The sequence below is a fragment of the Kitasatospora sp. NPDC050463 genome, from assembly GCF_040655255.1.
GTDB lineage: Bacteria > Actinomycetota > Actinomycetes > Streptomycetales > Streptomycetaceae > Kitasatospora.
This window is the reverse complement of sequence record NZ_JBFAJO010000046.1, coordinates 1-57,671: the sequence shown is the minus strand read 5'-3', so window position 1 is coordinate 57,671 and position 57,671 is coordinate 1. Positions and strand designations below refer to the sequence as shown.

Below are 57,671 nucleotides of genomic sequence, written 5' to 3'. Positions count from 1 at the left end.
CGTAGGTGCCGCCCAGGCCGCCGGCGTGCGCGGCGTCCATGATCTCGGCGCGACCGGTCACCGCGGCCAGCGGCAGACCGCCGGCGATGCCCTTCGCGGTGGTGATCAGGTCCGGGACGATGCCCTCGTCGTCACAGGCGAACCACTGGCCGGTACGGCAGAAACCGGTCTGGATCTCGTCGGCCACGAAGACGATGCCGTTGGCCTTGGCGTACTCCACGATCGCCGGCAGGAAGCCCTTGGCCGGCTCGATGAAGCCGCCCTCGCCCTGGATCGGCTCGATGATGATCGCGGCGACGTTCTCGGCGCCGATCTGCTTGTTGATGATGTCGATCGCCTGGGCGGCGGCCTCGGCGGCGCAGTTCTCCGCACCGGTCAGCCAGCGGTACGGGTAGGCCACCGGCACCCGGTGGATCTCCGGGGCGAACGGGCCGAAGCCCTGCTTGTACGGCATGTTCTTCGCCGTCAGCCCCATGGTGAGGTTGGTGCGGCCGTGGTAGCCGTGGTCGAACACCACGACGGCGGTGCGCTTGGTGTAGGCGCGGGCGATCTTCACCGCGTTCTCGACCGCCTCGGCGCCCGAGTTGAACAGCGCGGTCCGCTTGTCGTGGTCGCCCGGGGTCAGCTCGTTCAGCTGCTCGGCCACGGCCACGTAACCCTCGTACGGGGTGACCATGAAGCAGGTGTGGGTGAAGGCGGCCAGCTGCTCGGTCGCCTTGGCCACCACGGCCTCGGCGCTGTTGCCGACGTTGGTCACGGCGATGCCGGAGCCGAAGTCGATCAGCGAGTTGCCGTCCACGTCCTCCAGCACGCCGCCGTTGGCACGGGACACGTACACCGGCAGGGTGGTGCCGACGCCGGCCGCCACCGCACCCAGCTTGCGGGCCTGCAGCTCCTGCGACTTCGGACCGGGGATCGCGGTGACCAGGCGGCGCTCCTGCGGGAGCGGCGTTGCGGCGCTCATGGGTTTCTCCAGACTTCTCGGCTCGGTGCTTCGCAGGCTACGGCGGCCTTCCCCGGCCGGGCATGCGCCACTCGGTAGCACTGGGCCGTCCGACTTGTCCGAGGCGGCCAGCGCAGGTAGTGCGACTACCGGCAGCCCCCGCTCCACTACATTGAGCGCGGGCGTGTCGCCGGTGCGGCGGCATGGGTATGGCGGGACCGACGACGGTCGGGCCGGGCGGGCGAGGGAGCGGGGCCGTACATGGGACTGGACGGGGCACAGGGCCACGGCGAGCGGACCACCGCCGCACCTGCGACACCCATGCCGCACCAACGTCCCCGGCGCCCCGCGGCACCCCCGCCCTTCGACCTGCCCGCCTGGGTCGCCGCCCCCCGCCCCGAGGCCGCCCCGGGCATCTACCGGCAGGGCTACGCTCAGGTCGACCCCGACCGGGCGGAGGACGCCAAGGTCCCGACCTGGCCCCTCCTCCTGCGGGCGGGCCTGAACGCGGTGGTGGGGTGGTTCGCCTACCTCTACGGCACACAGTTGATGACGTACGTGCTCGTCTGGTTCGGAGGTCAGACCGGCATCGGCCCGTTGGCCGAACCCTCGCAGTCCGAGGCGATGTTCACCCTGCTGATCGTCAACGTCCTCGTCCTCGCCGTCGTGATCAAGATCTTCGGCCGGATGGGCCGCTGGCCCGAGGTGTGGCGGCGGTACGTGGCGCCGCTGATGGCGCGCACCGTGACCAGGGAGGAGCCCGCCGAGGAGGGTGCGGCGGCGCAGGCCGAGCGGACGCGTGACCCGTGGGCGGCGCTGCGGCTCGGCGGGGCGGCCGTGGCGGCGGGCCGGCTGGACGGTGAGCCCACCGGGGACGTCGACTACGTGCGGATCCAGCGGGCGTGGGAGTCGGCCCAGGCCGACCCGGTGTTCGTGCCGGCCTTCGTCGAGCAGGTGGTCGCCCGGGGCGCGGCGGCGTTCGCGCACCCGTCCGAGGCGCGCGAGCTGGCGGGGCGGGACGAGCGGCACGATCTGCTGCTGAGCCAGGTGCGGCTGGGCACCGCGCAGGACGTGCCGAAGAATCCGCTGACGCACCGGGCGGCCGGTTTCGCGTTGGACCCGTCGCTGCTGGGCACCTCGCTGCTGGCGGTCGGTCCGGCGGGCACCGGGAAGACGGCGCGGCTGGCCCGGCCGGTGGCCGAGGGGCTCTGCCTCCAGGCGTTGGCCGGCACCGCGTGCGCGGTGGTGATCGGTGCGGCGGACGCGGAGCTCGGGCCGGACGCCTGGTACGACGTGGTGATCGCGCCCGGGGACCAGGGTTCGGTGTACGGGCTGGACCTCTACGGCGCGGTGCAGGATCCGGACGAGGCGGCCGCCCGGCTGGCCGAGGCACTGTTGCCGGACGAGCTTACGGCCCGCGCGGAGACCGCCCGGACGGCGTTGCAGCAGGTGGTCGGCCCGTTCCGTGCCGGGTTCGGCCGCTATCCGGCGGTGCGTGAGCTGCGGGCGCTGCTCGGTGGTGAGCCGGAGGCGCTGGAGGCTCTGGTGAAGGCGCTCCGGGCCGCGGGCCGGCTGGGGGCGTACGAGCGGGACCTGGAGCAGCGGGAGCGCCAGCGCGGCCGGGCGGACGACCCGGGGGCGCTGCTGGCGGACCGGCTGGCCCTGTTGGACCGGCCGGCCTTCGAGGGGGCGTTCGCGACCGACGGCACCGGACGCCCGCCGTTCGCGATGCGGGTGCTGGACCACCCGCTGCGGGTCCGGGTGAAGTTGCCCGAGCGCAGCCACCCGGAGGCGGCGCGAATGCTGTCGCGGCTGGTGGTGGGCCAGTTCGTGCAGGCTGCGGCGGCCCGGGAGGACCGCTCGCTCTTCGCCGGGCTGGTGGTCGACGACGCCTCGGCGGCGCTGGACGCGCACATCGTCCGCGGGTTGCAGCGGCTGCGGGCGGCCAACGCCGGCGCCGTCCTGCTGCTGCGGACCCTGGTCGACCTGCCGGAGGCACTGCGGGCGCCGCTGTTCGGGGCGGTCGGCTGCCGGATGGTGTTCCCGGGGATCGCGCCGTGGGACGGGCGGTTGTTCTCCGAGGCGTGGGGCACGCACCTGGTCCGGGAGACGGCGGTGACGCATGCGCCGGACACGTCGGGCGGTCTGGTCCGCCGGGCCGGGCGGTTGGGCCGCAAGGCGTTGTCGGGGACGACGGCGCAGACCGAGTCGGTCACGACCCGGGACGTGGAGCGGTTGCGCTGGTCGCCGTCGGATCTGGCGCACGCGTTGCCGGCGGGGCACGCGGTGGTCTCGCTGACGGCGGTTTCGGGCGAGCAGGTGCCGCCGTTGCTGGTGGACCTGCGGGGCTGAAGCTCGCCTCCGAGGTGGATTCGGCGGTGCCGGTTGTCCGGAGCGTCCATAATGAGAGGAGAGACCCCCACCAGATTCCCCAGCCCTCTCCTCGCCCGGCCGCAACGGCGCGGTCAGGTCGTCCCCCGAAGGTGCCATGCCTCCCACACTCGCCTCCGTCGTCCGCAACACCTCGCTCCATCTGACGGTCCTCGCCGGTGCGGACCACCTGGAGCGGCCGGTCCGCTGGGTGCACACCAGTGAGCTGGACGACCCGACGCCGTTCCTCGAAGGTGGTGAGCTGCTGCTCACCACCGGAATCAAGCTGGGCCGCACCGCCGCCCGGTTGCAGGCGTATGTGCACCGACTGGCCGACGCGGGCGTGGTGGGGCTGGGCCTCGGCGTCGGCCTCTCGCACACCGAGGTGCCGCAGCCGCTGGTGGAGGCGGCCGCCCAGCGCGGTCTTCCGCTGCTGCGGGTGCCGGAGCCGACGCCGTTCATCGCGATCAGCAAGGTCGTTTCGGCGGCCCTGGCGGCCGAGCAGTACGAGGCGGTCACCACCAGCTTCGAGGCGCAGGAGGAGCTGACCCGGGCGGCGCTCGGCAAGGACGGAACCACGGCCGTGGTGCGCCGGCTGGCGGCCCGGCTGGGCGGCTGGGCGGCGCTGTACGACGGTTCGGGTGCGCTCTCGGTGGTGGCCCCGGACTGGGCGGCGCGCCGGGCCGGCCGGCTCGCGGCCGAGGTGGACCGGCTGCGTCGGCGCCCGGCGCCGTCGAGCGCCGCGCTGCAGGGGCGGTCGCCGGGGATAGACACCGCGGACGAGGACTACGTGGTGGTCCAGTCGCTGGGGGCGGACCGTAGGGCCCGTGGCTTCCTCGCGGTCGGGACCGAGGACCGGATCACCCCGACCGAGCGGTACGTGCTGAACGCGGCGGTGGCGCTGCTGACCCTCACCCTGGAGCGCTCGCGCGAGCTGCGCCAGGCCGAGGAGCGGATGGGCGCGGCGTTGCTGCGGATGGTGCTGGCGGGCGAGGTGGCGACCGCGCGGCAGGTGGCGGCCGGGCTCTTCGGCGGTCTGCCGGAGGGGACGGTCCGGGTCATGGTGGCCGGTGCCGGCCAGGGGGTCGATGCCGCGGAGGCGCTGGGCGAGCTGGGCGACCGGGCCGAGCAGGCGGGTGCCCGGGTGGGGGAGAAGCTGCTGGTGGCGCGGGAGGAGGGCGGTGCGCACGGGCCTCGCCTGATGGTGCTGGCGCTGGACAACGGTTCGGTGCACCGGGCCTGCCTGGGGGCGGTGGAGGAGCACGAGGGCCTGTCGCTGGGGGTCTCGGCGCCGGCCGCGCTGGAGGAGGCGGGCACCGCGAACGCGCAGGCCGAGCGGGCGCTCGCGGTGGCGCTGCGCGGCGGCCGGCGATCGGTGGACCACGAGGAGGTGGGCGCCGGTTCGCTGCTGCCGCTGTTGGGCGAGGACGCCGTGACGGCGTTCGCGGAGGGGCTGCTCCGCCCGCTGCGGGACCACGACCGCACCGCCCGCGGCGACCTGGTGGCGTCGTTGCGCGCCTGGCTCTCCAGACACGGCCAGTGGGACGCGGCCGCCGCCGATCTGGGCGTGCACCGGCACACGCTGCGCTACCGGATGCGGCGGGTCGAGGAGCTGCTCGGCCGCTCGCTGGACGACACCGACGTCCGCATGGAGCTCTGGCTGGCCCTGCGCTCCGGCGAGGAGTAGCCGGGAGCGCCGGAGCGGTCGACACCCTGCCGCTGGACGGGATGGAGTGGGCGCGGTGGCGAACGCTACTTCGTGGCCAACCCGGTCGGCGCGCCGCCGCCCCTACCCTCGGTTCTGGTTCCACGTCCGTGGGGCCGTGAGGACGACGAGGAGAGGGCCGGTACCACGGTGACCACCACGTACGATTTCTGGCTGGCCGGCCGCCGGGCGAGCGGCGACGCCGACTTCGAGGTGCACAACAGCTGGGACGGCCGCCTGGTCGGCAAGGTCAGCGTTCCCACCGAGGCCCAGGTCGAGGAGGCGCTGGACGCCGCCGTGGCCGCGCTGCCGGTGTTCGCCGCGACCGCCGCGCACGTGCGTGCCGCCGCGCTGGACCACGTGGCCAAGCGTCTGGCCGAGCGCACCGAGGAGATCGCCCGGCTGATCACCGCCGAGAACGGCAAGCCGATCAAGTGGGCGCGCGGCGAGGTCGGCCGTGCCGTCTCCGTCTTCCGCTGGGCCGCCGAGGAGGCCCGCCGCACCAACGGCGAAACCATGCGGCTGGACACCGACCCGGGCGGCGTGGGCCGCTTCGCGGTGGTGCGCAAGTTCCCGCGCGGCGTGGTGCTGGGCATCGCCCCGTTCAACTTCCCGCTGAACCTGGTCGCCCACAAGGTCGCCCCGGCGATCGCGGTCGGTGCCCCGATCATCCTCAAGCCGGCTCCGGCCACCCCGCTCTCCGCGATGGTGCTGGGCGAGATCCTGGCCGAGACGGACCTGCCGGTCGGCTCCTGGAGCGTCCTGCCGGTGCCGAACGACCGGATGCCCGCCCTGGTCCAGGACCCGCGCCTGCCGGTGATCTCCTTCACCGGTTCGGACAAGGTCGGCTACCAGATCATGGACTCGGTGCCGCGCAAGCACACCACCCTGGAGCTCGGCGGCAACGCCGCGGCCGTGGTGCTCGCCGACTGGTCCTCCGAGGCCGACCTCGACTGGGCCGCCACCCGGATCGCGATGTTCGCCAACTACCAGGGCGGCCAGTCCTGCATCTCGGTGCAGCGGGTGATCGCCGACGCGTCGGTCTACGACGCGCTGGTGGAGAAGGTCGTGGCCAAGGTCGAGGCGCAGGTCACCGGTGACCCGAACGACGACGCCACCGATGTCGGCCCGCTGGTCGACGAGAACGCCGCGAAGCGGGTGGAGTCCTGGGTGGACGACGCCGTCGCCAAGGGCGCCAAGGTGCTCACCGGCGGTACCCGCGAGGGTGCGACCTTCGCCCCGACCGTGCTCGCCGAGCTGCCCGCCGACGCGATCCTGGCCAAGGCCGAGGTGTTCGGCCCGGTGCTGTCGCTGCACCGGGTGGACGGCACCGACGAGGCCTTCGCCGCCGTCAACGACTCCGCCTTCGGCCTGCAGGCCGGCGTCTTCACCCGTGACCTGCAGACCGCCTTCCGCGCCCACCGGGAGCTGGAGGTCGGCGGTGTGATCATCGGCGACGCGCCGTCCTACCGCGCCGACCAGATGCCGTACGGCGGCGTCAAGGACTCCGGCGTCGGCCGCGAGGGCGTCAAGTACGCGATGGACGACTACACCGTGGAGAAGGTCCTGGTCCTCACTGGCCTCGACCTCTGATCCCGGCGGTCCGAGGGCCCGGTACCACCGCACTGCGGCGGTGCCGGGCCCTCGGCGTCTCCTCGGGAGGGTACGGGCTCAGACGTGGCCGGCCGCGGCCGCGACGGCCTCCGGGACGGTGGCGTTGCCGGCGACCAGCTCCAGCGTCTGCCCGGCGGTGCCCGGTTCGTGCAGCAGCTCGGCCAGGACGGCCGCCACGTCGGTCCGGTCCACCGCGCCGCGTTCGACCGAGGGCGCGAGCCGGACCAGCCCGGTGCCGGGGCCGTCGGTGAGCCGGCCGGGGCGCAGCACCGTCCAGTCGAGCGTGGTGCGGGCGCGGACGGCGTCGTCGGCGGCGCCCTTGGCCCGCAGGTAGGTCTCGAACACCGGGTCGGCGGGGTGGACCGCGTGGGCGTCGGCGCCCATCGAGGAGATGAGCAGGTAACGGCGTACGCCGGCGATTTCGGCGGCGTCGGCGAGCAGCACGGCGGCGTCGCGATCGACGGTGTTCTTGCGGGCGGCGCCGCTGCCCGCGCCGGCGCCGGCGGCGAAGACCACCGCGTCGGCGCCGGTGAGCAGCCGGGCGAGTTCGGGGGCGGTGGCACTCTCCAGGTCGAGCAGCAGCGGCTCGGCTCCGGCGGCCACCAGGTCCTCGGCCTGTTCGGGGCGGCGGATGAGGCCGGCGGGGCGGTCGCCGCGTTCGGCGAGCAGCCGTTCCAGCTTGAGCGCGATCTGTCCGTGGCCTCCGGCGATGACGGTACGCATGGCTCCGACGGTAGCCGGGTCGCCCGGTGGCGTCCTGCGGAGGAGGGGCGTCCTGCGGAGCCCGGCGGGCAGGCCACAATGGGCACATGACTTCGCTAGCCCACCCGCAGCTGCGCTTCACCCCCGTGGTGAAGGACCCTTCCGCCCCCCGGGAGTTGGTGATCCTCGGCTCGACCGGTTCGATCGGCACCCAGGCCATCGACGTGGTGCGCCGCAATCCGGACCGGTTCCGTGTGGTCGCCCTGTCGGCGGCCGGCGGCCGGGTGGACCTGCTGGCCGAGCAGGCCCTGGAGCTGGGCGTGCACACCGTGGCGGTGGCCGACCCGGCGGCCGAGCCCGCGCTGCGCGAGGCGCTGGCCGCGAAGGCCGCGGGCCGTCCGCTGCCCGCCGTGCTGGTGGGCCCCGACGCGGCCACCGAGCTGGCCGCCGTGGATTGCCATTCGGTGCTGAACGGCATCACCGGGTCGATCGGTCTGCGCCCGACGCTGGCGGCGTTGCGGGCGGGGCGGGTGCTGGTGCTGGCGAACAAGGAGTCGCTGATCGTCGGCGGTCCGCTGGTGAAGGCGGTGGCGAAGCCCGGGCAGATCGTGCCGGTGGACTCGGAGCACGCCGCGTTGTTCCAGGCGCTGGCCGGCGGCACCCGTGCCGAGGTCCGCAAGCTGGTGGTCACCGCGAGCGGCGGCCCGTTCCGCAGCCGTACGCGCGAGCAGCTCGCCGGGGTGACGACGCAGGACGCGCTGGCCCACCCGACCTGGGCGATGGGACCGGTGGTGACGATCAACTCGGCCACCCTGGTCAACAAGGGCCTGGAGGTGATCGAGGCGCACCTGCTGTACGACGTACCCTTCGACCGGATCGAGGTGGTGGTCCATCCGCAGTCGGTGGTGCACTCGATGGTGGAGTTCACGGACGGTTCCACGCTGGCGCAGGCCAGCCCGCCGGACATGCGGATGCCGATCGCGCTGGGCCTGGGCTGGCCGGACCGGGTCCCGGACGCGGCTCCCGCCTGCGACTGGACGAAGGCCGCGACCTGGGAGTTCTTCCCGCTGGACAACGAGGCCTTCCCGGCGGTGGAGCTGGCCCGTGAGGTGGGATCGCTGGGCGGGACGGTCCCGGCGGTGTTCAACGCGGCGAACGAGGAGTGCGTGGAGGCCTTCCTGAAGGGCCGCCTCGCCTTCACGGGAATCGTGGACACTGTTGCCAAGGTCGTGGCCGAGCACGGACAGTACGACAGCGGGCGGGCCGCGGCGGGAACTTCTCTGACCGTCGAGGACGTCCTGCACGCGGAGGACTGGGCCCGGGCCCGGGCCCGCGAGCTGGCGGCGGGCTGACGGCTCCGGCCGCGGTACGACAAGACGACGAGCGGAGCGCAATGACGGAGGGCCAGCGGTGGCAACGGTTTTGACGGTGGTCGGCATCCTGGTCTTCGCGGTCGGGCTGCTGATCTCGATCGCCTGGCACGAGCTCGGCCACCTCTCCACGGCCAAGCTGTTCGGCATCAGGGTGCCGCAGTACATGGTCGGCTTCGGCCCGACCGTCTGGTCCCGCAAGAAGGGCGAGACCGAGTACGGCATCAAGGCGATCCCGCTGGGCGGGTACATCCGCATGATCGGGATGTTCCCGCCCGGTGCGGACGGGCGGATCACCAAGCGCAGCAGCTCGCCCTGGCGGACCATGATCGAGGACGCCCGGGAGGCCTCCTACGAGGAGCTCCAGGAGGGTGACGAGAGCCGGCTCTTCTACACCCGCAAGCCGTGGAAGCGCGTCATCGTCATGTTCGCCGGCCCGTTCATGAACCTGGTCCTGGCGTTCGGGCTCTTCCTGACCGTGATGATGGGCTTCGGCGTCTCGATGACGGTGCCGACCATCGGCACCGTCGCCCAGTGCATCGTCAAGGCCGGCCAGCCGACCGACAGCTGCCCGGCCGACGCGCCGCAGACGCCGGCGGCCCAGGCCCAGCTGAAGCCGGGCGACAAGGTGGTCTCCTTCGACGGCGACCGGATCGGCGGCTACGACCAGCTCCAGGCGGACATCCGCCGGTCGGCCGGGAAGACCGTGCCGATCGTGGTCGAGCGCGACGGGCAGCAGCTCACCCTCCACCCGACCATCGCCGTCAACGACGTCCAGAAGTACGACGGCAACGGCATGCCGGTCAAGGGCGAGACGGTGCAGGCCGGGTTCCTCGGCTTCACCCCGACCAGCGGCGTCGTCCGGCTCGGTGTCGGGCAATCCCTCGACCGGATGTACGACATGGCCGAGAGCGGTGTGAAGTCGCTGGTGGCCCTGCCGGGCAAGGTCCCGGGCCTGTGGAACTCGGTGGTGGACGGCGCCCCCCGCGACGTCGACTCGCCGATCGGCATGGTCGGCGCCGCCCGGGTCAGCGGCGAGGTCTTCTCGCTCGACATCCCGGGGACCCAGCGGATCGCGTACTTCGTGAACCTGCTGGCCGGCATCAACCTGTCGCTCTTCCTGTTCAACATGCTGCCGTTGCTCCCGCTGGACGGCGGTCACATCGCCGGCGCCCTCTGGGAGTCGGTCCGCCGCCGCTTCGCACAGCTGTTCAAGCGGCCCGATCCGGGACCGTTCGACGTCGCCCGGCTCATGCCGTTGGCCTACGTCGTGGCCAGCGTCTTCATCGGATTCACCCTGCTGGTTCTGGTCGCCGACCTGGTCAACCCGGTCAAGATCAGCTAGTCGCCCGGTACGGCTGGTGTGCCCGGGCCCACCACCGTGCCGTACCGTTGGTGGCCGGGCGCGCGTTTCATCGGCGCGCCCGGCCCAGGCCTTCGAACGGCCGGACCGACCACACCTCAACCCCGGGGAACCCTGCGCACATGACCGCGATCTCGCTCGGTATTCCGTCCCTGCCGCTCAAGCCGCTGGCCAAGCGCCGTGTCTCCCGGCAGATCATGGTCGGCAACGTGCCGGTCGGCGGCGACGCCCCCGTCTCCGTGCAGTCGATGACCACCACGCTGACGTCGGACATCAACGCCACGCTGCAGCAGATCGCCGAGCTCACGGCCTCGGGCTGCCAGATCGTGCGGGTCGCCGTTCCGTCCCAGGACGACGCCGACGCCCTGCCGATCATCGCCAGGAAGTCGAAGATCCCGGTCATCGCGGACATCCACTTCCAGCCGAAGTACGTGTTCGCCGCGATCGACGCCGGCTGCGCCGCGGTCCGCGTCAACCCGGGCAACATCAAGGCCTTCGACGACAAGGTCGGCGAGATCGCCAAGGCGGCCAAGGGCGCCGGCGTCCCGATCCGGATCGGTGTCAACGCCGGCTCGCTCGACAAGCGCCTGCTGGAGAAGTACGGCCGGGCCACCCCCGAGGCGCTGGTCGAGTCCGCGCTCTGGGAGTGCTCGCTCTTCGAGGAGCACGACTTCCGCGACATCAAGATCTCGGTCAAGCACAACGACCCGGTCGTGATGATCAACGCCTACCGCCAGCTCGCCGCCGCCTGCGACTATCCGCTGCACCTCGGCGTCACCGAGGCCGGACCGGCCTTCCAGGGCACCATCAAGTCCGCGGTCGCCTTCGGTGCGCTGCTCGCCGAGGGCATCGGCGACACCATCCGGGTCTCGCTGTCGGCCCCGCCGGCCGAGGAGATCAAGGTCGGCAACCAGATCCTGGAGTCGCTCGGCCTGCGCCAGCGTGGTCTGGAGATCGTCTCCTGCCCGTCCTGCGGCCGCGCCCAGGTCGACGTCTACAAGCTCGCCGAGGAGGTCACCGCCGGCCTGGAGGGCATGGAGGTGCCGCTGCGGGTCGCCGTCATGGGCTGCGTCGTCAACGGTCCCGGCGAGGCCCGCGAGGCCGACCTCGGGGTCGCCTCCGGCAACGGCAAGGGCCAGATCTTCGTCAAGGGCGAGGTCATCAAGACCGTCCCCGAGTCGAAGATCGTCGAGACCCTGATCGAGGAGGCCCTCAAGCTGGCCGAGCAGATGCAGGCCGAGGGCGTCGAGTCCGGTGCCCCGACCGTGACCGCCGCGGAGTGACCGGCGGGCAGTAGTTTTCCGGAAGCGGGGCCGTCCGTGCGCGGACGGCCCCGCGGCCGTAGCCGGGTGGGGCCACGGAGTAGGGTGCGGCCAGAGTCGTCTCAGTGAGGTGCTGTCTCGATGCTCGATCGAGGTGTGATGCTCCCCAGCTCGTTCCAGGCCGCCCGCGCCCTGGCGACCACGCGCGTCCTGGAGGCCACCGACCTCGCGGACACCCTGGCGGTGCTCCGCCGCGATCCGGTCGCCAACGCCTTCGTCGCGACCCGGGTGGAGGCCGTCGGGCTGGACCCCTGGCGCCTCGGCGGCGAGATGTGGGGCTGGTACGACGAGCGCGGCGAGCTGGACGCGCTCTGCTACGCGGGCGCGAACCTGGTCCTGGTCGACGCCGGTCCGCAGGCCGTGCAGGCGTTCGCCGAACGGGCCCGCCGCCAGGGCCGCCGGTGCTCCTCGATCGTCGGCCCGGCCGGGGCCACCGCCGCCCTCTGGGCGCTGCTGGAGCGCAGCTGGGGCCCGGCCCGGGAGGTCCGCGCCCACCAGCCGCTGCTCGCCACCGCCGCGCCGTCCGCCGAGGTCGCGCCCGATCCGCTGGTGCGGCGGGTGCGGCGCGGCGAGATCGAGGCGCTGATGCCGGCCTGCGTGGCGATGTTCACCGAGGAGGTCGGGGTCTCCCCGCTGGCCGGTGACGGCGGGCTGCTCTACCAGGCCCGGGTCGCCGAACTGATCTCCACCGGGCGCTCGTTCGCGCGCTTCGCGGAGGACGGCCAGGTGGTGTTCAAGGCCGAGATCGGTGCCGTCACCGAGGGTGCCTGCCAGATCCAGGGCGTCTGGGTCGACCCGGCCCATCGCGGTCGTGGCCTCTCCGAGACGGGCATGGCCGCCGTCCTGGACATCGCCCTGCGGGAGGTCGCCCCGGTGGTCTCGCTCTACGTGAACGACTACAACCTGCGGGCCCGCGCCGCCTACCGCCGGGTCGGCTTCCGCGAGGTGGGGGCGTTCATGAGCGTGCTGTTCTGATCTCCTTGCCGCCCACTCCCGCGCGGGGGCCGGACGGGTAGTAACGTCCGGGGCATGGATCAGCTGACCGGGGTGACGATCGAGGCCATCGACCTTGCGGCATGGGCTCCGCAGGCGCTCGATGTCCAGGCGGTGGCGTTCGGGCTGACCCCCGAGGAGGTCATGGTCCGGCTGCACATCGTCGGGCGGCACGCGCAGCAGCCGGGGGTGATCGCGCTGGGCGCGCTCAGCGGAGGGCGGCTGGTCGGCTTCGGTTACGGCATGCCCAACCGCCGGGAGCACTGGTGGAGCAGCGTGATCCAGCCCTACCTGGAGACCCGCGGCCACGGCGAGTGGCTGGACGACGTGTTCGCGATCACCGAGCTGCACGTGCTGCCCGACTTCCAGGGGCAGGGCATCGGCTCCACGCTGATCAGGAGCCTCTGCGCGCGGTCCGGGCTGCCGCGCACCATCCTCTCCGCGATCGACGCCGAGACGCCCGCCCGCCGGCTCTACCGCTCGCTCGGCTACCGGGACCTCGCGCGCGCGGTGCACTTCCCCAACACCGAGCGCCTGTACGCGGTGATGGGCGCGGAGCTGCCGCTGCGGGGGCCGGACCCGGCTCAGAGCGCGCCGGCGAACTCCAGGTAGAGCTCGGCGTCCGCCCGGCGGCCCGCTGCCAGGGCGCGCAGGCCGAGGTCGGCCGCGCGGAACAGCGTCCAGCCGCGCAGCCGCTCCCGGTCCACCTCCAGGGCGTCCGCGAGCTGGTGCAGCCGACGGCGGACGGCGGCGGGGACACCCGGGGAGCCGACCAGGGTGTCCGCCCGGTCCAGGGCCAGCCGGGCCACGTCGTAGGCCCGCTCGCCGACCAGCGGCCGGGGGTCGATCGCCAGCCAGGGCGCGCGGTCGGCGGCGAGCACATTGCCGTGGTGGAAGTCGCCGTGCAGCAGGATCGCCTCGTCGGTGGAGGCGAGCAGCCCCTCGGCGCTCTCCTGCGCCTCGGTCACCAGCGCGGCGGCCTCGCCGGCGCCGGGCAGCGCGGCGCGGCGGCGCAGGTCGGCGGCGATCGCGGCGGCGCGGTCGGCGAGGGTGGCGAAGCGGTGGTCCCCGGGTGGCTCCACCCAGAGCCGGTGGAGCAGGCTGGTGGCCTCCAGCATCGCCTTCGGCTCGGCCAGCGAGCGCAGCGGGATCTCGCCGTGCAACCGCTCCAGCAGCAGCGATCCCTCGGCGGGGTCGGAGTCCAGCAGCAGGACGGCGCCGCGGCCGGCCCACCGGGCGAGGGCGGCGTGCTCGCGATCGGTCTCCGGGGTGACCAGCCCGGTCTTGAGGACGGCGGGGCTGAGGTCGTCGCGGTGCACGTAGGCGACCAGGCTCAGACTGCCGCCGGGGTCGGCCACCCGTTCCAGGGTGAGGTCCCAGCGCGTCAGCAGCGCCTCGACCCGGTCGGGCAACTCCGCCAGCCAGCGCCGCCCCTCCTCGTCCGTGCCGACGCTTCGCGCCAGCCACTCGGGGACGGTGATCTGCCCTGGTGCTGCCGACATGCTGGCCTTCCGGTTGCTGCTTCCCCCGTGGTGCTACCCGTCCATTGTCGGTCATGGCGGTGAAACCGCAGGTCAGCGATTGGGGGGAGCGGTGGCGGCGGCATGACCGCAGGTCGCGGCGGTGCCGGGAGGTCAGCCGGTGGGCGTGGCGGTGGCGGCGCCGGTGGCGGCGGGGGGTGTGGTGGCGGGGTCGGGCAGGCCGGGGAAGGCGGTGGGCGGGGCGCCCCAGCGGCGGGCGCGCAGCGCGCACTCGCGCAGCGCGTCGGCGGCGGTGGCGCGCGGGGGCCCGGCGGTCGCGGCGACCAGGTCGGCGTAGACCGCGGTGAGTCTGCTTTCGAGGTGGGCGGCCAACCGGGTGGCAGCGGCCGCGTCACCGACGGCGAACGGCAACTGGTAGCCGGCGGCCGCCGCGCTCGGGGTGGCGCCGGCGCCACCGAGGAGGCGCTGCCAGGAGTCCCGCCGGGCCTGGTGGGCGGCGAGCGCGGTCCGTGCGTCGGCGCGCTGCTGGTCCTCGGGGAGCCGGGCGCCGACCACGCCGTAGCCGTAGATCGCGGCGTGCTCGGCGCTCAGCGCGCCCTGGAGCGCTGTCAGCGCCTCCGGGTCCGGCCCCGCCGTGCTCGCGGACGGGGCCGGCGAGGCGGGCGGCGCCACCGACGCGGAGCCGGGCGCGGTGGCGGCCGGGGTGGTGTCGTCGAGGGCGACGGCGTGCAGCACCCCGGCCGCGGAGACCGAGGCGAGCAGCCGGGCCAGCTGCGGCGAGGCGGCGCCGAGGTCGGCGAGCCGGGTCTGCGCGGTCTGTCGCTCCAGGGCGGCGAGCGCGGTGGCGGTGGTCACCGTCGAGGTCGGCGCGGTGGCGGCCGGCGGTTCCGCAGGGGAGCCGGGGGCGGCCCCTGAGCCCGGCGCGGACGGCGTGGCCGGGGCGCCCGGGAGCCCGGCGGCCAGCGCCGCCCGGTGCTGGACGACCTCGGCCCGCAGCGGCTGGAGCTGCCCGGCCTGGCCCGCCCCGGGCCCGGCCAGCAGGGCGTCGTAGCCGGCCAGCAGCGCGTCGGTGGCGCTGACGGCGCGCTGACGCACGGGCTCGTCCGGGTCGGGGCGGCGGCGTTCACCCTGGCCGCCGCCGTCGTCGCCGGTCGGGGAGTCGGTGCAGGCGGTGAGGGCACCGCTTGTGGTGAGGAGCAACCCGAGGGCCAGGAAGGTCCGTCGGCTGGGCGGCTGCATCGGCGTCACTCCGGGGCGTGTTCGGGAGGACGGCCTGCCCGTCTGCCCTCGTTGGCGTGAATGATTACAGAATCCTCACGTGTCCGGGTCCGGATTCCCAGGCCCGGGGCGGTGCCCCGTCGATGTGAGCTTGCTCGCAGTGGGTGGCGCCCGGGCCTGCGGGCGTGGTCCGGAATCGGTGGTTGGCCGCTTCACCGGATAGGCTTTGGGCCGAGCTGCCGCGACCCGGCCTGCGCCCGATCGGCGCCGGGCGGCGCGGTGCGCCCTCTGACAACAGCAGACGCGGCCGAGGAGTCCACCCGGATGAGCACCACCCACATCGACCGGCTGCGTGCGTTGCTGGAGCCGTTGGCCGCCCAGGCGGGCCTGGACCTGGAGGACGTCAAGGTCACCCAGGCGGGCAACCGCCGTCAGGTGCAGATCGACGTGGACGCCGACGGCGGCGTGGATCTGGACGCCATCGCGGACTTCAGCCGGATCGTCGGCGAGGCCCTGGACGAGTCCGAGGTGATGGGCGCCGGCGCGTACGTGCTGGAGGTCGGCTCGCCGGGCGCGGAGCGTCCGCTGGTCGAGCCCCGTCACTGGCGCCGGGCCGAGGGCCGGCTGGCCGCCGTCCACCTGGTCGACGGCGGGGAGATCGTCGCCCGGGTGCTGGAGGCGGACGAGGACGGCGCGCTGGTCGAGGTGCAGCCGGTGAAGGGCCGCGGCCGGCCCAAGGAGCGCCGTCTGGAGTACACCGAGGTGGCCCGGGCGCGCGTCCAGGTGGAGTTCAACCGCCAGGACGACAAGCTCCTCGACGAGGTCCCGGACTTCGTGGACGACGACTCGGCGGACGACGGCGCCGAGGAGGGGGACGACGGTGGGCAGTGACGACCTGCACACCGACCGCACCATGACGAACGTGACGAAAGACGAGGAGGCGTAGCCGTGGACATCGACATGAGTGCCCTGCGCACGCTGGTCAACGAGAAGAACATCCCCTTCGACCTGCTGGTCGAGTCCATCGAGTCGGCCCTCCTCACCGCGTACCACCGCACCGAGGGCTCGCGCCGCCGCGCCCGGGTCGAGCTGGACCGCAAGTCCGGCCACGTCACGGTCTGGGCGACCGAGGACCCGGCGGAGCTGGACGAGGGCGTCGAGCCGAAGGAGTTCGACGACACCCCGAGCGGCTTCGGCCGGATCGCGTCCAGCATCGGCATCCAGGTGATGATGCAGCGCCTGCGCGACGCCGCCGACGACCAGACCTTCGGCGAGTACGCGGGCAAGGAGGGCGACATCGTCACCGGTGTCGTCCAGCAGGGCAACGACCCGAAGAACGTGCTGGTCGACATCGGCAAGCTGGAGGCCATCCTGCCGCCGCAGGAGCAGGTCCCGGGCGAGGACTACCGGCACGGCACCCGTCTCAAGTGCTACGTGGTGGCCGTGCGCCGGGGTGTCCGCGGCGCGTCGGTGACGCTCTCGCGCACCCACCCCAGCCTGGTGAAGAAGCTCTTCGCGCTGGAGGTGCCGGAGATCGCCGACGGCAGCGTGGAGATCGCCTCGATCGCCCGCGAGGCCGGTCACCGCACCAAGATCGCCGTCTGGTCGCGCCGCTCCGGGCTGAACGCCAAGGGTGCCTGCATCGGCCCGATGGGCAGCCGGGTGCGCGCGGTGATGGGCGAGCTGCACGGCGAGAAGATCGACATCGTCGACTGGTCGGAGGACCCGCGCGAGATGGTCGCCGCGGCGCTGTCCCCCGCACGGGTGACCAGCGTGGAGATCGTGGACCTGCAGCAGCGCTCCGCACGGGTGATCGTGCCGGACTACCAGCTGTCGCTGGCGATCGGCAAGGAGGGCCAGAACGCCCGCCTGGCCGCCCGCCTGACCGGCTGGCGGATCGACATCCGCCCGGACACCGAGGGGCAGCCCGACGACGGCGGCCGGGAGTCCTCGGGCGAGTAGTCGCGCGCAAGGGCACCATCGTTCTACAGCCCCCCGCCGTTCCACCCCGGATCGGCGGGGCGGCGCCATGTCCCTTCGGAGGGGTAGACTTGCCTTCGTCTGGCCGGACGCACGTCCGAGCACGCCCGGAACGCACCTGCGTGGGCTGCCGCAAGCGCGCGGCCAAGCACCAGCTGTTGCGTGTCACGGCGATCGAGGGCGTCTGCGTCCCCGACCCCCGTGGCGCACTGCCGGGCCGGGGCGCACACCTGCACCCCGATCCGGCCTGCCTCGACCTCGCGGTCCGCCGTCGGGCGTTCCCCCGGGCCTTCCGGCTCCAGGGCACACTCGACACGGAGCGGCTCCGCGAGTACATCGAGGAGCGGGCAGGCGACACCCCGGCGCCCTGAGCTTCCTCAGGCAGCTCCGGCGGACACCTCCCTGTTACGGCCGCCGCTCCACGCGGCGGAGAACCACCGCACCAAGCACAGTGCGCGGGCAGCCGCGCGCCGTGCCACCAGTCAGGTACCTCGCGAAGTGGAAGTAGGTCGAGATTGCGATGAGCACTCGATGAGTACGCGATGAGTACGCGATGGGTACGCCCATGAAGTAGCGACAGTCCGGCGGACGAGACCCCCGGACTCATAGATCAGGAGTGAAGTGGCTAAGGTCCGGGTATATGAACTCGCCAAGGAGCTTGGCTTGGAGAGCAAGGCCGTCATGGCCAAGCTGACCGAGCTCGGTGAGTTCGTCCGTTCGGCGTCCTCGACGATCGAGGCGCCGGTCGTGCGCAAGTTGACTGACGCGCTGGGAGTCGCCCCCACTGGTGGCGCTGCCAAGCCTGGCCCGCGGAAGCCCGCGGCGCCCCAGCCCGCCGGTGGTTCCGCCGCCGGTGCGGCCGCACCCAAGCCGGGTGCCCCCACCCCGGGTCCGCGCCCCGCCGCGACCCCGGGACCCCGTCCCACCCCCGCCGCCGCCGCGGCGCCCGCCGCCCCGGCCGCGCCCGTCGAGGCGGCTCCGGCCGCTCCGGCCGCGCCGCGTCCGGCTGGCGCGCCGACCCCGGGTCCGCGCCCGGCGGCTCGCCCCGCCACGCCCGCGGCTCCCGCTGCTCCGGCGGCGGAGTTCTCCTCCCCGGCCCCGGCCGAGGAGACCCAGGCCCAGCGCCCGGCCGCCCAGGCCCAGCGTCCGGCCGGCCCGGCTGCCGCCGGCAGCGGTGCCCGTCCGGGCCCGCGTCCGGCCGGCCCGCGTCCGGGCAACAACCCGTTCACCTCGGGCAGCGCGACCGGGATGGCCCGCCCCGGCGACCGTCGTCCGGCCGCGCCCGGTGCGCGTCCGGCCGCCGGTGCCCCCGGTGCCGGCGACCGCCCCCGTCCGGGTGGCGACCGTCCGCGTCCCGCCGGTGCCCCCGGTGCCGGCGACCGCCCCCGTCCGGGTGGCGACCGTCCGCGTCCCGCCGGTGCCCCCGGTGCCGGCGACCGCCCCCGTCCCGGTGGCGACCGTCCGCGTCCCGCCGGTGCCCCCGGTGCCGGTGGCGCGCCGCGCCCCGGTGGTGCCCCGCGTCCCGACGGCATGCCCCGTCCGGCCGGTCCGCGCCCCGGTGGCCCGACCCCGTCCGGCATGCCGCGTCCGAACCCCGGCATGATGCCGCAGCGTCCGGCTCCGGGCCCGCGTCCGGGCCCCGGCGGTCGTGGCCCCGGTGGCCCCGGCGGCCGTCCGGGTGGTCCGGGTGGCGCCGGCGGCGCCCGTCCGGGCTTCCAGGGCCGTCCGGCCGGTCCGGGCTCGCGTCCGGCCGGTGGCGGCGGCTTCGGCGGCCCCCGTCCCGGTGGCGGTGCCCCCGGTGGCGGCGGCGGCTTCGGCCCGCGTCCCGGTGGCTTCGGTGGTCGTCCCGGCGGCCCGGGTGCCCGTGGTGGCACGCAGGGTGCCTTCGGCCGTGGCCCCGGTGGCCGTCCGGCCCGCGGTCGCAAGTCGAAGCGGGCGAAGCGCCAGGAGTACGAGGCCATGCAGGCCCCGTCCGTCGGCGGTGTGATGCTGCCTCGCGGCAACGGCCAGACCGTTCGCCTGTCGAGCGGCGCCTCGCTGATGGACTTCGCGGAGAAGATCAACGCCAACCCGGCCGCGCTCGTCTCCGTCATGTTCAACCTCGGTGAGATGGTCACCGCGACCCAGTCGGTCTCCGACGCGACCCTCGAGCTGCTGGCCGGCGAGATGGGCTTCATCCTGGAGATCGTCAGCCGGGACGACGAGGACCGCGAGCTGCTGGAGTCGTTCGACATCGACTTCGGTGCCAACGAGGGCGACGAGGAGCAGCTGGCCCCGCGCCCGCCGGTCGTCACCGTCATGGGTCACGTCGACCACGGTAAGACCCGCCTGCTGGACGCCATTCGCAAGTCGAACGTGGTGGCCGGCGAGGCCGGTGGCATCACCCAGCACATCGGTGCCTACCAGGTGGCCACGATCGTGAACGGCGAAGAGCGCCCGATCACCTTCCTGGACACCCCGGGTCACGAGGCGTTCTCCGCCATGCGTGCCCGTGGTGCCAAGTCCACCGACATCGCGATCCTGGTGGTCGCGGCCAACGACGGTGTCATGCCGCAGACGGTCGAGGCGTTGAACCACGCCAAGGCCGCGGGTGTGCCGATCGTGGTCGCCGTCAACAAGATCGACGTCGAGGGCGCCGACCCGACCAAGGTCCGCGGTCAGCTGACCGAGTTCGGGCTGGTGGCCGAGGAGTACGGCGGCGACACCATGTTCGTCGACATCTCCGCGCGCCAGGGTCTCAACATCGACCAGCTGCTGGAGGCCGTGGTCCTGACCGCGGACGCCTCGCTGGACCTGCGGGCCAACCCCGAGCAGGACGCGCAGGGTATCGCCATCGAGGCCCACCTCGACAAGGGCCGCGGCGCCATGGCGACCGTGCTCGTGCAGCGCGGTACCCTCCGCGTCGGTGACTCGATCGTGGTCGGCGACGCCTACGGCCGCGTCCGCGCGATGCTGGACGAGAACGGCAACAGCCTCGCCGAGGCCGGCCCGTCCCGCCCGGTGCTGCTGCTCGGTCTGACCTCGGTGCCCCGCGCCGGCGACAGCTTCATCGTCGTCGACGAGGACCGCACCGCCCGTCAGATCGCCGAGAAGCGCTCGGCCCGCGACCGCAACGCCGCCTTCGCGCAGCGTCGGGTCCGGGTGTCCCTGGAGGACCTCGACAAGGCCATCGCCGCCGGCGAGATCGAGCAGCTCAACCTCATCATCAAGGGTGACGTCTCCGGTTCGGTCGAGGCCCTCGAGGACGCCCTCGTCAAGCTGGACGTGGGCGAGGAGGTCGAGCTCCGCATCCTGCACCGCGGTGTGGGTGCGATCACCGAGTCCGACGTCAACCTGGCGATGGGTTCGGACGCCATCATCATCGGCTTCAACGTGCGCGCCGAAGGCCGTGCGCGTACCGCGGCCGACAAGGAAGGCGTGGACGTCCGGTACTACTCGGTCATCTACCAGGCGATCGAGGAGATCGAGAACGCCCTCAAGGGCATGCTCAAGCCCGAGTACGAGGAGGTGCGCCTCGGCTCCGCGGAGATCCGCGAGGTCTTCCGTTCCTCCAAGTTCGGCAACATCGCGGGTGTCATCGTCCGCGAGGGCCTGCTGCGCCGCAACGCCAAGGCCCGCCTCATCCGCGACGGCAAGGTCGTGGCGGAGAGCCTCAACATCGAGGGTCTGCGCCGCTTCAAGGACGACGCGACCGAGGTCCGCGAGGGCTTCGAGGCCGGTGTGACCCTGGGGTCGTTCAACGACATCAAGGTCGAGGACATCATCGAGACCTACGAGATGCGCGAGAAGCCGCGCGCGTAAGCGGGTGGTGTCCGGGGCCGGTCGACGGGTGGTATTTCCGTCGACCGGCCCCGGTCTCGCTGTGTAGGGTCCGGGGTAGTCAGACGGAGCAGTACCAGCCCGGTTCAGGGCTGTCCCCGAGGCCTCCAGGTCGGCGAGACCTGTCATACATGTTCGTGGGAACACTCACCTTCGACCTGCTGCTGGGCGACGTCCACTCGCTCAAGGAGAAGCGTTCGATCGTGCGGCCCATCGTGGCCGAACTGCAGCGCAAGTACAGCGTGTGCGCTGCCGAGACCGGGAACCAGGATCTGCACCGGAGGGCCGAGATCGGCCTGGCGGTGGTCTCCGGCGAAGCCGGGTACATCACCGAGATCCTGGACAGCTGTGAGCGGTTGGTCGCCGGCCGCCCCGAGGTACAGCTGCTCTCCGCCAGGAGGCGCTACCACAACGACGACGACGAATGAGGTCTGCGGAGCGGACCGGCGCGAGTCGCCGTTCTCACACAGATCAGGACCGAGAGCGCCCACAAGGCTGGGCGCGGGCCGGTATTTTGGGGCGTGGGCCCCGACGGGCAGGCAGTACGCCCGAGTTATCCGGCCCATTGCACGAGGAGGCAACGTGACCGACACCGCTAGGGCGCGCAAGCTCGCAGACCGCATCCAGGTGGTTGTGGCCGAGACCCTGCAACGCCGGATCAAGGACCCGCGGCTGGGCTATGTGACCATCACCGACACCCGGGTCACCGGCGATCTCCGCGAGGCCACCGTCTTCTACACCGTCTTCGGTGACGAAGCCGAGCGCGAGGCCTCGGCCGCGGCGCTGGAGAGCGCCAAGGGAGTGATCCGCTCCGAGGTCGGCAAGATCGGGGTGCGCTTCACCCCGACGCTGACCTTCGTCGCGGACGCTCTGCCCGAGAACGCCCGGAACATCGACGACCTGCTCGACCGGGCCCGGGCCATCGACGCGGCGGTGCGCACCACCGCGGCGGGCGCGACGTACGCCGGCGACGCGGACCCGTACAAGGTCCCGGCATCCGAGCGTGACGACGAGGACGAGTAGTCATGGCGGGTGAGCCGGCGCCGGCCGGTTCGACGGCCGGAGCGGTCGCGGGGGCGTCCTCCACCAGTACGGTGGCGGGCGCCCTCGCGGTGCTTCCGGGGCCGCGCGCCGAGGCGCCCGGCTTCGAGCTGGTCTGGCAGCAGGTGGTCGCGGAGATCGGGCGCGCCCGGTCCATCGACCTGATCTGCCACATCTGCCCGGACGGCGACGCGCTCGGCTCGGCCCTGGCGGCCGCGCTGGCCCTGCGCGGACTCGGTCACGAGGTCCGGGTCTCCTTCGGCGACGACCCGCAGATCGTGCCCGAGTCGCTGGCCTTCCTGCCCGGCCAGGAGCTGATCGTGCCGGCCTCCGAGGTGCCCGCCACTCCGGAGCTGGTGCTCTGCTTCGACGTGGCCGCGGAGAGCCGGCTGGGCCTGCTGCACGAGAAGGCCTTCGCCGCGCCGGTGCTGGTGGTCATCGACCACCACGCCTCCAACCCCGGCTTCGGCACCCACCAGCTGATCGACCCGAGCGCGCCGGCCACCGCCGTCCTGGTGGACGAACTGCTGCGCCGGCTCGGCGTCGAGCTGGACCAGGACCTGGCCACCTGCCTGTACACCGGTGTCGCCACCGACACCGGCTCGTTCAGGTACCGGGCCACCACGCCCGCGACCCACGAACTCGCCGGGCGGCTGCTGGCCACCGGCATCCGGCACGACCTGATCTCCCGGCAGCTGTGGGACACCTCCTCCTTCGGCTACCTCAAGGTGCTCGCGGCCGCTCTCGACCGGGCCGTCTACGAGCCGGACGCGGCCGGCGGCCTGGGCCTGGTGTGGACCTGGGTGCCCTACCAGGACCTGGCGCTGTTCAGCGTCACCGTCGAGGAGATCGAGGGCCTGATCGACGTCCTGCGCCGCCCGGCCGAGGCCGAGGTCGCGCTGGTGCTCAAGCAGGACCCGGACGGCACGCTGCGCGGCTCCTCGCGCTCCAAGGGCGCGGTGGACGTCGCGGCGGCCTGCACCGAGCTCGGCGGCGGCGGGCACACGTTCGCGGCCGGGTTCTCCACCCGCGAGGCCGTGGCCGACGTGGTGGAGCGGTTCCGCGGCGCGCTGCGGCCCGTCAGCTGACCACTTCCAGAGAAGCCTCCAGAGAAAAGAACAGATGAAGCGCAAGGGAACCGGCCCGGACGGCCTGGTCATCGTCGACAAGCCGGAGGGCATCACCTCGCACGGGGTGGTCGCCAAACTGCGGTGGCTGGCCGGGACGCGGAAGGTCGGCCACGCCGGCACGCTGGACCCGATGGCCACCGGCGTGCTGGTCATCGGCGTCGAGCGGGCCACCCGGCTGCTCGGCCACCTGATGCTCACCGCCAAGACCTACGAGGCGACCATCCGGCTCGGCCAGACCACCGTCACCGACGACCGCGAGGGCGAGGTCACCGCGTCCGTGCCGGCCGACGGTGTGCGGCGGGAGTCCATCGACGCCGGGATCGCGGCCCTCACCGGCGAGATCATGCAGGTGCCGTCCAAGGTCAGCGCGATCAAGATCGACGGCAAGCGCTCGTACGCGCGGGTGCGCGAGGGCGAGGACTTCGAGCTCGCGGCCCGGCCGACCACCATCCACTCCTTCACCGTCCACGGGCAGCGGTCCGCCGTCGCCGAGGACGGCACGCCGGTGATCGACCTGGACGTGACGGTGGAGTGCTCCTCCGGGACGTACATCCGGGCGCTGGCCCGTGACCTCGGCGCCGGGCTCGGCGTCGGCGGCCACCTCACCGCGCTGCGGCGCACCAAGGTGGGCCCGTACGGGGTGGAGTCGGCCCGGACCCTGGAGCAGCTGGAGGAGTCGGTGACCGGCGGCTCCGGCGCGCCGCTGGAGGTGCTGCCGATCGGCGAGGCCGCGGCGGCCGCCTTCCCCCGCTGGGACCTCGACGCCGAGCAGGCCAAGCAGCTCTCGCACGGCGCCCGGCTGAAGGCGCCCGGGCTGGGCGTGGCCGGGCCGATCGCGGTGTACGGGCCGGACGGGCGGTTCCTCGCCCTGGTGGAGGAGACGGGCGGCCAGGCGAAGCCGGTCGCCGTCTTCGTCGGCTGAGACCGCCTGAGACCGCCTGAGGCCGGTTGAGGCCTCGTGCCGAGAGCCCCCTGCCGCCCCCCGACGGGGGCGGCAGGGGGCTCTCGGCGACGGCACGGGCAGCCGGCGGGGCAGCGGCGCGCTGCCCCGCCAAGGGCGGAGTCCCCCCGGATCGGGCAGGGGCCGTGCGAGGTTCACCCGCGCGGGGGAGCGCGCGAGGTGAACTCCGGTGGTGAGCGGCGCGGGTGCGGTCGGGCCAGGCCGGCGGCGGGCAGGCTCCCCGGCGGCGAGCAGGTCGCCGCGACGCGTCCGCCTCCGGGCCGCCCGGCCCTGCGGGAGGGCTGCACGCATGCCGGGAGCACTGGGCGGCGACGAGGTGGCGGGCGATCCGGAGCGCTACCTGCTACGGATCCGCGACCTGGACGGACGACTGCGCGGACTGGGGTTCGTCGCCGACCCGCAGGGCACCGTCCTGACCGCGCACGAGAGCGTGGCGGGCCTCGACCGGATCGTCCTGCACACCCCGGGCGGCCAGACCAGAGTGCTCGGCCCGGACAGCGTCCTGCCCCTGCCCGGGCACGGCCTGGCCCTGCTGCGCACCGACGCCGTCGGCGGCCTGCCCGTGCCCCCGCTGCCGATCGCCGCGCCGGGCGGGGCGATCGCCGGGTGCGAGGTGGTGCTGCCCGCGCTGACCGGCGAGGAGGGGCGGGCGGTGATCCTGCGCTGCGGCGTGCTCGGCGCCACCGGCGCGGTCTACGCCCACCCGGACCGCTTCCACCTGCTGGGCGGGGTGCTGCTGCTGGACGTCCCGGTCGTCGGCGGTGCGGTGCTGGTGCCCGCCGGGGCGCCGGTACTGGACGCCCGCAGCGGCGCCGTGGTCGGTGTTGCCGCACCGGCGCTGCGGGCCCCGGAGCAGGGGAGCGCGCTGACCGCGGCCCCGGCGAACGGCAGCGGGTCGGGCGAGGGCGGGCCCGAGCTGGCCGAGGTGCTGGCGCGCAATGCGGCCGGCGTCCCCGCGTACGGTTCGGCGCTCAACCTGGCGGGCGTGCTGCGGCTGGCCGCCGCCCAGGTGGCGGCGGCCGGGGCCGGCCCCGGCCGGGTGACCGCGCTGGCCGCCGACCGGATCGACCGCCCGGACGGCCTGGCCGGGGACGAGCCGTCGGCGACGGTCACCGCGCTGGTCGGCGCGCCCGGCTCCGGCCGGACCACCGAACTCGCGGCCCTCGCCGTCCGGCGCGGTGGTGGTGACCGGCCGCTGCCCACACTCTGGCTGCGCGGCGCCGACCTGCGGGCCGAGGACGCCTCGCTCCCGGCGTCGGTGGAGCGCGCGCTGGCGGCGGCCGCGGCCGACCTCGGCACCCGGCCGTCGCCCGGGCCGGGGGCCGTGGCCGCCCTCTGCGCGGCGGCGCGGCGGCCGCTGCTGATCGTGCTGGACGGGCCCGAGGAGGCGCCCGTCCCGCTCGATGAGGCCTGGCTGCGGGCGGCCGGGGAGTGGCTGACGGCAGTCGGGGCGCGGCTGCTCACCGCCTGCGGGGACGAGGCCTGGGAGCTGCTGGCGCCGGCCGGGGGCGGTGGCGCGGGCGGGCGCGAGGCCGGTGGCGCGACCGGCGGGGCGCCTCCGTCGGCCGGGCGAACGGCGGACCCGGGCTGCCCGCTGCACGGGGAGCTGTGGGACGGAGAACGGTCGAACGGGGAGCTGTGGGCCGGCGGCGAGTTACCGGCCGAGGCCGTGGCCGAGGGCGGCCCGGCCGAGCGCCGGCCGGACCCTTCCACGCCCGGACCGCCGTCCGGCGACTGCCGGTGCGCGGAGCCGGCCGAGGCTCTCGCCGTCCTGCGGCTCGGACCGCTGCCGGCCGAGGCCGCCGACCGGGTGCGCCGCCGCTACGGCCTGCCGCCCGGCTGGCCGGCGGCGGCGGACGCCCGGCACCCGCTGGCTGTCCGGCTGGCCGGGGAGCTGTGGGCGGAGGGCCTGCGCGGGGAGCCGGTGGGCCGCAGCGAGCTCTTCGCCGCCCACCTGGACCTGCGCTGCCTACGGGTGGCCCAGCGGATCGCCGCCGACGGGCGGTCCCGGCGGCCGGGCGCGCACCGCCGGGGCGACGGGCGGCCCGCCGGCCGCTCGCACGGCCGGATGCGCAGGCTGGCCGCGGCGGTGGCGGGCCGGGTGCACGAGGCCGCCCGGCGGATGCTCGGCGCGGAGCAGGGCGGGCTCGGTCGGGCCGCCTTCGAGGAGCTCTTCCCGGCGGGCTGGGCGGCGGCGGTGCTGGCGGAAGGCCTGTTCGTGCCCGCGGGGCCCGGCTACCGGCTTGCGCACGGCGAGTTCTCCGACTGGCTCCAGGGCCTGCACCTGGACCTGGACGCGGCGCTGCGGCTGCTGCTCGGCGAGGCCGAGGACACCCCGCCGCCGGGGGAGGCCCGTACCGTGCCCCGGCACCGCGTCGCCCCGGTGGCGGCCGCGCTGCGGCGGCTGGCCGAGACCTGGGGCGCCACCGCCCTGGACCCGTGGCTGCACCGGCTCTGGCGGGCGCTGGACCTGCGCCCGCCCGGCAGCGAACCCGGTTGGTGGGCAGGCCGGTTGCTCGCGGCCGGGCTGGCCGCCAGCCCCGATCTCGCCGAACACCGGGCGCTGCTCGCCCAGTTGGCCGGCCGGATCGCCGAGGTGGCTCCCGCGGCCGGCGGGTTCGAACGGCTCCCGACGGCTGGCCTGGGCCGGTTCGGCCCGAGGTTCTGGACCGGTCTGGGGCTGCCCGTGGAGGACGAACTGGTGCTGCTGCGCCGCCTGGTCACCGCCGACGGGCCCGGGCAGCCGTTCCTCGCCGCCACGGCCGAGCGGCTGTGCGCCGACCCGGCCGGGGTGATCCCGCTGCTCTGCGCCTGGTTCGAGGACCCGCGCGGCCTGCCCGGCCGCCCAGGCACCACCGTCGCCGACCTCGCCCACGACCTGCTGTACCACCACCGCGCACTCGGCCTGGACGATCTGACGGAGGCGCTGGCCGACGCGGCGCACCCCCGGGCGGACGCGCTGCTCACCGTCCTCGCCGGCGAGGAGCCCTCCGCGCTCTGCCGGGCGGTGGACCGCTGGAGCCACGACCGGCGGCCCGAGCGGCACGTCGCCGCCGCCGTGCACGCGCTGCGCGCCGCGCCGTACGCGCGCGGTGCCGGACCGGAGCTGCTGCGGTTCGCCGCGCTGGCCCTGCTCGCCCGCGAGGAGGAGCCGTGCCTGCACGGCGCCGCGCTGGCCCTGCTGGTCCGGGACCGGCAGGCCCGGGCCGTCCACCTGCCCGCGGCGCTCGCCGCGTACCGGCACGGTGAGGACCGCTTCCTGACGGCACGGGCGCTGGCCCCGGCCCTGGAGAGCGACCCGGAGCCCGTCCTGGCCGCGTTCGCGCAGCGGCTGGACGCTCCCGGTGCGGCGGTCGCCGAGACGCTGCGGGTGCTGGCCGACGCCCGGGCGCCGCAGGCCACGCGGCGCGGCGCCGAGCTGGCGGCCCGGCTGCTGCGGGAGCACCCGGCGCTGGCGGGCCCGATCGCCGTCGACTACCTGGGCCGCCGGCTGGAGCGCGCCGCCGCCGGTGGGCCGGCCGCCCGGCTGGAGCTGCGGGTGCTGCTCGGCAGCGCCCTGGCGGCCCGGGAGGCGGCGGTGCGGCGGCCGTTCGCACAGGTGCTGGCCACCCCGGTCGCCGACACCGCGGCCGACGCCCTGCGGTGCGAGCTCCTGGACACCCTGCTGGCGACCGAGGGCGACCCGGAGGTGCTCGCCGCCGCGGTGGAGCGGCTGGCCGAGCACTGCGCGGTCGAACGCCCGGCCCGGGCCCGGACGGTGCTGGCCCGCGCGGCGGCCGGACTGCCGGGCGCGGACGAGCTGCTGGTGCGCTGCGCGGGCCGCTCGGCCGCGTTCGCGGTGCTGCTGGTCCGGTGGCCCGAGGGCGGGTCGCCGGCCCGCCCCGACGGCCCGCGGCTGGCCCGCCTGCGGGAGCTGACGGCGATGGGCCGCGACCCGCGGGAGGCGGCCGCCGAGGCCGGACGGGAGGCGGACCGGGCGGCCGTGCGGGAGGCCGTGCGCACCCCGGTGTCCGGTCCCGGACACCCGGTGGTGCGCCCAACCCGCCTTCCGGTGCCGAAGCAGGGGCAGGCGCATGGCACGCTATAGGGGTTCGGGTTTTGAGCGTTTGAGCGTACAGAAGGTACGCGCCGTAGGGAACAAGGAGCGGTCAGGGTGCAGCGCTGGCGTGGCCTGGAGGAGATCCCCGGTGACTGGGGACGCAGCGTCGTCACCATCGGTTCGTTCGACGGTGTGCACCGCGGACACCAGCTGATCATCAACCGGGCGGTGGAGCGTGCCCGCGAGCTCGGCGTCCGCTCGGTCGTGGTCACCTTCGACCCGCACCCGAGCGAGGTGGTCCGCCCGGGCAGCCACCCGCCGCTGCTCGCCCCGCAGCCGCGCCGCGCGGAGCTGATCGAGGCGCTCGGCGTGGACGCCGTCCTGGTGCTGCCGTTCACCGCGGAGTTCTCCCAGGAGTCCCCGGAGACCTTCGTCCGGCAGGTGCTGGTGGACGCGCTGCGCGCGCGGCTGGTCATCGAGGGGCCGAACTTCCGTTTCGGGCACCGTGCGGCGGGCGACGTCGCCCTGCTGGCCGAGCTGGGCCGGGCGGCCGACTTCGGCGTCGAGGTGGTCGACCTCCAGGTGCGCGGGACGGCCGGGGACGGCGAGCCGTTCTCGTCCACCCTCATCCGGCGGCTGGTCGCGGCCGGGGACGTGGCCGGCGCGGGCGAGGTGCTGGGCCGCCCGCACCGGGTCGAGGGCGTGGTGGTGCACGGCGCCCGGCGCGGCCGCGAGCTGGGCTACCCGACGGCCAACGTGGAGACCGTGCCGCACAGCGCGATCCCGGCCGACGGCGTCTACGCGGGCTGGCTGACGGCGGACGGTGAGCTGATGCCGGCCGCGATCTCGGTCGGCACCAACCCGACCTTCGACGGCACCGCCCGCACCGTCGAGGCGTACGCCATCGACCGGGTCGGCCTGGACCTCTACGGGCTGCACGTCGCCGTCGACTTCCTCGCCTATCTGCGCGGGATGGAGAAGTTCGACTCGATCGACGCGCTGCTGGACCGGATGGCCGACGACGTCAAGCAGGCCCGCGAGCTGACCGACGCGCTCTGACCGGACCGGGCGGACACCGAAAGGGCCCGCCGGCCGTCTCCGGACCTCGTGGATCCGGGAACGGCCGGCGGGCCCTTTCGGGTCGCTACGGCTGGGGCTGCTGCGGGTAGCCGTACCCGGCGGGCGGCGCGGGCGGCTGCGTGCCCGGCTGCGGCTGGGGGTAGCCGTACCCGCCGGCCGGCGGCTGGGGCTGCTGCTGCCAGTCCTGCGGAGGCTGCTGGGCACCCGGCTGGGCCTGCGGGTAGCCGTAGCCGGGCGGGGGCGGCGGGGCCTGCCCCGGCTGCGGGGCCCACGGCGCGCCGGGCGCGGGCCCGCCGGCCGGGTAACCGCCCTGGCCCTGCTGCGGGTACTGCTGCTGCGCCTGCTGCGGGTAGGGCTGCTGCGGGTCCGCGTACGGCTGGGGCTGGCCCGGGTAGGGTGCGGCGGCCTGCGGGGGCTGCTGGGCCTGCTGCTGCCAGCCGGACTGCTGCGCGGCGGCCTGCTGCGCGCGGACGATGTCCTCGCCGACCAGGGTGGCGAGCTCGAAGTACGCCTCGCGGACCTTGGGCCGCATCATGTCGAGGTTGACCTCGGCGCCGGCCGCCAGGCTCTCGTCGAACGGCACCACCACCACGCCGCGGCAGCGGGTCTCGAAGTGCGCGACGATGTCCTCGACCTTGATCATCTTGCTGGTCTCGCGGACCCCGGAGACCACCGTGATGCTGCGCTGCACCAGGTCGGCGTAGCCGTGCGCGGAGAGCCAGTCCAGCGTGGTCGAGGCGGAGGAGGCGCCGTCCACGCTCGGGGTGGAGACGATGATCAGCTGGTCGGCGAGGTCCAGCACCCCGCGCATCGCGCTGTACAGCAGGCCGGTGCCGGAGTCGGTCAGGATGATCGGGTACTGGCGGCCCAGGACGTCGATCACCTGGCGGTAGTCCGAGTCGTTGAAGGTGGTCGAGACGGCCGGGTCGACGTCGTTCGCCAGGATCTCCAGGCCCGAGTGCAGGTCCTGCGAGGTGAACTGACGGATGTCCATGTAGCTGCGCAGGTGCGGGATGGCCGTCACCAGGTCGCGGATGGTCGCGCCGGTCTGGCGCTTGACCCGGCGGCCGAGGGTGCCGGCGTCCGGGTTGGCGTCGATCGCGATCACCTTGTCCTGGCGCTCGCTGGCCAGCGTCGCGCCGAGCGCGGTGGTGGTCGTGGTCTTGCCGACACCGCCCTTGAGGCTGATCACCGCGATCCGGTAGCAGCTCATCACCGGGGTCCGGATGATCTCCAGCTTGCGGCCGCGCTCGGCCGCGGCGGCCTTGCCGCCGAACTGGAAGCGCGGCTGCTGGCGCTGCTGCTTCGGCTGGCTGCGCAGCAGGCGGTCCGAGGAGAGCTCGACGGCGGCCGTGTAGCCGAGCGGGGCGCCGTGCGCGACCTGCTGCGGGGCGGCGGCCTGCTGGAACGCGGCGGGCGCCTGCGGGACGCCGGACTGCTGCTGCCACGGCTGGGCCGGGCCCGGCTGCTGCGCCTGCTGGGGCTGCTGGGGCTGTGGCTGCTGGGGCGGCTGCTGGTAGGTGGTCGGCTGCGGCCAGCCGCCCTGGCGGGGGTCGACCGGCGGGGCCTGCGGGGCGGGCGCGGGTGCCTGCGGGCCGGGGGCCTGCTGCGCGGCGGCCCACGCGGCGGCCTGCTGGTCGTGCGGGTCCGTCGGCTGCGCGGGCTGCACCGGCTGCGGGTACGGCTGGGGCTGGACCTGCTGGGCCTGCTGCTGCGGGTCCGGGTAGGGCTGCGGCTGGGCGTACGACTGCGGGTCCGCGTACGGCTGCGGCTGGACCTGCTGAGGGACCTGCTGCTGGGCCTGCTGCTGCGGGTCCGGGTAGGGCTGCGGCTGGGCGTACGACTGCGGGTCCGCGTATGGCTGGGGGTGCGCCGGCTGCTGCGGCGGCACCGGCTGGGCCGGGCCGGGCTGCTGGTGCGCCGCGACGTCCGCCGGCGGCCACGGCTGGGCCACCGCGGCCTGCGGCTGCTCGGGAGCCGGGGCGGGACCGGGAGCCGGGGCGGGTGCGGGTGCGGGCACGTCGGCCGTGGGCGCGGCGAACGGGACGTGCTGCGCCTCGACGTGCGTCGCGGGAGCCGGCGCCGTCTCCGGGGCGGGCGTGGTCACCACGGCCGGGGCCGGTACCGGCTCGGGAGCCGGCGCGGGGACGGGGGCCGGAGCCGGTGCGGCGACCGGCGGCGCCGCCGCCGGGCTGTCCGCAGCCGAGGGTACGGGCGCGGGCGCCGGTACCGGCGCGGCCGCGACCTGCCCGCCACCCGCCGCCGGAGCGCCCGCCCCACCCGGTGGCCCGGCCGCCGGACCGGGCGCCGGGCCCGGAGGAGCCGCCGGAGCCCCCGGGGGCTCCGTCTGCACGTACCAGGAGGGGGGAGTGTAGTCGGGTGCGTCGGACCAGTCGTCGTCGTCCTCCGCCGCGTTGTCGCCGACGTAGACGCCGTCCCGATCGCTGCTCACCTAGGGCTCCCTCGTGTTCGCCGCCGCTCTTCGCGGTGCCGTTGCCGCATCAAAGACTAGGCCGTGCACCACCCCCCGTTGAAGGCGGAGTCTCATCTCGCCCAGGGCGCGATCGGGGCGCACCGGGTCAGTCCATCCGGCGTGCCCCGCCCAGGACCTGTTGCTCGGCCTGCCCGGCGACGGTCCGTACGTACTGGCGGCGCATCCGGGTCGTCCAGAGCGTCATGTCGTCCCCGAGGGTGGGCAGCGCGGCGATGTCCTGCGGGCCGAGCGAGAGCACCCGGCCGATCAGCTCGGCCTCCTGCGGCGAGACCCGCTGCACTCCGACCAGGTCGGCGGCGTTCAGCACCCGGGTCGCGTTCGGGCCCAGGTACGGCAGCAGGGTGAGGGTGGTCTGCCAGGGTGCGGCGGAGAGCCGGCTGCGCGGCGGGCGGGCGCCGAGGTCGCGCACCACGAGCACCGGCGAGGTCACCGAGGCGCCCTGCGGGCCGAGTCGGCCGACCTGGTGGACGGTCACGCACGGCTGGCCGCCGCCCGCGGCCTGCGCCATCGGGCCCCACAGCTGTCCGCGCGCGGTCTCGACGGCGATCCGGGCGCCGGTGGCCGCCGCCCGCAGCGCGATGACCTGTGCCGTCCAGACGCCGCCGACCAGCACCAGGTCGTAGGCGCTGGGCCGGAAGAGGCCGAGCACGGCGGGCTGCTTCTGCACGTCCTCGCCGATCAGCACGCCGTCGTCACCGACGGGGAAGGAGAGCGCGCCGAGGTCCTCGGTGGTCAGCACGTGCTTCTCGCGGCGCGGGCCGCGCAGTCCGAAGCCGGGCAGGATGCGCGGCCGGACCCGGGGCTGTTCGGTACCGGGCTGCGGGCCGGGGGTCGGATAGGTCTGGTACGCCATCAGGAAGCACCTCCCAGGGGCAGGGTGGCGAGCATGCCGGGGGCCTGCTCCAGGTCGAGCCGGGCGAGGCCGAGGCCGGCGCTCTGCGCCCGGGCCTCCACCAGCCGCCCGACCTGGGCGACCTCGCTCTCGCTGCGTCCGGTCACCCGGACGTGGCCGCTGATGGTCACCGAGCCGCCGGTGCCGTGACCGGCGGTCAGGCTGAAGGTGCTGGCCAGCGCGGGCGAGCCGGTGACCAGGTTGACGAGGTCCGGGGCGGCGATCCGGCCGGGGGAGCCGCCGGGGCGGCTGAGCTGCGGCCACCGGGAGATCCAGTAGGTGCTGTGCCAGCGGTCGTCGATCCGCCAGAACCGGTTGCTCTCCTGGGTGCGGCGGCCGCTGCCGCCGCCGCTGCCGGTGCCCTGGCGGCCGGCCACGGCGAGCGGGTTGGCGCAGGTGGAGATGGCCAGCGCGGCGATGAGTTCGCGCTCGTCCAGCACGGTGGCGTTGAAGCCGGCGCTGCCCAGCCGCCCGGCGAGCTGGTCGGTGACCCGCTGCAGGGCCTTGCGGGCGCCCTCCTCGCCGCCGCCGCGGGCGCGGACGGCGGTGGCCGCCCGCTCCGGGTCGAGCTTGAGCGCCACCCAGGTCAGCCGCAGGCCGGGGGTGGCGGTGCCGTCGGGCAGCTCCTGGTAGGCGCGGGCGGCGAGCGACTGCTCGGGCAGGTGCGGCGCCGGCGCCGGCTGGGTGTGCTGGACGATCTGGACCGACTCCAGGGAGATGTCGTCCACCCGCAGCGCGGAGCAGACGACGTCCAGCGGCAGCGGCAGCGCGGTGCGCGCCGGCCGCAGCGGCTGGTCCTTGGCCTGGACGAGCAGCACCGAGCTGAGGAAGGTGCCGTCGCCGACCATGCCGGTCTCCCGGCGAATCGGGCGGCCGCCGAAGTCGGTCTCGGTGGCGTGGGTGCAGGTGCGCAGGGCCGGTTCCAGCTCCAGCGCGGGGGCGATGGCCGGGTCGGTGCCGACCGGCGGGACGTTCGTCCGGGCCTGCTTGCGACGGGCCTTCAGCGCGGCGCGCACCCGCAGCGCCTCGGGGATCGTCCGGCCGCGCAGCGGGATCACCGCGAGGACGACCAGGGCCAGGGCGACCGCGCCGAAGGCGCCGGCGACCGGCTTGCTGATGGTCCAGCCGACCGCCACCAGCGCCACCGCGACCTCGACCAGCACGAGCTGCTGGAGCCGCAGTCGGCCGCCGAGCAGCCCGGGCCGGGGGTGGACGCGGACCGGGACGGGGGCGGCGGGGCCGCCGACGGCCGCGGGTTCGGCGGACTGGTTCCGGTCGGGGCGTGCCCGCCGGCCGGACCGGCGCGACCCCCTGCCCTCGTCGGTGCTTCGGCGCCCTGGAGCGGTCTGGCTTGGCATCCCCCGAGTGGCCCTCTCTGAATCAGTTGTCGCGGCCCGGTTGGCCGGTTCGCGAACCGTACCCGTACCGTACTCACCGTCTGCTGCCGCATCGTAGAGGGTTCGAAGCCGCTCTCGCCCGGCGGGTGCGGACCACGGGGTATGTCGGTCAGACAGGGGAGACGACGAGCATGGCATCACGCCGGGACGAGCTGAACGCCTACACCTTCGCGCGCAAGCGGACGGTCGGGGCCTTTCTGCTGCCCAACGGGGCCGGCAGTGACGAGGACGCACCGCGTCCGGTGAAGGCGATTCTGCCGAGCGTCGTGGTGGGCGCTCTGGTGGTCGGCGGGTTCGGACTCTGGGGGGTGTTCAAGCCGAGCGCGCCGGTGGGTTGGGACAACGGCAAGAACGTCGTCCAGGGCAAGAAGAGCACCACCCGGTACGTGGTGCTGACCGATCCGGACGGCAAGACCAAGCGGCTGCACCAGGTGCTCAACATGTCGTCGGCGCGGCTGGTGCTGCCGGTGGACGCCAAGGTGGTCGTGGTCGCCGACGAGGTGCTCGACAAGTACCCGAACCACGGCCCGACCATCGGCATCCCGTACGCGCCGGACAAGTTGCCGACCAAGGAGAACGCCTCCAAGCCGATGAAGTGGTCGGTCTGCGAGAGCCCCGGCCCGGACGACAAGCAGGAGACGGCGAACCAGGCGCTGTTCGTGGCCGGTGGCGCCGACGCCAAGACGCTGGCGGCCAAGGACCGGGTGCTGGACGTCGACCAGGCGCTGCTGGTGAAGGAGATCGACGAGCAGAAGGTCGCCGCGCAGCCGGGCCCGGGGCAACCGCCGATCGACCAGAGCAAGTTGAACCTCTACCTGGTCGACGCGAAGGGCCGCAAGCACGGCATCGGGGGGACGCAGACCTCGGAGAGCGACAAGAAGCAGCTGATGGCGGCGATCTTCGGGGCGAGCGCGAAGCCGCAGCCGGTGAAGAAGGACTGGCTGGAAACCCTGGTGACCGGCAACGTGATCGAGTTCCCCAAGATCGACGGACTGGTCGTGGACGTCAAGGGCCCCAACTCCTCGGTGGCGCTGCAGAAGGCGGAGGACCGCAAGATCGGCCGTCTGGTCCGGTACGGCGACCGCTACTTCGTCGTGGGCAAGGACCAGTTGTTCGTCGTCACGCAGCTCCAGGCCGAGCTGATCCGACAGAACCCCGCGTGGCAGGGCCTGTACAACCAGGACGCCGACAAGACGCCGCGGATCGACGAGTTGATGCCGGCGGACTACGCCGCGTTCAACACCAGCACCCCGCTGAAGGGCGTCGGTGACGACTGGCCCACCAGGACGGGCGCGCCGGCCAACAACTGGCAGGCGCAGAAGGACGCGAAGTCGGTGATCTGCAGCACCTTCGACGGGATCGCCGAGGACGGCAAGACGCCGCTGCGCAGCGTCTGGGCCGGTCCGGCCTTCCCGGCGAAGCACAGCAGCGGTGTCGGCTCGGCCTATGTGACGCCCGGTTACGGCCTGTTCTACCGCGCGCTGGACGCGGGCGCGGGCGGCTCCGGCAGCGACTACCTGATCACCGAGACCGGGCTGCGGTACGCGGTGCCCGCCAACAGCACCGGCGGCAAGGGCGCGCAGGCCACGCCGACCGCCCAGCCGGGCAAGCCGGGCCCGAGCCCCACGCCGACCCCGACGCCGACCGCCCAGCCCGGGGACCCGGCCGCCGGGCAGCCGCAGCAGCCGCAGCAGGACGAGGCCGGCGGGAACCAGGCCCGGCTCGGCTACCAGGGGCTTCAGCCGGTGCCGGTGCCGCAGCAGTGGTCGAACCTGGTGCCGTTCGGCCCGGCGCTGAACGCGAAGACCGCGGCGCAGCAGCAGAACGCCTGACCGACCCGGTACGGCAACGGAATTGGCCCCAGTGTCATGGTCTGGTAACTACCGCTTCCCCGGTGTTGGGTGAGTTGCGTGTGCCGACTACAGTTCTGCTGGACATCACACCGGTGATGCGGCGGGCCGGCCGGGAACGGCGGTCCGGACACAATGTCTGTCTCATGGGGGACGGTAGAGCATGGGTCAGTTCAAGACGACCGCTCAGGAGATGCTGGCTTTCGCCAAGCACATGGAAGAGGTCATCGGGCAGGTCGAGGGCGAGATTCGCAAGCTCGACAGCCTGGTGGGTTCGATTGCGGGCGGTTGGCAGGGTCAGGCCGCGCAGGCCTACAAGACGCTGCAGGGTCAGTTCAACGAGGACGCGGTCGAGCTCAACAAGTCGCTGAAGGCGATCAAGGACGCGATCGAGATCACGACCAAGCAGTACTCGGCGACCGACGCGGACCAGCAGGCGGCGTTCGGCGCCGGCAAGATCTGATCCCCTCTCTGCCAGGTCATCCATCGGCGGCCCCCGGTGAGGGAGCGCGTCGGTTCCTCGACAAGGAGACATCGTGTCCGACCACATTCTCGTCAACTTCGAAACCGTGCGTAACGCCGGTACCGAGGTTCGCAACACCGCCAACCGCATTCACTCCCAGCTCGAGGAGCTGAAGGCCGGCGTCACCAAGATCGCCTCCAGCTGGGAGGGCGCTGCCCAGCAGGGCTACCAGGCCCACCAGGCGAAGTGGGACTCCCGCGCCGCCCACCTCCAGCAGGTGCTGTCCCAGATCGCCGGCTCGCTGGACAAGGCGGCCGAGAGCTACAACAGCACCGAGAACAACAACGCCAAGCTCTGGGCCTGACGGAGCCTGATCCCCGTCAGGGGATGATCGACTCCGCCGAAGGGGCGGGTGCCCGGTTCACGGGCACCCGCCCCTGGCGCGCAACACGGGTGGACGACAAGAGGGGTGGCAGGGTGTCCGTAGTCAGGTACCGGAAGGCGGCCGCGACGGTGGCCGTGCTCGCGGTGCTCGGTGGCCCGCTGGCCGCCCCGGCCTACGCGGACGGTCCCGGCATCGCCGCCGCCGGTGACTGCGCCAAGGACGCCCAGAACGTACAGGCCGTGCCGTGGTCGTTGCAGCGCATGGTGCTCGACGAGCTCTGGCAGGGCGGCGAGGTCACCGGTGCCGGGGTGACCGTCGGGGTCATCGACACCGGGGTGAACGACCAGAACCCGCAGCTGGCCGGCCGCGTCGTGGACGGCGGATCCCTGTTGAAGGACAAGGAGAAGAAGAAGGTCGAGGGCGGGGGCAAGGACGACCTGGTCGGTCACGGCACCAAGGTGGCGGGCATCATCGCCGCCGGCCGCAGCGACCTGACCGGCTTCGTCGGAATCGCCCCGGGCGCGACCATCCTGTCGATCCGTCAGAACGACGCCGAGGGCAACGGTGACGTCTACACCCTCGTCGAGGCGATCTACACCGCGATCCAGGGCGGCGCCAGGGTCATCAACATCTCGCAGGACGTGCGCGGCGCCGGCAACGCCGACTTCGGCGGTTACCCGGAGCTGAAGGCCGCCGTCGAGGCCGCCGAGGCCAAGGGCGTCGTGGTGGTCGCCTCCACCGGCAACGACGGCAAGGAGGGCGACACCTTCCCCGCCGCGTTCCCGTCCGTGCTCGCCGTCGGCGCCTCCGACCGCAACAACGAGCGCGCCCTCTTCTCCCAGTACGGCAGCTTCGTGGACGTCGTCGCGCCCGGGGTCGACATGCTCTCCACCGTCCCCCGGGGCGGCCAGTGCGTGGACAACGGCACCAGCTTCGCCGCGCCCTACGTCGCCGGACTGGCCGCGCTGCTGGTCGGCGCCCACCCCAAGTGGAAGCCGGCGCAGGTGCGCGCCTGGATCGAGCAGACCGCGCAGCGCACCGACCTCAAGGCGAACGAGTACGTCGGCTGGGGCGTGGTGGACCCGGTGAAGGCCGTCACCAAGGCACCCGAGGACCCGCCGGTCGAGGCCAGTCCGGACAAGCCGGTCCAGCTGGCCGCCGCCCCGATCGTGCCGCAGCCGCTCGGCCTCGGCGAGACCCAGGCCGACCGCGACGGCCGCACCGCGACGTACGTCCTGGGTGTCGGCGCCCTGCTCGTCGCCCTGCTCATCGGCGGCGGTGTGGTGCTCCGCGACCACCGCCGGCGCCCCACGGACTGATCCGGAACTCTTTTCGGCCCGGCTGTAACATCCTGCCCCGCCCACCGCATCCAAGAGGTGTCGACGGCAGCAGGCAGGGGGGCACGGGGGATGGGGCGGATCGGCGCCACGCGCGAGGCCAAGGACGGGGAGTTCCTGGAACTCGTGTCCAGCCGGACAGCTCAGCTGTACCGCTCCGCCTGCCTGTTGACCGGCGGCGACACCCATCACGCCGAGGACCTCGTCCAGGAGGCCCTCAGCCGGATGTACGTGCTGTGGCGGCGCACCGCGTGGACCGGCGGCCGGCACCGGATCGACAACCCCGGCGCGTACGCCCACACCGTGATGGTGCGCACCTTCCTCGCCCAGCAGCGCCGCCGTTCCAGCGGCGAACGCCCCACCGGCGAACTGCCCGAGCCGGCGGGCCGCGAGGCGGACAGCACGCTGCGGCTGACCCTGCTCGACGCGCTCGCCCGGCTGCCGGCCAAGGACCGGGCGGTGCTGGTGCTGCGCTACTGGGAGGACCGCAGCGTCGAGGAGACCGCCGACGTGCTGCGGGCCTCCTCCGGCGCGGTCCGCACCCGCACCACCCGCGCCCTGGGCCGGCTGCGGGCACTGCTCGGCGACTCGCTCGCCGAACTGGCCGCCCGCTGAGCCTGCTGCCCGCCGGGCCCTGCCGCCGTCGAGCGGACGAACTCCGCCATCATCCGACCTGTGATCGAAAGAAGCGGTGATCACCCATGTCCGAGCAGGACAGGTTCGAAGACGATCTTCTCTACGCCATCACCCGGACCGGTGAGGGCTTCCACACCGAGCAGGCCCCGCTGGTGGCGGGCGGCCTGGACCGCGGCCGCCGCCGCTGGCGCCGCCGCTCGGCCGCCGCGGTGGTCGGCGGCGCGGCCGCGCTGGCCCTGGTGGGCACGGGTGCGGTGTACTTCTCCGGCCCCTCGCCGGCCGGCACCGCGCTCGCCGCGGCCGGTCCGGGCAGCGGGTCCGGGGCCGGGGCCGGGTCCGGGACGGCGGGCGGCTCCGCCTCCCCGGTGGCGTCGGCGTCGCCCTCCGCCCCGGCGGCGGTGATCACCGGCGACGAGGTGCTCGCCACCCTCCAGGCACTGCTGCCCGCGGGCCGCACCACCGGTGGCTCGGGACGCGGCACCGAGCCCTCGGGGAAGCCCGGCGGGGCACCGCTGGTCACCGCGAACCTGGTCCTCGACGACGGCAAGGGCCAGGCCGCCGTGGGCATCTCGGTCAGCCGGATCCCGGAGGGGGATCCCGGGCTGGCGGAGAACACCTGCCCCGACAAGAAGTACGTCCCCTACGACGCCTGCACCGCCACCACCCTGCCGGACGGCGGCTCGCTGACCGTGTTCCAGGGCTACGAGTACCCCGACCGCCGGGTCGACACCAAGTGGTGGAACGCCAAGCTGGTGGGCAAGGACGGCCGTCTGATCGAGCTGTCCGAGTGGAACGCGGCGGCGGAGAAGGACTCCCCGGTCACCCGGGCGACCCCGCCGCTGGGCGCCGAGCAGTTGAAGGCCGTCGTCACCGACAGGTCCTGGGACCGGATCGTCGCGGCGATCCCGGTGCCCGCGCCGGTCAAGCCCCGGAAGACCGGCAAGGAGTACAGCCAGGAGGAGATCCTGGCGATCGCCGCGAAGCTGCTCCCGGCCGGGCTGACCGAGACGGAGACCGGTGGCGAGGAGGGCTTCGCCGACTTCGTCGTGAACGACGGCAAGGGCAAGTCGCTGGTGGAGATCAACGTGCAGGACCGGAGCGGGGACGCCGAGCGCGGCTCGGACTTCGCCGGCGCCCAGCAGCTCCCCGACGGCACCAAGGTCGTGTCCAGGAAGACGCCCGGGAACCCGGTGATGTGGACGGTCGACACCCTGCGCCCGGACGGCCTGCGCGTGGTGATCAGCGCGTTCAACAGCGGCAGCCAGCGCACCCCGGCCACCCGGACCGCCCCGGCGCTGACCATGGACCAGCTGAAGGCGATCGCCACCGGCCCGGCGTGGAAGCTCAAGAAGTAGTCCGCGACGCGACGCGGCAGTGCCCCGGGCCAGGTGGGCCCGGGGCACTGCCGCGTGGGGGAGGGGTGGGGGTCTCGGCGGGCCGTGCTCAGGCCTGCTGGTCCTCGGGCAGGGTGATCACCCAGCGGGTGTCCTGGCGGGGGCGCAGGTAGAACAGCCAGTAGAGGGTGGCGACGGCGGTGATGCCGCCGGTCCACAGCAGGGGCACGGTGTCCAGCTGCGTGATGATGTAGACCAGCACGGCGATCAGGACCGCCGGGACGGCCGGCCAGAGCGGCATCCGCCAGGCGGCGGCGTGCTTGTGGTGCTTGCGGCGCGACAGCAGCGCGGCGATCGCGACCAGCAGGTACATCCCGGTGACGGCGACGCCGGTGATCTCGCTCAGCAGCTCGCCCTTGACGAAGCAGAGCGCGGCGCCCGGCAGGCCGACGGCCAGGGTGGCCACCCACGGCGAGCCGAACCGGCCCAGCGTGGAGAAGGCCTTGTTGACCGGCTCGGGCCAGGCCTTGTCGCGGGCCGAGGCGAACAGGACCCGGGAGTTCTGGATGACCATGACGATGCCGGCGTTGATGATCGCCAGCGCCACGCAGAGGCTGATGAAGGTGCCGACGGCGGAGTTGCTCCACGAGGTGACCAGGCCGGAGATGTCGCCGGAGGTCAGGGTCGCCAGGTCGGGGGCGCCCATGGTGATCGCGGCGACCGGGATCAGGATGACCGCGGCGGAGATGCCGAGGGTCCACAGCACGGTGCGCGAGACGTTGCGACGCGGGTTCTCCAGCTCCTCGGAGAGGTAGACCGCGGTGGAGAAGCCCTGGGTGATGAAGAGCGCGATGCCGAGCGCGCCGACGATGGCGCCGATGCTCACCGTGGTGGTGGCACCGCCGTCGCCGGTGACCACCCCGTGCAGCAGGCTGGGCGCGTCGCCGTTGGCGTGGGCGAAGCCGAGCACCGAGACGACCCCGGCGGCGATGACCTCCAGGACCAGGAAGACGCCGGTGATCCAGGCGTTGGCGCGCAGGTCCAGCAGACCGGCCAGGGTGGCGGCCAGCATCACCGCGGCGCCGGCGATCGGCTTGTCGACGTGCAGGACCGGGGCGAGGTAGTCGGCCGTACCGAGGGCGATCACCGAGGGGACGATCAGCACCACGATCAGCGAGAGCACGAAGACCAGCCAGCCGGCGAGGCGTCCGGCCAGGGTGCCGACCATCGCGTACTCGCCGCCGGCGCTGGGGATCAGGGTGCCGAGCTCGGAGTAGCAGAAGGCGACCGCGATGCACAGTACCGAGCCGATCGCGATGGCCAGTGCGGTGGCGCTGCCGATGCTGGAGAACAGCTCCGGAACGATCACGAAGAGCGTGGAGGCCGGGGTGACGCAGGAGAGCGTGAGCAGGGTCCCGCCCACGACGCCGATGGAGCGCTTGAGCGTCTGGGGGGAGGCGGCGCCCTGGTCCGCCGCAGTGGGGGCTACGGCGAGTGGCGGGCGAAGCGTGTCGGTCATGTGGCTTCCGATCGGCTCTGTGCGGTCCTGGAGAGGGAGCGGTATCGCCTCCGCTGGCTTGCTGCTGTGGGGTTCTGGTCCTTCGCTCCCGGGCCGTCATGGAACCTTGGCCGTAATGACTGCGTCAATGGCGGAAATGCTTCGGAATCCGTTGCAGTGAAGGGCATAAACATGCGATCTGATGATCACATACGGTCATTATCACGTATGTCCGACTTGTTACCTTCGCCACCTGGCGCTTGAATCCAAGGTGAACTGCGGGTTACGTGCTCTCATTCCAAGGCTTTTGGCCGACTTGGAGGCAAGTCACCCAGGCGGGGCTTCGGCGCCCACCGCCGCCCGCCGGGGGTGCGGGAACCGCAGCCCGGAGCCGGAAAGATCTAGGTAACGTTTCAGCAGCTGGACGCGAAAGGGGTCGGGCCCCCTGGGACCCCGACCCCTTCGATCACTTTCCGTGACCACCGCCGACGGCGGCCGCGCCTACTACGTCGACGGCAGCCAGCCCGTCTGCACCATCTGACCGCTGGTGATCCGGCGCGAGACGAACACGCCCCGGCCAGGCGGCAGCGGCTGCGGCTTGACCGTGCCCAGCAGCGCGCCCTCGTCCTTGTTGCCGGAGAGGATCACGCCCTGGCCGCCCAGCTCCCGCATCCGCTGCATCACCGGCTCGTAGAGCGAGCGACCGGCGCCGCCCGCGCTGCGCGCGATGATCACGCGCAGGCCGATGTCCCGGGCGAACGGCAGGAACTCGGCCAGCGGCGCCAGCGGATTGCCCGAACCGGTCGCCACCAGCTCGTAGTCGTCCACGATCACGAACATGTCCTTGCCGCTGTACCAGCTGCGGTTGCGCAGCTGCTCGGCGGTCACGTCCGGGCCCGGCAGACGGCGCGAGCACGCCCCGCGCAGCATCTCCACGATGCTCGTCATGGCCGGCTGCGCCGCCGCGTACTCGACCAGGTACTCCTGCGGCACCGTACCGAGCAGCGCGCGCCGGTAGTCGCCGACCACGATGCCGGCCTGGTCCGGGGTGTACCGCTCGGTGATCTGCTTGATCAGCATCCGCAGGGTCGCCGACTTACCGGACTCGGTGTCGCCGAAGACGATGAACAGCGGATCCGTCTCGAAGTTGACGAACGCCGGCGCCAGCTCGACCTCGTCCACACCGAAGGCCACACCGCGCTCCGGGTACTCGAAGCCCTTCGGCAGCGAGTGCCCGTCCAGCACCGCCGGCAGCATCCGGACCTGCGGGGCGCGCGGGCCCGTCCAGGCCGCGTTGACGGCGGCGACCAGCGCGGTCACCCCGTCCTGCAGGTCCTCCACCGAGGACGAGCCGTCCAGCCGGGGCAGGCCGGAGAGGAAGTGCAGCTTGCCGGAGGTGACACCGCGCCCCGGCAGGGCCGGGACGTTCTGCGCCACCCGGCGGTCCACCTCGGACTCCATCGCGTCACCGAGCTTGAGCTCGGTCCGGTTCTGCAGCAGGTCCTTCAGTGCCGGGCGGACCTCCGCGTAGCGGGCCGCCGTGACGATCAGGTGGACGCCGTAACCGAGACCGCGCTGGGCGATGTCCCCGATCACCGGCTCCAGCATCTCGAACTCCTGCTTGAAGGTGTTCCAGCCGTCGATCATCAGGAAGACGTCGCCGAACTGCTCGTCCGGCAGCTGACCGTTGGCCCGCCGGGCCCGGTAGGTCGCGATGGAGTCGATCCCGGTCGCCCGGAACAGCTCCTCGCGCCGGTTCAGCACCCCGTGCACCTCGCTGATCATCCGGCGCACCTTCTCGGCGTCCAGACGGCCGGCCACCCCGCCGACGTGCGGCAGGTCCTGCAGCGACTGGAAGCCGCCGCCACCGAAGTCCAGCAGGTAGAACTGCGCCTCCAGCGGCGTGTGGGTGAGCGCGAACCCGGCCACCGTGGTGCGCACCATCGTCGACTTGCCGGACCGCGGACCACCCACGATCAGCCCGTGACCGGCCGCCCCCGAGTAGTCCTGGTGCAGCACGTCGCGGCGCTGCTCGCGCGGCCGGTCCACGATGCCGACCGGCACGTTCAGCCGGCCCAGCGCCCCGAACCCGGGCGAGGTCAGACCGCGCTCCGCGGTCGCCTGCAGCGGCGGCAGCAGCTGGTCCACGCTCGGCGCCTCGTCCAGCGGCGGCAGCCACACCTGGTGCGCGGCCGGGCCCTGTCCCGCCATCCGCTGCACGAAGACGTCCAGCACGGTGTCGACCAGGGCGTCGTCCTGCTCCTCGATCTCCGGCTCCACCTCCTGCACCAGTGGCTCCAGCACCGGCACCTCGGCCGCGGTGAACAGCACCGGCTGCGCCGTCACCAGCCGTCCGCCGGTCGACCGCTGCTGCCCCGGCGCCCGGTACGGCCCCGAGACGTACGCGGCCTTGAACCGGTCCATCACGTCGGTGCCGAACTTCAGGTAGCCGACACCCGGCACCGGCGGCAGGTGGTACGCGTCCGGCACACCGATCGCCGCCCGCGACTCGGCCGCCGAGAAGGTGCGCAGACCGATCCGGTAGGACAGGTAGGTGTCCAGACCGCGCAGCTTGCCCTCTTCCAGGCGCTGCGAGGCCAGCAGCAGGTGCACACCCAGCGAACGGCCGATCCGGCCGATCTGGATGAACATGTCGATGAAGTCCGGCTTCGCCGTCAGCAGCTCGGAGAACTCGTCGATGATCAGCACCAGCGACGGCAGCGGGTCCAGCGCGGCACCCGCCGCACGGGCCCGCTCGTACTCGTTCAGGTTGGCGTAGTTGCCGGCCGAGCGCAGCAGCTCCTGCCGGCGGTTCATCTCGCCCTCGATCGCGTCGCGCATGCGGTCGACCAGGGTGAGCTCGCCCTCCAGGTTGGTGATCACCGCCGAGGTGTGCGGCATGTCCGCCATCCCGGCGAAGGTCGCACCACCCTTGAAGTCCGCGAGGACGAAGTTCAGCGTCTCCGAGGAGTGCGTCATCGCCAGGCCGAGCACCAGGGTGCGCAGCAGCTCCGACTTGCCGGAGCCGGTCGCGCCGACGCAGAGGCCGTGCGGGCCCATGCCTTCGAGCGCGGCCTCCTTGATGTCCAGGTAGACGTGCTCGCCGCCGGCCCCGACGCCGATCGGCACCCGCAGCTTCTCGTGCTGCGCCCGTGTCCGCCAGCTGCGCGTGACGTCGAACGAGCCCGGGTCGCCCGAGTTCATCAGGTCGGTGAAGTCCAGGTTGGACAGCAGCGGTTCGTCGTCGCCGCCGGCCGAGATCCGGTACGGCGCCAGCTGACGGGCCAGCGCCTCGGACTGCCAGGTGGAGAGCGTGTCCGGCGTGCCGGTGTACGTCGCCCCCGAGGCCGAGCGCAGCACCAGCTCGTCCGGCGTCACCGTGACGATCAGGTGGCCGGTCGGCTCGTCCAGATCGCCCGGGACCACCTCGACGATGGTCACCCCGTGCACGCCCTCCGCGCCCGCCAGCAGCGAGTCGTGCGGAACGGACGCGCCGTCCATGACGACGATGATGTGCGGCTGGTCGGAGGACGGCGCGGCGTCGCGCACGAAGCGCTGGCGGCCCGCCAGTTCGTCCTGGAGCAGGTACTCCAGCTCACCGAGGCCGGTCGCGATCAGCCGGCGCGAACCCGCGCCGTCACTGTCCTTGCGGTGCTGGTTGTGCGGGAGCCACTTGGTCCACTCCCACTCCTCCACCGCGCCCGGCGCCGCGGCCACCGTGACCAGCAGGTCGTCCGGTGAGTGCAGCGTCGTCAACTGGGCGATCATCGCCCGGACGTTGCCGTACACGGTGTCCGGGTCGCCGCACACCGTGATGTGGTAGAAGGCGCGCAGCGAGACCGCCAACGGCAGGTCCTGCAGCGTGCCGTGGGCCTTCAGGAAGGTGTGCATGGCTGCCGCGGAGAGCGGCTCCAGCTCCTCCATCGGCGCCGTCTGCGGTGCCACCAGCGGAGTCGACAGCTGGACCGGCCCCCGGCCGACCCGGATCTGGGCGAAGTCCGCGTCCGCGGTGCGCCGTTCCCAGAGCCGGCGGCCGTCCGCGACGATCGACCAGAGCTGGTCCGGCTCCGGGTTCAGGAACAGCTGCGCGCCGCGCTGGCGCTCCGCCGTCCGGCGCACCTGGCGGCGCATCTGCTGCAGGTACTTGAGATAGTCCCGCCGCTCGTCGGCGGTGGCGGTCGAACCGCCCTTGCGCGCCCGCATGATCTGCGCCAGCGCCATGCCGACCGTCGAGACGATCATCAGGCCACCCATGATCTTCATGGGGGCCTGCGCGCCGGGCGAGAAGAAGAACACCGCCGAGCCGCCCATGCCGAGCATCGGCAGGATGCTCATCACCCAGTCCTCGCCGCCCGAGCGGGGCAGTTCGGGCGGGGTGACCAACTCCACCGGTTCGTCCGGCACCGCCGGGGGATAGGCACGCGCAGGGCGCTTGACCGTGATCACACTCATGCGCACCCCACCCCGCGGTTTCGAACGGTCTGATCGTTCACTTCGGCATCAGCCCTCACGCAACTGGATACGTACGGGTGAGGGCGCCCCGTATGACGCCGCCCCCGCTCCGCCGACCGCAGGCACCCGGGGAGGAGCGCGGCCCCTGCCCCCGTCGCCTTGCGCAGGGGCCGATCCTACTGGGGCCCGTCCCGGCGGATCAGCCAGGGCGCCCCCGCAGTGGCCGCCGACCCCGCCGGCCGCCGCCGGACACCGCTCCACCGGCCCCTGCGCGGTGGCGGGCGGGAACGGAACGGGTAGGGTAACGCCGCGCCAACTCATGGCCGGATCGAGTCAGTTCCAGCCCGGCCGGCACGCGCCAGCAGCCAGAACGACCGCCGCGGGTAGAGCGGCACCGTCAACAAGGGGGAGCGCCCAGTGCGTCGAGCGATCGAGGGGTGCGCAGTGAGCGAGCGAAGCGAGCCACTCGTCAAGGAAGCGCGTCGTGCTCGGCACGCGCGGAGCGTCGGCGAGGTGCGGGCATGAGCGCCTCCGCCACCACCGGCTTCTGCCGGGTCACCGTCGTCGCCCCGGACAGCCGGATCGACGTCGCCCTGCCCGAGGACGTCCCGCTCGCCGACGTCTACCCCGAGGTGCTGCGGCTCTCCGGGCAGACCCAGCCCGACGGCGCCCCGACCGGCTTCCACCTGGTCCGCCGCGACGGCACCGTGCTCGACAGCGGCCTGCCGCTCGCCGCGCAGCAGGTCCGCGACGGCGACCTGCTCAGCCTGCGACCCTTCGCCGAGTCGCTGCCGCCGGCCGTCTACGACGACGTCGCCGACGCCATCGCCACCGCCGTCGAGGCCGACCGCCGGTTCTGGAGCCCCGAGTTGATGCGGGCCTTCGGCCTGATCGGCGCCGGCGTGCTGCTCACCCTGCTCGGCTTCGCGCTCTGGTTCTCCGACCTGCGCCACGACATGCACGGCCTGCCCGGCGTCCTCTCCGGCGTCATCGCCGTCGTGCTCACCGCCCTGGCCGGCGTCCGCGCCCGGGTGTACCAGGACGCCTGGGCGGCGCTCGCGCTCGGCCTCGGCGCGCTGCCGCACGCCCTGATCGGCGGCAGCGGCGTCATCGCCGTCGCCCACAAGTGGGAGGGACCGGGCCGGCTCCAGTTCCTCACCGGCTGCGTCGCCGTCCTGGTGATCGCCGTCCTGCTGGTCGGCCTGCTGCCCGAGAAGGACTCGCTGTTCGTCGCCGCGGCCTTCCTGGCCGCCGCCGGCGCGCTGGCCACCTTCGCCGCCGTGCTGCTGCCCGCGACCCCGGCCAACCACATCGCCGCCGTCACCGGCGTCGCCGCCGTCGCCGTGATCGGCTTCCTGCCGAGCCTCTCCGCCCGCTTCGCCCGGCTGCCGGTCGGCTTCAGCGCCCCCGGCCAGACCCGCACCCGCAGCCGCGACTACGACGAGGAGGCCGGCCGCGCCGAGGCCGTCCAGTACGAGCGCATCGCCCACCAGGCCCGCCGCGGCCACGAGGTGCTGGTCGGCCTGGTCGGCGGCTGCGCCGCGGTGATCGTCGGCGCCTGCGCCGTCCTCGGCTTCACCGACGAGCTCTTCCCGGAGCTGCTCGCCCTCACCCTCGGCATCGCCACCATGCTGCGCGCCCGGCTGTTCCGCTACACCGCGCAGGTCTTCAGCCTCACCATCGCCGGCCTGCTCGGCCTGTCGCTGCTGATCGTCGGCCTCTCGCTGCACACGCCGCTGTTCATCCTGAAGGCCGCCAGCTCCACCGAGGTGGACCTGCGCACCATCTGGCTGGCCGCCTCGATCGCCTTCGGCGCCGCGGTGCTCACCGCGATCGCCCTGGTGGTGCCCCGGCTCGGCGTCTCGCCGTTCTGGGGGCGCATCCTGGACCTGGTCGACAGCCTCACCCTGATCGCCCTCGTACCGCTGGCGCTGGGCGTGCTGGAGGTCTACGCCCTGGTGCGCGGCGCGACCGGCTGACCGGCCGCGCCGGGCACACTGGTACGCTTGCCCTTCGAGTGCAGCAGGGCGTCCGCCCCACGCGGGTCGCCGACCGCCGGCCGCACTCAGTCACGACACCGAGTTCTCACAGAGTCCTGTGCCGTAGACCAGGCCCGCTCGGAATCACCTCAAAGGAGTTGCAGTGGCTCTCGCCTCTGACGTCAAGAAGCAGATCTTCGCCGAGTTCGGCCAGAAGGAGGGCGACACCGGCTCCCCCGAGGTCCAGGTCGCCATGCTCTCGCGCCGCATCTCGGACCTGACCGAGCACCTCAAGACCCACAAGCACGACCACCACTCGCGTCGTGGCCTGCTGATCCTGGTCGGCCAGCGCCGCCGCCTGCTGCAGTACCTGGCCAAGAAGGACATCGAGCGTTTCCGTACGCTCGTCGACCGCCTGGGCATCCGCCGCGGTGCCGCCGGTGGCGCCCGCTAAGACCGCCGCTCGGGGCGGCTCCCCACACCGGGGAGCCGCCCCTCGCGCGTATGCCGCGGTCGGTGACCCGCGGCGCCCGGACCACAACGACCGCGCATAACAACTCGCGCGCACCTCCCCTGGTGGCCGAGGATTGCACCGTAGGGTTGTGGGCATGCCGGGTGATGGCGCGACACCGCGCCACCCAGGCGAAAGACCCCGACCCCCCGCGGGACGAAGGCTTCAAACGGAAGCCGCCCGCATCCGAGAGAGCGTCCAGACGCGGACCGCCCGCCCCGGCCCGGCAGCCGAGAGGCGCCGGTCCTCGGTAGTGGCCGCCGGAAGCCCCGCAGACCGAGCGGGGCCCACCGGAGGCTTCGATCGAAGACCGGCCCGACTGCCTTCCTCTGCGAAAGAGGACCAAGGGCCACCGGCAGCGATGCGCGGGGGCGCTCTCCCGGAGACGTACGAAAGAGGAGATCTTCCAGGTGGAAGAGAACGTGTTCTACGCCGAAGCCGTGATCGACAACGGTTCCTTCGGCACCCGCACCATCCGTTTCGAGACCGGCCGTCTGGCCCGTCAGGCCGCCGGCTCCGCCGTGGCCTACCTGGACGACGACACCATGGTGCTGTCGGCCACCAGCGCGTCCAAGCAGCCGAAGGAGCACTTCGACTTCTTCCCGCTGACCGTGGACGTCGAGGAGCGGATGTACGCCGCCGGCCGCATCCCCGGCTCGTTCTTCCGTCGTGAGGGCCGGCCCTCCGAGGACGCGATCCTCACCTGCCGCCTGATCGACCGCCCGCTGCGCCCGTCCTTCGTCAAGGGCCTGCGCAACGAGATCCAGGTCGTCGTCACCGTGATGGCGCTCAACCCGGATCACCTGTACGACGTGGTGGCCATCAACGCCGCCTCCGCCTCCACCCAGCTGGCGGGCCTGCCGTTCTCCGGTCCGATCGGTGGCGTCCGCGTCGCGCTGATCAAGGGCCAGTGGGTGGCCTTCCCGACCCACTCCGAGCTGGAGTCGGCCGTCTTCGACATGGTCGTCGCCGGCCGCGTCCTGCCGGACGGCGACGTCGCGATCATGATGGTCGAGGCCGAGGCCACCGACAAGACCATCAAGCTGGTCGAGGGCGGCGCCGAGGCGCCGACCGAGGACGTCGTCGCCGCCGGTCTGGACGCCGCGAAGCCGTTCATCAAGGTGCTCTGCGCCGCGCAGTCCCAGCTGGCCGCCCAGGCCGCCAAGCCCACCGGCGAGTTCCCGGTCTTCCTGGACTACCAGGACGACGTGCTCGCCGCCCTGACCGCCGCGGTCAAGGACGAGCTGGCCCAGGCGCTCACCATCCCGGGCAAGCAGGAGCGCAACAACGAGCTGGACCGCGTCAAGGCGATCGCCGCCGAGAAGCTCCTCCCGGAGTTCGAGGGTCGCGAGAAGGAGATCAGCGCCGCGTACAACGCGCTGACCAAGAAGGTCGTGCGCGAGCGCGTCATCAAGGACAAGGTCCGCATCGACGGCCGCGGTGTCACCGACATCCGCACCCTGGCCGCCGAGGTCGAGGCCATCCCGCGCGTCCACGGCTCGGCCCTGTTCGAGCGCGGCGAGACCCAGATCCTGGGTGTCACCACGCTGAACATGCTGCGCATGGAGCAGCAGCTGGACACGCTCTCCCCGGAGACACGTCGCCGCTACATGCACAACTACAACTTCCCGCCGTACTCGGTCGGCGAGACCGGCCGCGTGGGCTCGCCCAAGCGCCGCGAGATCGGCCACGGCGCGCTGGCGGAACGGGCGATCCTGCCCGTGCTGCCGACCCGCGAGGAGTTCCCCTACGCGATCCGCCAGGTCTCCGAGGCGCTGAGCTCCAACGGCTCCACCTCGATGGGCTCGGTCTGCGCCTCCACCATGTCGCTGCTGAACGCCGGTGTGCCGCTGAAGGCCGCCGTCGCCGGTATCGCGATGGGCCTGATCTCGCAGGAGATCGACGGTGAGACGCACTACGTCGCGCTGACCGACATCCTGGGCGCCGAGGACGCGTACGGCGACATGGACTTCAAGGTCGCCGGTACCCGCAACTTCATCACCGCGCTGCAGCTGGACACCAAGCTGAACGGCATCCCGGCCTCCGTTCTGGCCGCCGCGCTGAAGCAGGCCAAGGACGCCCGCCTGCACATCCTCGACGTGATGAACGAGGCCATCGACGCGCCCGACGAGATGTCGCCGAACGCGCCGCGCATCATCACCATCAAGATCCCGGTGGACAAGATCGGTGAGGTCATCGGCCCCAAGGGCAAGATGATCAACCAGATCCAGGAGGACACCGGCGCGGACATCACCATCGAGGACGACGGCACCATCTACATCGGTGCGGTCGACGGTCCCTCGGCGGAGGCTGCCCGTACGACGATCAACCAGATCGCCAACCCGACCATGCCGGAGGTCGGCGAGCGCTACCTGGGCACCGTGGTGAAGACCACGACGTTCGGCGCGTTCGTTTCGCTCATGCCGGGCAAGGACGGCCTGCTGCACATCTCGCAGATCCGCAAGCTGGCCGGTGGCAAGCGCGTGGAGAACGTCGAGGACGTGCTCGCGGTCGGCGCCAAGGTCCAGGTCGAGATCGCCGAGATCGACCCGCGTGGCAAGCTCTCGCTGATCCCGGTCGTCGAGGGCGAGGAGGGCGGCGAGGCCGCTTCCGAGTGAAGCGCCGCTAGCCCCCCGGTTCGATAGAAGCGGCCGCGGCCCGCACGCCCCGTCGGCGTGCGGGCCGCACCCTGTTGTTGCACATGCTTTCTACGGAGGTACACCCCGTGGCCCAGGCCTCGGCGGCGAAGCAGCGCCCCGGCACCACCCGGACCCTGCTCAAGGGCGTGGACGGCGCCGGCACGGTGCGCCGCACCGTCCTCCCCGGCGGCCTGCGGGTCGTCACCGAGACCCTGCCGACGGTGCGCTCCGCGACCTTCGGCATCTGGGTCGGCGTCGGCTCGCGGGACGAGACCCCGCAGCTCAACGGAGCCACCCACTACCTGGAGCACCTGCTCTTCAAGGGCACCGAGCGGCGCAGCGCGCTGGACATCTCGGCGGCCCTGGACGCGGTCGGCGGCGAGATGAACGCCTTCACCGCGAAGGAGAACACCTGCTACTACGCCAGGGTGCTCGACACCGACCTGCCGCTCGCCATCGACGTGGTCTGCGACATGCTCACCGGCTCGCTGATCCGCCCGGAGGACGTCGAGGCGGAGCGCGGCGTCATCCTGGAGGAGATGGCGATGGCCGAGGACGACCCGGGCGACGTGGTGCACGACCTCTTCGCCAAGGTGATCTTCGGCAGCGGCCCGCTCGGCCGCCCGATCCTCGGGACCCAGGAGACCGTGAAGGGCCTCACCCGCGACCAGATCGCCGGGTTCTTCCACCGCCGCTACAAGCCCGAGCACCTGGTCGTCGCCGCGGCCGGCAACCTCGACCACCGCAAGGTGGTCCGGCAGGTCGAGCGGGCCTTCGCCCCGCTGCTGGCGCGCTCCACCGCCGAGCCCGCCGAGGCCCGGCGCGGCGTCAAGGCGCTGCGCACGGCCGGCAGGGTCGAGGTGCTCAACCGCTCCACCGAGCAGGCCCACCTGGTGCTCGGCGTGCCCGGCGTGCCGCGCCACGACGAGCGCCGCTGGGCGATGGGCGTGCTGAACGCGGCGCTCGGCGGCGGGATGAGCTCGCGGCTGTTCCAGGAGGTCCGGGAGAAGCGCGGCCTGGCGTACTCGGTGTACTCGTACTCCTCCTCCTACGCGGACAGCGGCCTGTTCGGCATCTACGCCGGCTGTCAGCCCAAGCGTGTCGAGGAGGTGCTGCGGATCTGCCGTGAGGAGCTCGCCAAGGTGGTCGCCGACGGCATCACCGAGGAGGAGCTGCACCGGGCGATCGGCCAGATCTCCGGCTCCACCGTGCTCGGCATGGAGGACACCGGCTCCCTGATGAACCGGATCGGCAAGGCCGAGCTGAGCTACGGCCACCACCTCTCGGTGGACGACATGCTGGCGAGGATCGCGGCCGTCACCCTGGACGACGTCCACGCGGTGGCCCGTGATGTGCTGGGCGCGTACCGGCCCTCGCTGGCGCTGATCGGCCCGATCAACGACAAGCGGGCCGCCCGGCTCGCCGACCTGCTGGTCTGAAGGGACTTCTCACCATGACGCTGCGCGTCGCCGTCATCGGCGCCAAGGGCCGGATCGGCTCCGAGGCGGTCAAGGCCGTCGAGGCCGCCCCGGACATGGAGCTGGTCGCCGCGCTGGGTCGGGGCTCCGACCTGGAGGAGCTGACCGAGGCCGGCGTCCAGGTCGCCGTCGAGCTCACGCATCCGGACTCCGTGATGCGCAACCTCGACTTCTGCGTCCACAGCGGCATCCACGTGGTCACCGGGACCACCGGCTGGGACGACGCCCGGCTGGCCGAGCTGGAGCACTGGCTGCACCCGGCCGAGGCCACCGGCCGGCCGCCGCTGCCCGTCGGCGTGCTGATCGCGCCGAACTTCTCGCTCGGCGCCGTGCTGGGCATGAAGTTCGCCCAGACCGCCGCCAGGTACTTCGAGTCGGTCGAGGTCGTCGAGCTGCACCACGACCGCAAGGCCGACGCGCCGAGCGGCACGGCCACCCGCACCGCCCAGCTGATCGCCGCCGCCCGCGCCGAGGCCGGCCGCCCGCCGCAGCAGGATCCGACCACGCACAGCCTCCCCGGGGCCCGCGGCGCGGACGTGGACGGGGTGCCGGTGCACGCCGTCCGGCTGCGCGGGCTGCTCGCCCACCAGCAGGTGATGTTCGGCGACACCGGTGAGACCCTCACCATCCGGCACGACTCGCTGCACCACAGCAGCTTCATGCCGGGCATCCTGCTGGGCGTGCGCAAGGTCGTGGAGAACCACGGGCTCACCGTGGGCCTCGAGAACTTCCTGGACCTGTGAGCCCCGGATGACCTCTCGTACCGGCTTCCTCGTCCTCTCCGGCGTGCTGTTGCTGGTGGCCCTGGTCTGCGTCGGCGAGGGCGTCCAGCTCATCGCCACCGGCAAGCCGCTCGGCATCGGCCTGGGCCTGTGCGCCTTCGTCGTCCCGCCGATCGGGGTCTGGTTCCTGCGCCAGACCATCCGCTTCGGCCGGGCCAGCGAGCGGCTCGCCCGCGAGCTGGAGGCCGAGGGCGGCCTGCCGGTGGACGAGTTGAAGCGCACCGCCGGCGGGCGGATCGACCGGGACTCGGCCGACGCGGTGTTCGCGCGCCGCAAGGCCGAGGCGGAGTCGTCGCCCGGCGACTGGCGGGTCTTCTTCCGCCTCGCGGTGGCGTACGCCGACGCCGGCGACACCCCGCGCGCCCGCAAGACCATGCAGCACGCGATCCGGCTGCACAGCACAACAGAACCCGCAAGGAGTACCGCGTGACCGACGAACCTACGGCCCCCCAGTTCCGCAGCGATGTCACCGTGGAGCTGGTCCGCAGCGCCGCCGCCGACTCGGACGTCATCTGGGCGGCCCGGGTCTCGACGGCCGGGGAGCAGTCCCTGGAGGCGTTGCAGCAGGACCCGGAGAAGTCCAAGGGCCTGATCAACTACCTGATGCGGGACCGGCACGGCACGCCGTTCGAGCACAACTCGATGACCTTCTTCATCAGTGCGCCGATCTTCGTCTTCCGGGAGTTCCACCGCCACCGCAGCGGCTGGTCGTACAACGAGGAGTCCGGGCGCTACCGCGAGCTGCAGCCGGTCTTCTACGTGCCCGCGGAGGAGCGCAAGCTCGTCCAGCAGGGCCGTCCGGGCCGGTACGAGTTCGTCGACGGGACCCCGGAGCAGCACGAGACCGTCACCGGGGCGATGGAGGCGGCGTACCGTGAGGCGTACGACCGCTACCAGGAGATGCTGGCGGCCGGCGTCGCCCGCGAGGTGGCCCGGGCGGTGCTGCCGGTGGGTCTGTTCTCCTCGATGTACGCGACCTGCAACTCGCGCTCGCTGATGCACTTCCTGTCGCTGCGGACCAAGAAGGAGAACGCGGCCGTGCCGTCGTTCCCGCAGCGCGAGATCGAGATGGTCGCCGAGCAGATGGAGGAGCAGTGGGCCCGGCTCATGCCGCTCACCCATGCGGCCTTCGAGAAGCACGGCCGGGTCGCCCCCTGACCTGGGGCGACAGGCATATGGACGGTTTGCCGGACATGTCTGGATTGCGGCTTTTCTAGCCGCTCCCTACGCTCGTGACACGGATTCCGGTGCTGCATGAACCCCCGAGCATGCAGCACCGGAATCCCACGTCCGTGCCGCTCCGCGCGCCACACCTGTCCGAACCCTGGACCGGCTGGGGTACCGCCCCACCGCCTACGAGTAGTTTTGGACGCATGGCTCCGACCTCCACCCCCCAGACGCCGTTCGGCCGGGTCCTGACCGCGATGGTGACCCCGTTCACCGCTGACGGCGGGCTCGACCTCGACGGCGCGCAGCGCCTCGCCGCACATCTCGTCGACGCAGGCAACGACGGCCTCGTCGTCAACGGCACCACCGGTGAGTCCCCGACCACCAGCGACGCCGAGAAGTCCCGGCTCGTCCGCGCCGTCGTGGAAGCGGTGGGGGACCGCGCCCACGTGGTGGCCGGCGTCGGCACCAACGACACCCACCACAGCGCCGACCTGGCCCGCCAGGCCGAGGCGGCCGGAGCACACGGCCTGCTGGTCGTCACGCCGTACTACAGCAAGCCCCCGCAGGAGGGCCTGTACCGGCACACCACGCACATCGCGGACGCCACCGGCCTGCCGGTCATGCTCTACGACATCCCCGGCCGCAGCGGTGTCGCACTGAGCCACGAGACGCTGGTCCGGCTCGGCGAGCACCCGCGGATCGTCGCCAACAAGGACGCCAAGGGCGACCTCGGCGCCGCCGCCTGGGCCATCGCCCGCTGCGACCTGGCCTGGTACTCCGGCGACGACATCCTCAACCTGCCGCTGCTCTCCGTCGGCGCCGCCGGCGTGGTCAGCGTGGTCGGGCACGTGGTCGCCGGGGAGCTGCGCAGCATGGTCGACGCCTACCTGGGCGGCGATGTGGCCAAGGCCACGGCGATCCACCAGAGCCTGCTGCCGGTCTTCAGCGGTATGTTCCGCACGCAGGGTGTCATCCTCACCAAGGCGGCCCTGGAGCTCCAGGGCCTGCCGGCCGGACCGCTCCGGCTGCCGCTGGTGGGCGCGACTTCCGAGGAGATCGCGCAATTGAAGAAGGATCTCGCCGCCGGCGGGGTACACCTGTAACAGACAAGACGTGCGCGCCCCGGCTCGCCGGGCCTCCCAGGAGGTCTGCCGCTGGACCGGAACGAAGGCGCGAGAGCACCGACCCAGTAGGAAACCGACACTGAGTACGCACGCCATATGTCTCTTGGGGGAGGACCCCGGGCATGTGGCGTGCGTCGTGAGGAGAGTCTTTTGAGCCACCCGCATCCCGAACTCGGCGCGCCCCCGGCCCTCAAGGAGGGTGCCCTGCGGATTACCCCGCTCGGCGGCCTCGGCGAGATCGGCCGCAACATGACGATCCTCGAATTCGGGGAGCGCATTCTGATCGTCGACTGCGGCGTCCTCTTCCCCGAGGACGAGCAGCCCGGCGTCGACCTGATCCTCCCGGACTTCAGCTACATCCGGGACCGGCTCGACAAGGTCGACGGCATCGTGCTGACCCACGGGCACGAGGACCACATCGGTGCCGTCCCGTACCTGCTCCGGGAGAACCCGGACATCCCGCTGATCGGTTCCAAGCTCACCCTCGCCCTGATCGAGGCCAAGCTGGCCGAGCACCGGATCCGGCCGTACGTGCTGGAGGTCAAGGAGGGCGACCGCGAGCGGATCGGCCCCTTCGACTGCCAGTTCATCGCGGTCAACCACTCCATCCCGGACGCGCTGGCCGTCGCCGTGCGCACGCCCGCCGGCATGGTGGTCGCCACCGGCGACTTCAAGATGGACCAGCTGCCGCTCGACGGCCGCCTCACCGACCTCCCGGCCTTCGCCAAGCTGGCCGAGGAGGGCATGGACCTGCTGCTGGTGGACTCCACCAACGCCGAGGTCCCCGGCTTCATCCCGTCCGAGCGGGACATCTCGGCCGCGCTGCGAAACGTTTTCGCGAACGCCGACAAGCGCATCATCGTGGCGTCCTTCGCGAGCCACGTGCACCGCATCCAGCAGGTGCTGGACGCCGCGCACGAGTACAAGCGCAAGGTGGCCTTCGTCGGCCGCTCGATGGTCCGCAACATGGGCATCGCGCGCGACCTCGGGTACCTGAAGGTGCCCGGCAACATGGTCGTCGACGTCAAGCAGCTGGACGACCTGCCGGACAAGGACGTCGTCCTGATCTGCACCGGTTCGCAGGGCGAGCCGATGGCCGCGCTGTCCCGGATGGCCAACCGCGACCACCAGATCCGCATCGTCGAGGGCGACACCGTCGTCCTGGCCTCGTCGCTGATCCCCGGCAACGAGAACGCCGTGTACCGGGTGATCAACGGCCTGACCCGCTGGGGCGCCAAGGTCGTGCACAAGGGCAACGCCAAGGTGCACGTCTCGGGCCACGCCTCGGCCGGCGAGCTGCTGTACTTCTTCAACATCTGCAAGCCGCGCAACCTGATGCCGGTCCACGGCGAATGGCGCCACCTGCGGGCGGCCGCCGACCTGGGCATCGCCACCGGCATCCCGAAGCACCGCACCGTGATCGCCGAGGACGGCGTCTGCGTCGACCTCGAGAACGGCGTCGCCCGGATCGTGGGCAAGGTGCAGGCCGGCTACGTCTACGTCGACGGCTCGTCCGTGGGCGACATCACCGAGGCCTCCCTGAAGGACCGCCGGATCCTCGGCGAGGAGGGCTTCATCTCGGTCTTCGTGGTGGTCGACTCCACCAACGGGAAGATCGTGGGCGGTCCGACCATCCAGGCCCGCGGCTCCGGCATCGACGACAACGCGTTCGTCCCGGTGGCGGCGAAGCTCCAGGAGGCACTGGACCGCTCGGCGAGCGACGGTGTCCTGGAGATCCGCCAGGTCCAGCAGCTCGTGCGCCGGACCATCGGCAAGTGGGTGGCGGACAACTACCGTCGCCGTCCGATGATCCTGCCGGTCGTCGTCGAGGTCTGAGCCCCCGCTCGACGGGCCCCTCGTCCGGTTTGACGTGGGGCGACCCGGTGCGTAATGTTCTCCGGGTTGCCCCACGGGACGGCCTGCAGGAAGTACTCGAAACGAATTTCGAGTTACGGAGCGCGGAAAACGGCCCGAGAAACTCTGCTAGAGTTCGGGAGCGCCGAAAGGCGAAAGCCGATCAGGTAAATGAAACTCCGGAAAACGGAGCGGAAAACATCTGATAAGCTTCAAACACGAAAGAACGAAGCGCCCGGAGGGCCCGCTGGAAGGCGGTCCGAAG

Annotated in this window: 42 protein-coding genes (1 of these 42 running past the window's edge); 33 read left to right on the top strand and 9 right to left on the bottom strand. The window is 73.1% G+C overall.

Annotated features, from left to right (window positions below; genetic code table 11):
• Positions 1-964: the 5' portion of a 4-aminobutyrate--2-oxoglutarate transaminase gene (gabT, locus tag AB0J08_RS26545; RefSeq protein WP_360639278.1), read on the bottom strand. It extends 392 nt beyond the left edge of the window; the window shows 964 of its 1,356 coding nt (coding positions 1-964); it begins with the start codon at positions 962-964; its stop codon lies beyond the left edge, outside the window.
• A 240-nt stretch (positions 965-1,204) separates the two neighbouring features.
• Between gabT and AB0J08_RS26540 the strand changes: the two genes are divergently transcribed.
• From AB0J08_RS26540 to AB0J08_RS26530, 3 genes are all read left to right on the top strand, one after another.
• Positions 1,205-3,295 (top strand): ATP-binding protein, encoded by a 2,091-nt coding sequence (locus AB0J08_RS26540; RefSeq protein ID WP_360639275.1) that lies wholly within the window; start codon positions 1,205-1,207, stop codon positions 3,293-3,295.
• Between the two features lie 136 nt (positions 3,296-3,431).
• Positions 3,432-5,000, top strand: a complete 1,569-nt coding sequence (locus tag AB0J08_RS26535) for a PucR family transcriptional regulator (RefSeq protein WP_360639271.1) — start codon at positions 3,432-3,434, stop codon at positions 4,998-5,000.
• A gap of 168 nt (positions 5,001-5,168) precedes the next feature.
• On the top strand, positions 5,169-6,611 hold the full coding sequence (locus tag AB0J08_RS26530) for an aldehyde dehydrogenase family protein (RefSeq protein WP_360639268.1): 1,443 nt from the start codon (positions 5,169-5,171) through the stop codon (positions 6,609-6,611).
• A gap of 78 nt (positions 6,612-6,689) precedes the next feature.
• Here the strand turns inward: AB0J08_RS26530 and AB0J08_RS26525 are convergent, their stop codons facing one another.
• Positions 6,690-7,355, bottom strand: a complete 666-nt coding sequence (locus tag AB0J08_RS26525; protein ID WP_360639265.1) for an NAD(P)H-binding protein — start codon at positions 7,353-7,355, stop codon at positions 6,690-6,692.
• Between the two features lie 86 nt (positions 7,356-7,441).
• On the opposite strand from AB0J08_RS26525, the gene dxr reads away from it, so the two are divergent.
• The 5 genes from dxr to AB0J08_RS26500 all read left to right on the top strand — a co-directional run bounded on the left by dxr (position 7,442) and on the right by AB0J08_RS26500 (position 12,994).
• Positions 7,442-8,686 (top strand): 1-deoxy-D-xylulose-5-phosphate reductoisomerase, encoded by a 1,245-nt coding sequence (gene dxr, locus AB0J08_RS26520; RefSeq protein ID WP_360639262.1) that lies wholly within the window; start codon positions 7,442-7,444, stop codon positions 8,684-8,686.
• Between the two features lie 58 nt (positions 8,687-8,744).
• Positions 8,745-10,049, top strand: coding sequence for a site-2 protease family protein (locus AB0J08_RS26515; RefSeq protein WP_360639259.1), 1,305 nt, complete (start codon positions 8,745-8,747; stop codon positions 10,047-10,049).
• Between the two features lie 140 nt (positions 10,050-10,189).
• A complete protein-coding gene (gene ispG, locus AB0J08_RS26510; RefSeq protein WP_360639256.1) occupies positions 10,190-11,350 on the top strand; it encodes a flavodoxin-dependent (E)-4-hydroxy-3-methylbut-2-enyl-diphosphate synthase in 1,161 nt (386 codons plus the stop codon).
• 138 nt (positions 11,351-11,488) lie between these two features.
• The gene (locus AB0J08_RS26505; protein ID WP_360639323.1) at positions 11,489-12,364 is read left to right on the top strand and encodes a GNAT family N-acetyltransferase; all 876 of its coding nucleotides are present in this window, start codon (positions 11,489-11,491) and stop codon (positions 12,362-12,364) included.
• 54 nt (positions 12,365-12,418) lie between these two features.
• Positions 12,419-12,994, top strand: coding sequence for a GNAT family N-acetyltransferase (locus AB0J08_RS26500; RefSeq protein WP_360639253.1), 576 nt, complete (start codon positions 12,419-12,421; stop codon positions 12,992-12,994).
• On the opposite strand, the gene AB0J08_RS26495 is transcribed toward AB0J08_RS26500, so the two are convergent.
• Positions 12,967-13,884 carry an aminoglycoside phosphotransferase family protein gene (locus tag AB0J08_RS26495; protein ID WP_360639250.1) on the bottom strand — a complete coding sequence of 306 codons (918 nt, stop codon included), beginning with the start codon at positions 13,882-13,884 and terminating at the stop codon, positions 12,967-12,969. The genes AB0J08_RS26500 and AB0J08_RS26495 overlap by 28 nt on opposite strands.
• A gap of 132 nt (positions 13,885-14,016) precedes the next feature.
• Positions 14,017-14,535 carry a ferritin-like domain-containing protein gene (locus tag AB0J08_RS26490; protein ID WP_360639320.1) on the bottom strand — a complete coding sequence of 173 codons (519 nt, stop codon included), beginning with the start codon at positions 14,533-14,535 and terminating at the stop codon, positions 14,017-14,019.
• Between the two features lie 870 nt (positions 14,536-15,405).
• Between AB0J08_RS26490 and rimP the strand changes: the two genes are divergently transcribed.
• From rimP to AB0J08_RS26440, 10 genes are all read left to right on the top strand, one after another.
• Entirely contained in the window at positions 15,406-15,972 is a 567-nt protein-coding gene (gene rimP / locus AB0J08_RS26485; RefSeq protein WP_360639247.1) for a ribosome maturation factor RimP, read from the top strand.
• A 57-nt stretch (positions 15,973-16,029) separates the two neighbouring features.
• Entirely contained in the window at positions 16,030-17,043 is a 1,014-nt protein-coding gene (nusA, locus tag AB0J08_RS26480) for a transcription termination factor NusA (protein WP_360639244.1), read from the top strand.
• Positions 17,044-17,183: 140 nt separating this feature from the next.
• Positions 17,184-17,432, top strand: coding sequence for a YlxR family protein (locus AB0J08_RS26475; RefSeq protein WP_360639241.1), 249 nt, complete (start codon positions 17,184-17,186; stop codon positions 17,430-17,432).
• Positions 17,433-17,682: 250 nt separating this feature from the next.
• A complete protein-coding gene (infB, locus tag AB0J08_RS26470) occupies positions 17,683-20,862 on the top strand; it encodes a translation initiation factor IF-2 (protein ID WP_360639238.1) in 3,180 nt (1,059 codons plus the stop codon).
• Positions 20,863-21,011: 149 nt separating this feature from the next.
• Positions 21,012-21,308 carry a DUF503 domain-containing protein gene (locus tag AB0J08_RS26465; protein ID WP_266274452.1) on the top strand — a complete coding sequence of 99 codons (297 nt, stop codon included), beginning with the start codon at positions 21,012-21,014 and terminating at the stop codon, positions 21,306-21,308.
• Between the two features lie 154 nt (positions 21,309-21,462).
• The gene (gene rbfA, locus AB0J08_RS26460) at positions 21,463-21,903 is read left to right on the top strand and encodes a 30S ribosome-binding factor RbfA (protein ID WP_360639235.1); all 441 of its coding nucleotides are present in this window, start codon (positions 21,463-21,465) and stop codon (positions 21,901-21,903) included.
• Between the two features lie 2 nt (positions 21,904-21,905).
• Complete coding sequence (locus tag AB0J08_RS26455; RefSeq protein ID WP_360639232.1) at positions 21,906-23,009, top strand: bifunctional oligoribonuclease/PAP phosphatase NrnA; 1,104 nt, start codon at positions 21,906-21,908, stop codon at positions 23,007-23,009.
• Positions 23,010-23,043: 34 nt separating this feature from the next.
• A complete protein-coding gene (gene truB, locus AB0J08_RS26450; protein ID WP_360639229.1) occupies positions 23,044-23,973 on the top strand; it encodes a tRNA pseudouridine(55) synthase TruB in 930 nt (309 codons plus the stop codon).
• Between the two features lie 328 nt (positions 23,974-24,301).
• Entirely contained in the window at positions 24,302-28,099 is a 3,798-nt protein-coding gene (locus AB0J08_RS26445) for a serine protease (RefSeq protein WP_360639226.1), read from the top strand.
• 66 nt (positions 28,100-28,165) lie between these two features.
• The gene (locus AB0J08_RS26440; RefSeq protein ID WP_360639223.1) at positions 28,166-29,110 is read left to right on the top strand and encodes a bifunctional riboflavin kinase/FAD synthetase; all 945 of its coding nucleotides are present in this window, start codon (positions 28,166-28,168) and stop codon (positions 29,108-29,110) included.
• An 85-nt stretch (positions 29,111-29,195) separates the two neighbouring features.
• Here AB0J08_RS26440 and AB0J08_RS26435 read toward each other — a convergent pair whose 3' ends face one another.
• From AB0J08_RS26435 to eccE, 3 genes are all read right to left on the bottom strand, one after another.
• Positions 29,196-31,583: a MinD/ParA family protein gene (locus tag AB0J08_RS26435; RefSeq protein ID WP_360639220.1), complete on the bottom strand. Its 2,388-nt coding sequence runs from the start codon at positions 31,581-31,583 to the stop codon at positions 29,196-29,198.
• Between the two features lie 127 nt (positions 31,584-31,710).
• Positions 31,711-32,478: a hypothetical protein gene (locus AB0J08_RS26430; RefSeq protein ID WP_360639217.1), complete on the bottom strand. Its 768-nt coding sequence runs from the start codon at positions 32,476-32,478 to the stop codon at positions 31,711-31,713.
• Positions 32,478-33,875: a type VII secretion protein EccE gene (eccE, locus tag AB0J08_RS26425; protein ID WP_360639214.1), complete on the bottom strand. Its 1,398-nt coding sequence runs from the start codon at positions 33,873-33,875 to the stop codon at positions 32,478-32,480. The genes AB0J08_RS26430 and eccE overlap by 1 nt, the downstream gene beginning before the upstream one ends.
• 170 nt (positions 33,876-34,045) lie before the next feature.
• Between eccE and AB0J08_RS26420 the strand changes: the two genes are divergently transcribed.
• The 6 genes from AB0J08_RS26420 (at position 34,046) to AB0J08_RS26395 (ending at position 39,940) form a co-directional block, all read left to right on the top strand.
• The gene (locus AB0J08_RS26420) at positions 34,046-35,746 is read left to right on the top strand and encodes a type VII secretion protein EccB (RefSeq protein WP_360639211.1); all 1,701 of its coding nucleotides are present in this window, start codon (positions 34,046-34,048) and stop codon (positions 35,744-35,746) included.
• Between the two features lie 181 nt (positions 35,747-35,927).
• Positions 35,928-36,227 carry a WXG100 family type VII secretion target gene (locus tag AB0J08_RS26415; RefSeq protein WP_360639208.1) on the top strand — a complete coding sequence of 100 codons (300 nt, stop codon included), beginning with the start codon at positions 35,928-35,930 and terminating at the stop codon, positions 36,225-36,227.
• A gap of 73 nt (positions 36,228-36,300) precedes the next feature.
• On the top strand, positions 36,301-36,591 hold the full coding sequence (locus AB0J08_RS26410) for a WXG100 family type VII secretion target (protein WP_360639205.1): 291 nt from the start codon (positions 36,301-36,303) through the stop codon (positions 36,589-36,591).
• Positions 36,592-36,704: 113 nt separating this feature from the next.
• Positions 36,705-37,931, top strand: coding sequence for a type VII secretion-associated serine protease mycosin (gene mycP / locus AB0J08_RS26405; RefSeq protein WP_360639202.1), 1,227 nt, complete (start codon positions 36,705-36,707; stop codon positions 37,929-37,931).
• A gap of 90 nt (positions 37,932-38,021) precedes the next feature.
• A complete protein-coding gene (locus tag AB0J08_RS26400) occupies positions 38,022-38,564 on the top strand; it encodes a SigE family RNA polymerase sigma factor (RefSeq protein ID WP_360639199.1) in 543 nt (180 codons plus the stop codon).
• A gap of 86 nt (positions 38,565-38,650) precedes the next feature.
• Positions 38,651-39,940 (top strand): hypothetical protein, encoded by a 1,290-nt coding sequence (locus AB0J08_RS26395; protein WP_360639196.1) that lies wholly within the window; start codon positions 38,651-38,653, stop codon positions 39,938-39,940.
• An 88-nt stretch (positions 39,941-40,028) separates the two neighbouring features.
• Here AB0J08_RS26395 and AB0J08_RS26390 read toward each other — a convergent pair whose 3' ends face one another.
• Together AB0J08_RS26390 and eccCa are read right to left on the bottom strand one after the other, a co-directional pair.
• Positions 40,029-41,438 (bottom strand): APC family permease, encoded by a 1,410-nt coding sequence (locus AB0J08_RS26390; RefSeq protein ID WP_360639193.1) that lies wholly within the window; start codon positions 41,436-41,438, stop codon positions 40,029-40,031.
• Between the two features lie 483 nt (positions 41,439-41,921).
• Complete coding sequence (eccCa, locus tag AB0J08_RS26385; protein WP_360639190.1) at positions 41,922-45,869, bottom strand: type VII secretion protein EccCa; 3,948 nt, start codon at positions 45,867-45,869, stop codon at positions 41,922-41,924.
• Positions 45,870-46,390: 521 nt separating this feature from the next.
• Between eccCa and eccD the strand changes: the two genes are divergently transcribed.
• From eccD to AB0J08_RS26340, 9 genes are all read left to right on the top strand, one after another.
• Positions 46,391-47,848, top strand: a complete 1,458-nt coding sequence (eccD, locus tag AB0J08_RS26380) for a type VII secretion integral membrane protein EccD (RefSeq protein WP_360639187.1) — start codon at positions 46,391-46,393, stop codon at positions 47,846-47,848.
• A gap of 163 nt (positions 47,849-48,011) precedes the next feature.
• Positions 48,012-48,302 (top strand): 30S ribosomal protein S15, encoded by a 291-nt coding sequence (gene rpsO, locus AB0J08_RS26375; protein WP_031072625.1) that lies wholly within the window; start codon positions 48,012-48,014, stop codon positions 48,300-48,302.
• Between the two features lie 467 nt (positions 48,303-48,769).
• Positions 48,770-50,977 (top strand): polyribonucleotide nucleotidyltransferase, encoded by a 2,208-nt coding sequence (locus AB0J08_RS26370; RefSeq protein WP_329487696.1) that lies wholly within the window; start codon positions 48,770-48,772, stop codon positions 50,975-50,977.
• Between the two features lie 107 nt (positions 50,978-51,084).
• Complete coding sequence (locus AB0J08_RS26365; protein ID WP_360639184.1) at positions 51,085-52,437, top strand: pitrilysin family protein; 1,353 nt, start codon at positions 51,085-51,087, stop codon at positions 52,435-52,437.
• 14 nt (positions 52,438-52,451) lie between these two features.
• On the top strand, positions 52,452-53,219 hold the full coding sequence (gene dapB / locus AB0J08_RS26360; protein ID WP_360639181.1) for a 4-hydroxy-tetrahydrodipicolinate reductase: 768 nt from the start codon (positions 52,452-52,454) through the stop codon (positions 53,217-53,219).
• 7 nt (positions 53,220-53,226) lie between these two features.
• A complete protein-coding gene (locus tag AB0J08_RS26355) occupies positions 53,227-53,688 on the top strand; it encodes a hypothetical protein (protein WP_360639178.1) in 462 nt (153 codons plus the stop codon).
• Positions 53,685-54,416: an FAD-dependent thymidylate synthase gene (gene thyX, locus AB0J08_RS26350; protein WP_360639175.1), complete on the top strand. Its 732-nt coding sequence runs from the start codon at positions 53,685-53,687 to the stop codon at positions 54,414-54,416. Before AB0J08_RS26355 ends, thyX begins: the two co-directional genes overlap by 4 nt.
• A gap of 215 nt (positions 54,417-54,631) precedes the next feature.
• Positions 54,632-55,531, top strand: a complete 900-nt coding sequence (gene dapA / locus AB0J08_RS26345; RefSeq protein ID WP_360639172.1) for a 4-hydroxy-tetrahydrodipicolinate synthase — start codon at positions 54,632-54,634, stop codon at positions 55,529-55,531.
• Between the two features lie 171 nt (positions 55,532-55,702).
• The gene (locus AB0J08_RS26340; RefSeq protein WP_360639169.1) at positions 55,703-57,388 is read left to right on the top strand and encodes a ribonuclease J; all 1,686 of its coding nucleotides are present in this window, start codon (positions 55,703-55,705) and stop codon (positions 57,386-57,388) included.
• Positions 57,389-57,671 lie beyond the last annotated feature (283 nt).

Bases quoted from the DNA above. Each gene is read 5' to 3' on its own strand.
- AB0J08_RS26500 (WP_360639253.1), top strand. From the start codon at position 12,419: ATGGATCAGCTGACCGGGGTGACGATCGAGGCCATCGACCTTGCGGCA.
- AB0J08_RS26355 (WP_360639178.1), top strand. From the start codon at position 53,227: ATGACCTCTCGTACCGGCTTCCTCGTCCTCTCCGGCGTGCTGTTGCTG.
- dapB (WP_360639181.1), top strand. From the start codon at position 52,452: ATGACGCTGCGCGTCGCCGTCATCGGCGCCAAGGGCCGGATCGGCTCC.
- AB0J08_RS26525 (WP_360639265.1), bottom strand. From the start codon at position 7,355: ATGCGTACCGTCATCGCCGGAGGCCACGGACAGATCGCGCTCAAGCTG.
- dapA (WP_360639172.1), top strand. From the start codon at position 54,632: ATGGCTCCGACCTCCACCCCCCAGACGCCGTTCGGCCGGGTCCTGACC.
- AB0J08_RS26445 (WP_360639226.1), top strand. From the start codon at position 24,302: ATGCCGGGAGCACTGGGCGGCGACGAGGTGGCGGGCGATCCGGAGCGC.
- AB0J08_RS26415 (WP_360639208.1), top strand. From the start codon at position 35,928: ATGGGTCAGTTCAAGACGACCGCTCAGGAGATGCTGGCTTTCGCCAAG.
- eccE (WP_360639214.1), bottom strand. From the start codon at position 33,875: ATGCCAAGCCAGACCGCTCCAGGGCGCCGAAGCACCGACGAGGGCAGG.
- AB0J08_RS26540 (WP_360639275.1), top strand. From the start codon at position 1,205: ATGGGACTGGACGGGGCACAGGGCCACGGCGAGCGGACCACCGCCGCA.
- AB0J08_RS26455 (WP_360639232.1), top strand. From the start codon at position 21,906: ATGGCGGGTGAGCCGGCGCCGGCCGGTTCGACGGCCGGAGCGGTCGCG.
- AB0J08_RS26465 (WP_266274452.1), top strand. From the start codon at position 21,012: ATGTTCGTGGGAACACTCACCTTCGACCTGCTGCTGGGCGACGTCCAC.
- dxr (WP_360639262.1), top strand. From the start codon at position 7,442: ATGACTTCGCTAGCCCACCCGCAGCTGCGCTTCACCCCCGTGGTGAAG.
- eccCa (WP_360639190.1), bottom strand. From the start codon at position 45,869: ATGAGTGTGATCACGGTCAAGCGCCCTGCGCGTGCCTATCCCCCGGCG.
- AB0J08_RS26400 (WP_360639199.1), top strand. From the start codon at position 38,022: ATGGGGCGGATCGGCGCCACGCGCGAGGCCAAGGACGGGGAGTTCCTG.
- rimP (WP_360639247.1), top strand. From the start codon at position 15,406: ATGAGCACCACCCACATCGACCGGCTGCGTGCGTTGCTGGAGCCGTTG.
- eccD (WP_360639187.1), top strand. From the start codon at position 46,391: ATGAGCGCCTCCGCCACCACCGGCTTCTGCCGGGTCACCGTCGTCGCC.
- ispG (WP_360639256.1), top strand. From the start codon at position 10,190: ATGACCGCGATCTCGCTCGGTATTCCGTCCCTGCCGCTCAAGCCGCTG.
- AB0J08_RS26395 (WP_360639196.1), top strand. From the start codon at position 38,651: ATGTCCGAGCAGGACAGGTTCGAAGACGATCTTCTCTACGCCATCACC.
- AB0J08_RS26535 (WP_360639271.1), top strand. From the start codon at position 3,432: ATGCCTCCCACACTCGCCTCCGTCGTCCGCAACACCTCGCTCCATCTG.
- AB0J08_RS26390 (WP_360639193.1), bottom strand. From the start codon at position 41,438: ATGACCGACACGCTTCGCCCGCCACTCGCCGTAGCCCCCACTGCGGCG.
- truB (WP_360639229.1), top strand. From the start codon at position 23,044: ATGAAGCGCAAGGGAACCGGCCCGGACGGCCTGGTCATCGTCGACAAG.
- AB0J08_RS26505 (WP_360639323.1), top strand. From the start codon at position 11,489: ATGCTCCCCAGCTCGTTCCAGGCCGCCCGCGCCCTGGCGACCACGCGC.
- AB0J08_RS26495 (WP_360639250.1), bottom strand. From the start codon at position 13,884: ATGTCGGCAGCACCAGGGCAGATCACCGTCCCCGAGTGGCTGGCGCGA.
- AB0J08_RS26430 (WP_360639217.1), bottom strand. From the start codon at position 32,478: ATGGCGTACCAGACCTATCCGACCCCCGGCCCGCAGCCCGGTACCGAA.
- AB0J08_RS26420 (WP_360639211.1), top strand. From the start codon at position 34,046: ATGGCATCACGCCGGGACGAGCTGAACGCCTACACCTTCGCGCGCAAG.